Raw genomic sequence first — 57,671 nt, forward strand, 5'->3', positions numbered from 1 at the left:
TTTTATACTATATGAGCAAGATCATGATGACGACGTTTATCTTAAGAATATAGTGCTTCAACAAGCAGGTCAGGCAGTTCCATTTAGTAGTTACAGATTCCAACGCAACGATTCCTTAGCACTACAAGCATTAGAAAATGCAAATTTTAAATGTGAATATAATCCACATCACACTACTTTCATTTCACCGATTACACAGAAAAGCTTTATGGAAGCACACCATTTAATTCCTCTTGCATTCCAAAGGAATTATATACATTCTTTGGATAATATTGGCAACATTTACTCACTATGCCCTATCTGCCATAAAGCTATTCACTATGGAGATAGTCAGACGAAAAGAATAATTTTGGAAAAACTTTATTACTCACGAAATGTGTTTTTTGAAAATCAGTTAGGGACTGATTTCGGTAAGTTATGTTTCTATTATGGAATATAATTTTAGATAATTTTTATCATACCATCTGAAAGCTTATGTTCGAGCTTTCAGATGGTAAAGAAGAAAGTACAGCTATTAAGCAACTTTATTTTTTTCTTCCATCAAATCTGTCGCTCTATTCAGAGCGGTAATCATGTTTCCTGCTACAGCTTCTATGACTTTTACGCAAACAGAATTACCGAATTGCTTATAAATTTGCCCATGAGAAACTGCATCTATAATAAATTCTTCTGGGAACCCTTGAAGCCTTGCACACTCTCTTGGAGTCAATTTCCTAGGGTTTTTCCCGAGAGATGCTTGATCAATTAGAATCTCAGAACCATCTTTATAATAACGGGCACTAATGGTATTTACGTAAGAACTATTCTCATTGAAGAGTGAATACCCGAAACCATTCCCTTTATTTTTGTGCTCTTCTTTTCTTTTTTTATGACCAATCCATAACTTATCGGAAATAGTGTAGAAATCTTTTCCATGAACTTTTTCAAGCTCATTTAATTCCTTTCTTGTAAGAAGGATATCACCTAAGCGAGTTTTTTCTTTAGGAGCTTCAGGCCAAGAAAATAGTTTATCAAAATCAACATCTTTAAAATAATCTCTATCAAATCCTACGATGAAGATTCGCTCTCTATTTTGAGGTACACCAAAATCAGCAGCGCGCAAAACTTTATAATCAACCCAGTAATTTAAACGTTGTGATAAGGCGCTTCGTGCATCATTACTCATTGGTATATCAGTGGGTATATCTTGCGCATTTTTACCTTGTAATATATTGATAATTGTCTTTAAAGTATCACCTTTATTGTGTCCCTGTAATTGTTTTACATTTTCTAAAAGGAATGCTTTTGGTCTCTTACCTGCAAGTATTCTTTGTATTTCAAAAAACATTGTTCCACGGGTATCGCTAAATCCTTGTTTCAGTCCTGCCTGAGAAAAGGCTTGGCAAGGGAAACCACCTAGGAGAACATCGTGATCTGGGATATCTGAATTTTTAATTTGTGTGATATCACCATCAGGCATTTCCCCATAATTAGCAAAATAGGTTTTTTGTGCGAATTTATCCCATTCAGATGTAAAAACACAATGACCTCCCAATTGCTGGAAAGGTAAACGTATACCGCCAATACCAGCAAATAAATCTATGAAAGTAAATGTACTATTTTCAATAGATTCTTGTTTAAATGGAGAGTTTTCAGTGTTTGTGTTCATGACATCTTCCAGTTTAATAATCTGATTCCAGTAATTGAGTGTAGGCTCATGTTCGCCAGACTCCCACCCTCTAACGGTACGTTCTCCAGAAGACCCCATACCTAAGATTTGAGCAAAGGCTGAGCATCCAATCCCCATCCTTTTTCTCAACTCCTTGATGTAGTATGCTCTATCTATTGTCATTAGCCTATGGTTGTCCATACTTATCCGGTTTCTTTCCGGGCAATGATAGCGCTGTACAAAAACACATGCAATGGAAAATTTTATGTACAAAAAAAACATTAATGATTTTATTATTGATTGCTCAAACCTATCAAGTTCAATGTCTGTCAGCTATAGTCAGGTAGCACCGAGTTTTGTATTTTCAAATACTGGCAGAAGAAATAGTGTTAAATTTTTTTCAATAACTCTACCTCAACTAATTTCAGTTTTAAAAGATATTGAATCAAACATAGATAAATTTATTAATTTTAATACATATAACGAATCTACATGGCGTAATTTATTTGAATTAAATATAAAAGACGCAGTTGTCAATACGCTATCTACAACACAAACACTACCGCTTTTTTCCTTGATCAATAAAGTTATCACTATTGCTAATAATGATAGTAAAGATTACTCAGAAAAAACAATGCAAATAAGTAAAGAGGCTCTTACGAATACAATAAACTATCTTGAAACACAGATACCTGATAATAATCAGTATATATTAGAATTATCTAAATATAGTGAACACTCAACATTCATCGAATCAGTCAACAAAATTTTTTATGGAGCCCCAGGGACTGGTAAAAGTCATCGAATTAATGAGATATTAGGCTCATCAAAATATATAAGAACCGTTTTTTATCCAGACATGCTCTATTCAGACTTTGTCGGGAGTTTGAGACCAAGAACAATCGAAGATAGCGAAAAAAATAAAAAAGTAATATATGAGTATCGAGCAGGGCCATTTTTAAGAGCTTTGATACTTGCCTTAAACTCAAAAGACGAACAGGTTTATTTAGTAATTGAAGAAATAAACAGAGCTTCTGCTTCTGCTGTATTTGGTGAATTATTTCAGTTATTAGATCGCAACGAATTTGGCGAAAGTAAATATGAAATCGATATAAATGATCCTGATATGTTGGATTATATAAATGAAAGAGTGAATGACAAACTATTAAGTTTAAGAATCCCCCAGAACCTCTCAATCTTAGCAACCATGAATAGTAGTGATCAAGCTGTAATGCCTATGGATACAGCATTTAAACGCCGTTGGCAATTCGAGTATATGCTCATCGATTATAGTAATGCTACTAAAGGTGAAATACCAATAAACATATATAATGAAGATGCTAATATAGAAACAATAAATATTACTTGGGGTAATTTTTCGAAGATACTTAACGATGAATTGAAAGAGCTAAATGTGCCTGAAGATAGATTACTTGGACATCGTTTCCTTGATGATAATGAGCTAAAGACAAAAGAAAAAGCCACTGAAACAGTCGCTGGTAAGTTATTAGTCTATCTTTGGGACGATGTGTTACGACATGGAAAAAAAAGCCTTATATTTCGTACAGAAGAATTTAAAACATTTGGTGAATTGCATAATGCATTTTTATCTGGAAAACCAATTTTTAATGATACAATTGAAGAGAAGATTAAAAATTTCAATTTGTAGATTCGAATAAATATTTGGTGAAACCATGCTAATTTTTTATAGTGATAGATATAATACAAATAAGTTACCGACAGATTTAAGAGCTTTTTTGACCTCTAAAGGTGTGATTGTTGAAGATGACATTTTTATTCACTTTGTTGGATTGGTTTACTTCAAAGGTAAACCTTATATTTTCCTTCCAAGGAATAGCGATTTAAATAAGTTTCAACAATACTCGATTGCTGAAAAGGAAAAGATTGCAAGAGAATTAATGTCTTCTATTCATATGTATCAACAGTCGAAAAAAAATAGTATTGACAATAGAGACAATGGAGAAGGTTTTATAGGTGAAGAAAATCTCACTTTAATCATCTCTCTTTTGGATGATTTTAATCTCAACGGTTTATACAAACGAAGAAGTAAAAGAAAAATCTACAATGCAGGCAAGATTAATTGGAAGAAAACCATTCATAGTTTTCAACCCTATCCTTCTGATAACTCGCCGCTTTATCTTGAGTATGAGGGTGTTTCAAAGCGAACTGAATTCGACAGTGAGATCTCAAAAATTCATGCTGGAATTATTTATGACATAAGCAAAGATTTAGGATGGCTCACTTACTCGGAACCAGCGTATTATGAAAGTGTTTTAAACTCGATTGGTCGCTCTGAATTAAGCGAAGAAATTCAGATAGCTACCATCAAAAAAGAACTGGATACAATATATAGCGAAAGAGATATTTATCTGCTGAAATCAATCAGCAATTATCTTGAAAAAAACTCTGGATATAACAAGTCAAATATTATCATTGGTATCAAAGAGTTTCATGGAATGTGGGAAAGCATTCTCGGTTCAGTTTTAAATAACAGAATAAACATCAATAAAAAATTTGCAGCTCCTGTATACAAAATATCTAATAAATATATTCTAGCATCTTCAAGAGGTCAAAAGACGGATATAGTTCTTAAAATCAATGACTCATATTTTATTATTGACGCCAAATATTATAGAGCAAGCAATGCTAATAACGCCCCTAGCTTGCCTGATATCATCAAGCAATTTTATTATGTTAAGTCTATGAGTTTGATTGAAAAAGAAGCTGTTGAAATTTTTAGTGTTTTTGTTTTCCCTGGCGGGAATGGAAATATAGAGTCAATTCATATGGCTTTAAAAGACACATCAACCAAACTTGACCAAATAAATTTACTTGATGAACACTATCCACCTATATTTTGTTTATATAAAGATCCTATTAGTTTAATACATTTATATGCGAACGGAAAAAAAACGAATCTCGATTTTCTTAAAGGATTACGTAAGTAGAAAATGTGAATTAGATCCTACAAAAAAAAATAGATTGCTTTTGTATTACAATCTATAATAGTTATGAGCGTTATATTAAGGGTAGTATTGTATGAAAATGCAACCAAAGCTAATTAAGAAAGTCAAATAATTTTCCCCTAGCCCAAATTCAGTACAGTGCTAAATCAGAGATCTTCGTCTTTCCGGAGACTTCGGATAAATTCAGTCGGAGTCATGTCATTTAATGATGAATGCGTTCTCTCATGATTGTATTCCCTGCGCCAGTTGCCGAGTTTTTCCTGCGCATCTTCCAGTGACAGGAACCAGTGAATGTTCAGGCATTCATCCCGCAGACTGCCGTTAAATGATTCAATAAACGGGTTATCTGTCGCCTTTCCGGGGCGTGAGAAGTCCATTGTGACGCCGTGTTTATACGCCCATTTATCCAGACGGATAAACTCGCTGCCTTTATCCGTCTGGATACGTACCGGCAACCGCTTATCCGGCACCCGCAGTGCCTCCATTATTCTGACCACATCCTCGCCTTTTAACGATTTTCCGGCATGGATCGCCAGGCATTCCCGACTAAAATTATCCACTACAGTCAGCGCCCGAAAACGCCGCCTGTTAAACAGATTATCTGACACAAAATCCATACTCCGGCACTGATCGACATGCGTCAGGACCGGGCGCTGCTGACGGCGTGCTGCACTGACATGTCTGCGGGGCGTTTTCTGCGCAGGTTCAGGCCTTACGGACAATAAATCCGGTGGGTTTTCTTGTGGTTAACAGGCCATCCCTCCCGGCGCAACTGAATATGAATACGCAGGGTTATCGCCCGATCGTCACGCTGGCTCTGCCAGTGGTAAACGGTTCTGCTCTGCATCAGCAACCCGCATCCCCGCCGGACGCTGATACGGTAAGCCTCCAGCAAAAATGTCACCGCCTGGCGCTTCTGAGCCGGCCTCAGAACTTTTGCTTCAGTACCTCCTGCAGCATCTCCTTGTCGAGACTCAGCTCAGCGACCAGCTTCTTCAGTCGCTGATTCTCATCCTCCAGTTGCCGCAGACGCCGCAGTTCCGTCACGCCCGGCCCGGCAAATTTTTTCTTTCAGTTAATGGGATGGACTACCTCCTCCCGCTGCGGTTAACTGTACGAAATGTGCTCACCAGGAGAATCACCATGAATATCGTATTTCTGGGTATTGATCTGGCTAAAAATTTTTTTCAGCTCTGCGGGTTAAACCAGGCCGGCAAACCGGTTTATACGAAACGCACTGGCCGAAAAGAATTGCTCCAGACGCTGGCAAATATTCCTGCATGTCTGATTGGGATCGAAGCGTCCACCGGGGCATTTTACTGGCAGCGTGAGTTTGAGAAACTGGGGCACAAAGTAAAGGTCATCAGTCCTCAGTATGTAAAACCCTTTGTCCGCGGGCAAAAAAATGATGGTAATGATGCACAGGCCATCGCAGTGGCTCTGATGCAACCGACAATGCAGTTCGTGCCGCCAAAAAGCCCTGAACAGCAGGATATCCAGGCTTTACACTGGGCAAGGCAGCGTATTGTCAATCACCGCACTGCTACAGTCTGTCAAATAAGAGGGCTGTTACTTGACCGGGGGATCCCCACTGGCAGTGCTGTCTCCAGAGCTCGCCGTGCTATTCCTCTTATCCTTGAAGATGCAGAAAACGGTCTAAGTTCCCGTATGCGCAGAACAATTGCCGAACTCTAAGATCTCTTTAACGATCTCGAGCGTCGGATCCATTTTTTTGATAAGGAAATTGAAACAGTATTCAGGCAATCAGAAGCCTGTCAGCGTATCGCCAAAGTTAAAGGCATTGGTCCTAAAACGGACACGGCCGTTGCTGCTGCTATTGGCAAAGGAACTGAATTTAAGAATGGTCGCCACTTTGCTGCATGGCTGGGTCTGGTTCCACGCCAGCATTCGAGTGGCGACAGGCAGGTGCTGATGAATATGACGAAAAAAAGGCGACAAGCATCTGCGGACACTTTTTATTCATGGTGCCCGCGCTGTCGTCAGGGTTGCCACGAATAACAATGATGGTCATATGAATCAGTGGGTTAACCAGTTAAAGGAACGGCGCGGATTTAATAAAACGACCGTGGCGGTCGCTAACAAAAACGCGAGAATAATCTGGTCGATGCTGAGAAATGAGACCGGGTATCAGGTAGTGTGAAATTAATCCCCTGCCAGCAAAAGTTGCAGCGTACTGAGAAATGATGACAGGTTGCACCTGCACAATCGGAACCTGATTTTTATACTGGCCTCAGAGGCCGTCCAGTTGTTGAGGCGATTGTGTGCGGATTACCCATTTGGGCACAGATTTTCCTGATGCCGGATAGATGTAAGCAACAACCCAAAACCAGATTCAGTACTTGCAAAACGGAGGTAGTCCATAGATGTAAAATGTGGCCTCAGAAATTCCCATCTTTCTGCAGACTTCCCCGACGCGGGTGCCGGTTTCAGCCTGTTTCAGGGCAAACGCGATTTGTTCTTCGGTATAATGGGTCTTTTTCATGACAATGCGCCTCTCTGTAAGATGGAAGAAAGACCAGAGACTTCAGTTTAGACTGGCACTGTTTACAGGGGGAAGGTCACTACCTCGGACAACTCAGGACGTAACAATCGCTGCAAGCATTGATTTTAAAGGAATATTTGGACTTTCTCGGATGGTCTTGGAAGTACTAATGGTGCCGAAGGCCGGACTCGAACCGGCACGTATTTCTACGGTTGATTTTGAATCAACTGCGTCTACCGATTTCGCCACTTCGGCACTGAAGAGGTATGCGGAAAACGTTGTGGATTATACCTGTCATACGCCGCCATGCAAGCACGAGCATACACCTGTATCGCTAAGTGCTGAAAATTTCAGCAGCGTTGAGTATTAAATAGAATAATCAGGCTACTTCCCGCCTTCTCCAGCAGATTAACGCCGGGCGTCCCTTGCCTCCATGCTCTACACTTTTCAGTCCAACACCACATTAAGGGAAGCACAATGACGATAATAAAAAGCTACGCCGCCAAAGAGGCGGGCGGCGAGCTCGAACTCTATGAATATGACGCGGGAGAACTCCAACCGGAAGATGTCGAGGTACGGGTCGACTACTGCGGGATCTGCCATTCCGATCTGTCGATGATCGACAATGAATGGGGGTTCTCTCAATACCCTCTGGTTGCCGGACATGAGGTCATCGGTCGGGTAGCCGCGCTCGGCAGCGCGGCACAGGATAAGGGGCTAAAAGTCGGCCAGCGCGTTGGAATCGGCTGGACGGCGCGCAGCTGCGGACACTGCGATGCCTGTATCAGCGGCAATCAAATTAATTGCCTGGAAGGCGCAGTGCCCACTATCCTCAATCGTGGCGGTTTTGCCGAGAAGCTTCGCGCAGGCTGGCAGTGGGTAATTCCTCTTCCGGAGAATATGGATATGGCGTCCGCAGGCCCGCTGTTATGTGGCGGCATTACGGTCTTTAAACCGCTATTGATGCACCATATTACTGCTACCAGCCGCGTTGGCGTCATCGGTATTGGCGGGCTGGGGCATATCGCCATAAAGCTGTTACATGCAATGGGCTGCGAAGTCACCGCGTTCAGCTCCAATCCATCGAAAGAGCAGGAAGTGCTGGCGATGGGGGCCAATAACGTGGTGAACAGCCGCGATCCGGAAGCGTTAAAAGCACTGGCGGGCCAGTTCGATCTCATTATTAACACGGTCAACGTCGATCTCGACTGGCAGCCCTACTTCGAAGCGCTGACCTATGGCGGCAACTTCCATACCGTTGGGGCGGTATTGAAGCCGCTGCCCGTACCGGCGTTTACATTAATTGCCGGCGATCGCAGTATCTCAGGCTCGGCAACCGGAACGCCATATGAACTTCGCAAACTGATGAAATTCGCCGGACGCAGCAAAGTCGCACCCACCACGGAACTGTTCGCAATGTCACAAATCAACGAAGCTATTCAGCACGTTCGCGACGGCAAAGCCCGCTATCGTGTAGTGCTAAAAGCTGACTTCTGACCGCCTGACTCAGCGCTTTGACAATGATCAGGAAGCGCTGAGTGCCTGACGAAAAGCCTGTACAGCCAGTCGGCACTGCTCCGTCACGTGCTCGATGTCATGATTAACATCGATACGCGCAATATCATGTTCATCGGCACAGGGTCGCTCCAGCGCATCAAACTGACTTTGCAGCAGGTCTGGCGGCATAAAATGCCCGGCACGACGCTGCATTCGCTGCAGAATGGTAGCGTAATCGCCATCCAGCCACAGGAAATGTACGTTAGGGCTACTCTTACGTAAAATATCGCGGTACTGTTTTTTTAATGACGAGCAGACAATAAATCCCGTCTCATTTTTTTTATAAAGACTGTATGAAGCGTCATTTAATCGTTCCAGCCAGGGTAAACGGTCTTCATCAGTTAACGGTATTCCCTGAGACATTTTATCAATGTTTTTCGCCGGATGGAGATCATCGCCGTCAATAAACTTCGCAGAAAATAATGTTGCAATCTTGCTGCCTATTAAAGACTTACCACTACCTGAAACACCCATTAAAATATAGCTTTCCCCAGCCATTTAAATACCTCTGAGTCATATTCCACTCCACAATATTACGCCTCTACGTTCGACAATTTCACGTTTTTTAATTTCCATAGAGAAGAACTCTAAGGCACATCACGTTATGCGTAACATTGTAGTGTAACAATTTTCCAGCGTGACATAAGTCACAAATAGTGACAAATAAAACCGCTTAAATGCGTTCAAGGTAACTACCTGACCAGTGAGGAATTTATGGAAGTAAAAACTCAATCCTGCGTTGTTGCGGGTAAGCGTGCTGTTGCCGTTACGGAACAAAATATTGAATGGAATAATAAAGGAACACTCGTACAAATTACCCGTGGCGGCATTTGTGGGTCTGACTTACATTATTATCAGGAAGGCAAAGTCGGCAATTTTACAGTAAAAGCGCCAATGATTTTAGGTCATGAAGTGATTGGCAAAATCGTTCATAGCGACTCAGATTTATTACGTGAAGGACAACCGGTAGCGATTAATCCATCGAAGCCTTGCGGTCATTGCAAATACTGCCTGCAGCATGAAGAAAACCACTGTACTGAAATGCGTTTCTTTGGCAGCGCCATGTATTTTCCGCATGTCGATGGCGGTTTTACCCGATTTAAAGCTGTCGATACCGCTCAGTGCATTCCCTGGCCGGAACAGGCGGACGAAAAAGCCATGGCCTTTGCCGAGCCGCTGGCGGTTGCCATTCATGCGGCTCATGAGGCGGGCGATCTGCAGGGCAAACGCGTCTTTATCTCCGGCGTTGGCCCTATTGGCTGCCTGATTGTTAGCGCGGTAAAAACGCTGGGCGCGGCGGAAGTGGTATGTGCCGATATCAGTACCCGTTCTCTCTCGCTGGCCCGGCAGATGGGCGCGGATACGCTGGTGAACCCACAGCATGATTCTCTCGATGGCTGGAAAGCAGAAAAAGGGTATTTCGATATCAGTTTTGAAGTTTCTGGGCATCCTTCCTCTATCTCAACGTGTCTGGAAGTCACACGGGCCAAAGGCGTGATGGTGCAGGTTGGCATGGGCGGCGCAGTTCCCAACTTCCCGATGATGATGGTAATAAGCAAAGAGATCTCGCTGAAAGGCTCTTTCCGTTTTACTACCGAATTTAATACTGCGGTTTCCTGGCTTGCCAACCGCGTTATCAATCCGCTGCCGTTACTGAGCGCGGAATATCCATTTACCGACCTGGAAGCGGCGCTGATCTTTGCCGGAGACAAAACACAGGCGGCAAAAGTTCAGCTCGTTTTCTGAGAAAGTAAAATAAGGGACACTATCATGAACGATCTTTTTTCACTGGCAGGTAAAAATATCCTTATCACCGGAGCCGCTCAGGGAATTGGTTATTTGCTGGCGACCGGTCTTGGTCGCTATGGCGCGCGCATTATTGTTAACGATATTACCCCGGAGCGCGCCGAAACAGCCGTGACGAAACTTCAGCAGGAAGGGATAAAGGCTATTGCCGCTCCCTTTAATGTCACTCATAAACAGGATATTGAAGCTGCGGTTGAACATATCGAAAAAGATATCGGCGTCATTGACGTCCTGATAAATAACGCCGGTATCCAGCGCCGTCATCCGTTTACTGAGTTTCCCGAACAGGAGTGGAATGACGTCATCGCCGTAAATCAGACCGCGGTTTTTCTCGTCTCTCAGGCCGTTACGCGCCGTATGGTGGCGCGTCAGGCAGGAAAAGTGATCAACATCTGTTCGATGCAAAGCGAGCTGGGCCGCGACACGATTACGCCATACGCCGCGTCGAAGGGTGCCGTGAAGATGCTGACTCGCGGCATGTGCGTGGAGCTGGCGCGTCATAATATCCAGGTCAACGGTATTGCGCCGGGGTACTTCAAAACGGAGATGACCAAAGCGCTGGTTGAAGATGAAGCCTTCACCTCCTGGCTATGCAAACGTACGCCTGCCGCACGCTGGGGCGATCCCCAGGAGCTTATTGGCGCAGCGGTGTTTCTCTCGTCAAAAGCCTCCGACTTTGTTAACGGACATCTGCTGTTTGTCGATGGCGGTATGCTGGTTGCCGTCTGACCAGGGAAATACGACGCAGCGCGTAAGCGCTGCTATTTTGGCGCTAATAAGAGAGACGAATATGCCATTAATAATTATTGCGGCAGGCGTTGCGCTGCTGTTGGTCTTAATGATTGGCTTTAAAGTTAACGGCTTTATCGCCCTTGTTCTGGTTGCCGCCGTGGTGGGATTTGCCGAAGGAATGGGCGCGCAAGACGTCCTGCACTCCATACAAAACGGAATTGGCGGTACTCTGGGCGGACTCGCCATGATCCTCGGTTTTGGCGCGATGCTGGGAAGATTAATTTCCGATACCGGCGCCGCGCAGCGCATTGCGACGACGCTCATTAATACGTTCGGCAAAAAACGCGTGCAATGGGCGCTGGTGATCACCGGGCTTATCGTCGGCCTGGCAATGTTTTTTGAAGTCGGATTCGTACTGCTGTTGCCGCTCGTTTTTACGATTGTGGCCTCATCGGGACTGCCATTGCTGTATGTCGGGGTTCCAATGGTCGCCGCCTTATCCGTTACGCACTGCTTCCTGCCGCCGCATCCCGGCCCTACCGCTATTGCGACAATTTTTGAGGCAAATCTCGGTACGACCCTGCTGTATGGGTTAATCATTACCATACCGACAGTGATTGTTGCCGGCCCTCTGTTTTCAAAATTGCTGGCGCGCTTTGAGAAAGCGCCGCCTGAAGGATTATTTAATCCTCACCTATTCAGTGAAGAGGAGATGCCGTCATTCTGGAACAGTATTTTTGCCGCCGTGATCCCGGTCATTCTGATGGCCATCGCAGCGGTATGTGAAATCACGCTGCCAAAAACGAATGCCGTGCGGGTTTTCTTCGAATTTATCGGTAATCCAGCAGTGGCGTTGTTTATTGCCATTATCATCGCCATTTTTACGCTGGGCCGACGCAATGGACGTACGGTTGAGCAGGTGATGGATATCGTCGGCGAGTCCATTGGCGCTATTGCGATGATTGTTTTTATCATCGCGGGCGGCGGCGCGTTTAAGCAAGTGCTGGTGGATAGCGGCGTGGGCCAATATATCTCGCAATTAATGACCGGCACATCGCTATCTCCGTTATTAATGTGCTGGACGGTAGCCGCCGTGCTGCGTATTGCGTTAGGTTCCGCGACCGTGGCCGCGATAACCACAGCGGGCGTCGTATTGCCGATTATTAACGTAACCCACGCCGATCCGGCGTTAATGGTACTGGCGACAGGCGCGGGAAGCGTTATTGCATCACATGTTAACGATCCCGGTTTTTGGCTATTTAAAGGGTATTTTAATCTTAGCGTCGGGGAAACCCTACGCACCTGGACCGTTATGGAAACATTGATTTCTGTCATGGGATTGCTGGGCGTACTGGCGCTGAATGCGGTTCTGCATTAATTCATCATCCGCAGCCCAATTAACCATGGGGGCGACGTTCCCGCCCCCGGTACTGGAGAAAACATGAGGAATCACAGAATTTCTTTGCAGGATATCGCTACGCTTGCAGGCGTGACAAAAATGACGGTGAGCCGTTACATCCGCTCGCCGAAAAAAGTCGCCAGGGAAACCGGCGAGCGTATTGCGCAGATCATGGAGGAAATTAACTACATACCAAATCGCGCGCCAGCTATGCTGTTAAACGCGCAAAGTTACACTCTGGGCGTGCTGATCCCCTCTTTTCAGAACCAGTTGTTTGCCGACATTCTTGCCGGGATTGAATCCGTAACGTCGGGTCATAACTACCAAACTCTCATTGCGAATTACAATTACAATCGCGATTCGGAAGAAGAGTCCGTTATCAATTTACTGTCTTACAATATCGACGGCATTATTCTTTCAGAAAAATATCATACCCTCAGAACCGTCAAATTCCTGCGCTCAGCAACCCTTCCGATTGTAGAACTCATGGACATCCAGGGCGATCGCTTAGATATGGAGGTGGGGTTTGATAACCGTCAGGCCGCCTTTGATATGGTCAGCACCATGCTGGATAAACGCCAGCGGCGAAAAATCCTCTATCTGGGTTCAAAAGACGATATCCGAGATGAGCAGCGTTATCACGGCTACTGCGATGCGATGACGCGCCGGGGGCTGGCGCCGTTGCGCATCAATCCCCGCGCTATCTCCTCTATCCATCTGGGGATACAGCTAATGCGTGATGCGCTTACTGCGCACCCGGACGTGGATGGCGTCTTTTGTACAAATGACGATATCGCAATGGGCGCTCTACTGTGGTGCCGCGAGCGTCAACTGGCCGTACCGGAGCAGATCTCCATCGCCGGCTTCCACGGCCTGGAGATGGGCAGGCAAATGATACCGAGCCTCGCCAGCGTAATTACCCCTCGTTTTGAGATCGGGCGCAGAGCCGCGCAGATGTTGCTCAACAAAATTAAAAATAACGATCTCAACCATAATACGATTGATTTGGGTTATCAGATTTATCACGGCAGCACGTTATAAATTTTTTGATCTACTTTTTCCCGCAGCTTGCCTGAGCTTAACGCGTAGCCAAAAGCGCCACGCGTCAGGTTACGCACTACATCATTCGAGGAATACCAGACTCGGCGCTAACGCCTTATCCGGCCTACGGGTCCGGAGTAGGCCTGAAAAGCACAGCGCCATCAGGCCTACGATTACTGTGATTACGACTTACGCAGCATTAGCCACAGGCTAATCAGGAAGAAAGACGCGCTCGGCAGCAGCGCGCCGACAATCGGCGGAATGCCGTATACCAGCGTCAGCGGGCCAAAAATCTGGTCGAGGACGTAGAAGACGAAGCCGAAGCTAATCCCCGTCACCACGCGCACGCCCATCGGCACACTACGCAGCGGTCCAAAGATAAACGACAGCGCCATCAGCATCATCACCGCCACGGAGAGCGGCTGGAAGATTTTACTCCACATATTGAGCTGATAACGTCCGGCGTCCTGTCCGCTCGACTTCAGATATTTAACGTAGTTATGCAGACCGCTGATGGAAAGCGCATCCGGGTCCAGCGCCACCACGCCTAACTTATCCGGCGTCAGATTCGTTTTCCAGGTGCCGCTCACCGTCTGCGAACCGGTGATCTGTTTCGGGTTTTGCAGATCGGACTCATCCACCTGCGACAAACGCCAGACCTTATGCTCCGGGTCGAATTTTGCCGAAGCGGCGTAACGCACCGACTGCAAACGACGCTGATCGTTGAAAGCGTAAATACTAATGCCGGCCAGCTCCTCGTCGCCCTTCACCCGTTCAATATAGACAAAGTTATTCCCGTCTTTCGCCCACAGACCTTGCTGGGTGGAAAGCAGCGAACCGCCATACATCGCCTGCGCACGATAGTTACGCGCCATCTGCTCGCCCTGCGGGGCGACCCATTCGCCGATCGCCATGGTTAACAGCACCAGGGGGATAGCCGTTTTCATCACCGACAGCGCCACCTGCATACGGGTGAAACCCGATGCCTGCATCACCACCAGTTCGCTACGCTGCGCCAGCATCCCCAGTCCCAGCAGCGCGCCAAGCAGCGCCGCCATAGGAAAGAAGATCTGGATATCCTTAGGTACGCTGAGCAGGGTGTACATACCCGCGCCCAGCGCGTCGTAGTTACCCTGCCCCGCTTTTTTCAGCTGATCGACAAACTTGATGATCCCGGAGAGCGACACCAGCATGAACAACGTCATCATGATGGTGGTAAAAATGGTTTTACCGATATAGCGGTCAAGTACACCAAATGGCTGCATTATACCGCTCCTTTACGCAGAAAACGGGCACGCAGGCGGCGGACCGGCACCGTATCCCACAGGTTTAAACCAATCGCCAACGCCAGATAGATCAGGTTGACCGCCCACATCCAGATAACCGGGTCCAGTTTGCCTTTACCGCCATTCGATTTAATGGAGGTCTGGATCAGGAAGAACAGCAGATAAAGCAGCATGGCGGGCAACATAGACAAGACGCGCCCCTGACGTGGATTCACCACGCTGAGCGGCACGACCATCAGCGCCATCATAAATACGGTAAAGACTAACGTGATACGCCAGTGCAGCTCGGCGCGAGCGCGATCGTTGTCGGTATTCCACAGCGTGCGCATGTCCATCTGGTCGGTATCGTTCGGGTCCAGCGCCACGGCCTGATGGCCAATAATCGCCTGATAGTTCTGGAAGTCGGTGATGCGAAAATCGCGTAGCAACGCCGTTCCTTCAAAACGCGTCCCTTTGTTTAAGGTGACAACCTGGGAACCATCGCGCAACTGAGTAAGGTGTCCGGAATCGGCCACGACCACAGAAGGACGAGCATTGCCCTTAGGGCGAATCTGCGCCAGGAAAACATCGTGGAAGTCGCTGCCATCAACGCTTTCGATAAACAGCACCGAGCTGCCGTTAGTCGCCTGCTGGAATTGCCCCTGCGCCAACGCCGCCATACCGGGGTTCGCTTTCGCCTCCGCCAGCACTTCATCCTGGTGTTTTGACGACCAGGGGCCGGCCCACATCACGTTAACCGCCGCAAGGATACCGGTAAATAACGCCAGTACCATAGCAGCCTTTACCAGTACGGCTTTGCTCAACCCACAGGCGTGCATGACCGTAATTTCACTTTCGGTATACAGTTTGCCCAGCGTCATCAGCAGCCCCAGGAACAGGCTTAAAGGCAGGATGAGCTGCGCCATTTCCGGTACGCCCAGCCCCAGAAGCGAGAGCACCAGATTTGCGGGAATATCGCCGTCAACCGCCGCGCCGAGAATCCTCACTAACTTTTGACAAAAGAAGATCAAAAGTAAGATGAAGAGTATCGCCAGCTGGCTTTTGAGCGTCTCCCGCACCAGATATCTTATGATTATCACTTTAAATACGCCCGTAAAAACCCATTTTTTTGCTGGAATTTAGCTTGTTTCATGGCTTAAACGTCATTTATTCTCTTGAGTCGTCGAAATCATCGCTAAGATCATTATACTCAGCGGATTCACCTCTCAGAACTTGTTCTGACGTGCCAATGCCGTAATAACGTTAAGATTAACACGAAGTCACCGCAACAGCGGACATGAGTTACGAAAGCTTTCAATTTCTATACTCTAATGGATTTCGAGTTGCAGGCAGGCGGCAAGACTGTGAAGCCCCGGAGCTTACATCAGGTAAGTGACAGGGGTGAGCAGGCGCAGCCAACGCATCTGCAACTTGAAAGACGACGAGTATAGCTGTAGCCACCACTGTTGTCTTTAAGATTCAGGAGCATAGTGCATGGAGTTCAGTGTAAAAAGCGGTAGCCCGGAGAAACAGCGGAGTGCCTGCATTGTCGTGGGCGTCTTTGAACCGCGTCGCCTTTCTCCGATTGCAGAACAGCTCGACAAAATTAGCGACGGATACATCAGCGCATTACTGCGTCGCGGCGAACTGGAAGGAAAACCGGGGCAGACTCTGTTGCTGCACCATGTTCCTAACGTTCTTTCCGAGCGAATCCTCCTCATTGGTTGCGGCAAAGAGCGCGAGCTTGATGAACGTCAGTATAAGCAGGTTATTCAGAAAACGATAAATACTCTGAATGATACCGGCTCAATGGAAGCCGTCTGCTTCCTGACCGAACTGCACGTCAAAGGCCGCAACAACTACTGGAAAGTGCGTCAGGCCGTCGAAACGGCCAAAGAGACGCTTTATAGCTTTGATCAACTCAAGACCAACAAGAGCGAGCCGCGCCGCCCGCTACGTAAGATGGTCTTTAATGTGCCGACCCGCCGTGAGCTCACCAGCGGCGAACGCGCCATTCAGCACGGTCTGGCCATCGCCGCCGGGATTAAGGCTGCGAAAGATCTCGGCAACATGCCGCCCAATATCTGTAACGCCGCCTACCTGGCGTCACAGGCGCGCCAGTTGGCTGACAGCTACAGCAAAAATGTCATCACCCGCGTCATCGGCGAACAGCAAATGCGCGAACTGGGTATGAACGCTTATCTGGCGGTCGGCCACGGTTCGCAGAATGAATCGCTGATGTCGGTGATTGAGTACAAGGGCAATCCGTCCGAAGACGCGCGCCCGATCGTGCTGGTAGGTAAAGGCCTGACCTTCGACTCCGGCGGCATCTCCATCAAGCCATCTGAAGGGATGGACGAGATGAAGTACGACATGTGCGGCGCGGCGGCGGTTTACGGCGTGATGCGTATGGTTGCCGAGCTTCAGCTACCGATTAACGTTATCGGCGTGCTGGCGGGCTGTGAAAACATGCCGGGCGGACGCGCGTATCGTCCGGGCGACGTGCTGACCACCATGTCTGGTCAAACGGTTGAAGTGCTGAATACCGATGCTGAAGGCCGTCTGGTTTTGTGCGACGTGCTGACCTACGTTGAACGCTTCGAGCCGGAAGCGGTTATCGACGTCGCGACGCTAACCGGCGCCTGCGTGATTGCGCTGGGCCATCACATCACCGGTCTGATGTCGAACCATAACCCGCTGGCGCATGAACTGATCGGCGCGTCCGAGCAAGCGGGCGACCGCGCGTGGCGTCTGCCGCTGGGCGATGAGTTCCAGGAACAACTGGAGTCCAACTTTGCGGATATGGCGAATATTGGTGGTCGTCCTGGCGGCGCCATCACCGCGGGCTGCTTCCTGTCGCGCTTTACCCGTAAGTACAACTGGGCGCACCTGGATATCGCCGGCACCGCCTGGCGATCCGGCAAAGCGAAAGGCGCGACGGGTCGTCCGGTAGCGCTGCTGTCGCAGTTCCTGCTCAATCGTGCGGGCTTTAACGGCGAAGAGTAAGTTTGAGATTACCCCGTAGGCCTGATAAGGCGTATTAGCGCCGCCATCAGGCGTTTTGCCGGATGGCGCTGCGCTTATCCGGCCTACGGGAGGCATCATGGCAACGCATTTAAATCCACCACAAGAAGCCCCATATATGAAGAATGCGACGTTCTATCTTCTGGATAATGACACTACCGTCAACGGTTTAAGCGCCGTTGAACAACTGGTGTGTGAAATTACCGCAGAACGTTGGCGCGCCGGCAAGCGCGTGCTGATCGCCTGCGAAGATGAGAAGCAGGCCATTCGGCTGGATGAAGCGCTGTGGGCGAGACCGGCGGAAAGTTTTGTCCCGCACAATCTGGCAGGCGAAGGCCCACGCGGCGGCGCGCCGGTTGAAATCGCCTGGCCGCAAAAACGCAACAGCAGCCCACGCGATATTTTAATCAGCCTGCGTACAAGCTTTGCAGATTTTGCCACCGCTTTCACAGAAGTGGTAGACTTCGTCCCTTACGAAGAAACTTTGAAACAACTGGCGCGCGAACGCTACAAAGCCTACCGCGTGGCTGGTTTTAACCTGAATACGGCAACCTGGAAATAATGGAAAAGACATATAACCCCCAAGATATCGAACAGCCGCTTTACGAGCACTGGGAAAAGCAGGGCTATTTCAAGCCTAACGGCGACGAAAGCAAAGAGTCCTTCTGCATCATGATCCCGCCGCCGAACGTCACCGGCAGTTTGCATATGGGACATGCTTTCCAGCAAACCATCATGGATACCATGATCCGTTACCAGCGTATGCAGGGTAAAAACACCCTGTGGCAGGTCGGCACCGACCACGCCGGGATCGCAACCCAGATGGTGGTTGAGCGCAAGATTGCCGCTGAAGAAGGTAAAACCCGTCACGACTACGGCCGCGATGCGTTTATCGACAAAATCTGGCAATGGAAAGCGGAATCCGGCGGCACCATTACCCGTCAGATGCGCCGTCTCGGCAACTCCGTTGATTGGGAACGTGAGCGCTTCACCATGGACGAAGGCCTTTCCAATGCCGTGAAAGAAGTCTTTGTTCGCCTGTACAAAGAAGACCTGATTTACCGTGGCAAGCGCCTGGTGAACTGGGACCCGAAACTGCGCACCGCCATCTCTGACCTGGAAGTGGAAAACCGCGAGTCCAAAGGCTCCATGTGGCACATCCGCTATCCGCTTGCCGACGGCGCGAAAACCGCAGACGGTAAAGATTACCTGGTCGTCGCCACCACCCGTCCGGAAACCGTACTGGGCGATACCGGCGTGGCCGTGAACCCGGAAGATCCGCGTTATAAAGATCTGATTGGCAAATTCGTTATTCTGCCGCTGGTTAACCGCCGCATTCCGATTGTGGGCGACGAACACGCCGATATGGAAAAAGGCACCGGCTGCGTAAAAATCACCCCGGCGCACGACTTTAATGACTACGAAGTCGGGAAACGTCACGCCCTGCCGATGATCAACATCCTGACCTTTGACGGCGACATTCGCGAAAGCGCGGAAGTGTTCGATACCAAAGGTGAAGAGTCTGACGTTTATTCCAGCGAGATTCCGGCTGAGTTCCAGAAGCTGGAACGCTTTGCTGCCCGTAAGGCCATCGTTGCTGCCGTTGACGCGCTGGGCCTGCTGGAAGAAATTAAACCGCACGATCTGACCGTTCCTTACGGCGACCGTGGCGGCGTAGTTATCGAACCGATGCTGACCGACCAGTGGTACGTCCGTGCAGACGTGCTGGCGAAACCGGCGGTGGAAGCGGTTGAGAACGGCGACATCCAGTTCGTGCCGAAGCAGTACGAAAACATGTACTTCTCCTGGATGCGTGATATCCAGGACTGGTGTATCTCTCGTCAGCTGTGGTGGGGTCACCGTATCCCGGCATGGTATGACAACGACGGCAACGTCTACGTTGGCCGTACCGAAGACGAAGTGCGTCAGGAAAATAACCTCGGCACCGACGTTCAGCTTCGTCAGGACGAAGACGTTCTTGATACCTGGTTCTCCTCCGCGCTGTGGACTTTCTCCACCCTCGGCTGGCCGGAAAACACCGACGCGCTGCGTCAGTTCCACCCCACCAGCGTGATGGTGTCCGGCTTCGATATCATCTTCTTCTGGATTGCCCGCATGATCATGATGACCATGCACTTCATCAAAGATGAAAATGGCAAGCCGCAGGTGCCGTTCCATACCGTCTATATGACCGGTCTGATTCGCGACGACGAAGGCCAGAAGATGTCCAAATCCAAGGGCAACGTCATCGACCCACTGGATATGGTCGACGGTATCTCCCTGCCGGAACTGCTGGAGAAACGCACCGGCAATATGATGCAGCCGCAGATGGCGGAGAAAATCCGCAAGCGTACCGAGAAGCAGTTCCCGAACGGCATCGAGCCGCACGGCACCGACGCCCTGCGCTTTACCCTGGCGGCGCTGGCCTCGACCGGTCGCGACATCAACTGGGATATGAAGCGTCTGGAAGGCTACCGTAACTTCTGTAACAAGCTGTGGAACGCCAGCCGCTTTGTGCTGATGAACACCGAAGAGCAGGATTGCGGCTTCAACGGCGGCGAAATGACCCTGTCGCTGGCGGACCGCTGGATCCTGGCTGAATTCAACCAGACCGTTAAAGCCTACCGCGACGCGCTGGACAGCTTCCGCTTCGATATCGCCGCGGGCATTCTGTATGAATTCACCTGGAACCAGTTCTGCGACTGGTATCTGGAGCTGACCAAGCCGGTAATGACCGGGGGTTCCGAGTCTGAACTGCGTGGCACCCGCCATACGCTGGTCACCGTACTGGAAGGTTTGCTGCGTCTGGCGCACCCGATCATTCCGTTCATCACCGAAACCATCTGGCAGCGCGTGAAGGTCATTTGCGGTATTACCGCCGACACCATCATGCTGCAGCCGTTCCCGGAATATAACGCCGCACAGGTGGATGAAGCCGCGTTGGCCGATACCGAGTGGCTGAAGCAGGCGATCGTTGCGGTACGTAACATTCGTGCGGAAATGAACATCGCCCCGGGCAAACCGCTGGAACTGCTGCTGCGCGGCTGTAGTGAAGAAGCCGTTCGTCGTGTTAACGACAACCGTAGCTTCCTGCAAACCCTGGCGCGTCTGGAAAGCATCACCGTGCTGCCAGCCGATGACAAAGGTCCGGTTTCCGTGACCAAAATCATCGACGGCGCTGAACTGCTGATCCCGATGGCAGGCCTCATCAACAAAGACGATGAGCTGGCGCGTCTGGCGAAAGAAGTGGCGAAAATCGAAGGTGAGATTGCCCGTATCGAAGGCAAGCTGTCCAACGAAGGTTTCGTCGCCCGTGCGCCGGAAGCGGTGATTGCCAAAGAGCGTGAGAAGCTGGACGGTTACGCAGAAGCCAAAGCGAAGCTGATTGAGCAGCAGGCGGTTATTAGCGCGCTGTAATCTGAAAGCCTGATGGCGCTTCGCTTACCAGGCCTACACGTTCGCTTATTGACATGGCGCGATCGGTAGGCCGGATAAGGCATTCACGCCGCCATCCGACAACATGAATTATGGGCCGACGTAAACGTCGGCCTTTTTACATCAGATAAACGGGAAGTAAGGCATGATGCCACGAGAAATCCACATTAGCGGGCTGTTTTCCAGCGGCTTCTCATCATTGGTTAACTCAAGCGAATCCAGATCGCCCTGGACCTGTGTATTCTGCGCCAGCCAGCTCACCAGCCAAATTTTCAACCACGGATAAGCCAGCCCTAAGGTCACGCCGGAAATCACAAACACCACCAGTAACCGCCACAGCATACCGTGTGCAGTGACAGAGGAATGAAAACGAATCGAATCGTTCGCCAGTGACAAATTGTTTAAAAACAGGTTGCGTAACGCCACATATAAGTAACTGGTTACCACAATAATCGCGAGAAAATAGAGGAAATAACATGCCATTATCTGGCCATAATATTGCAGAATAAGCGCCCCTCCTGCCTGCGCATTCCCCATCATACTCAAAAGAATCATGTCGGTGAACACCGGCGCGATTAGATAACCAATCACGACAGCAAAAGGGAAAAGGGTCAACATTGCCAACACGCACCCTCTGATGCACGTTTTAACATTAACCTGAATCGAGAAACGATGAATGCCAAAGTTTGCGCCATTGCCAAACAAGGTCATCCATTTGCTGTAGGTAATACCGTTAATGACCCCTATCCCAATAATAGCCAGCAAACCGAGAAAAACGATATTGAACACTAAACCGCCGACGGCGATGGTTACCAGTGAGATAATATAAAGAACAATATAAAGCGCCACCATCAGGAGTACCGGGAGAGCGAACATGTACCACCAGGCGCGCCGCATGGAACACTGGAATCCAAAATGTACGCCATTAAGCGAAGTCATCATCGCCTGATACTGTAATCCTTTCACCGCCATAAAAGGAATAATCGCAATTAATAAGCCGAATAGCGTAAAACCGAGACCGGGATGACCGTGTTCAATAAGAGAGAGGCTAACAATATAAATAATAAAAACTAACAACACACTAATAAATAATGCGCCGCCCGTGGCTTTGTAAGCAAAAGGCTGATTGTTTAGCGTCATATTAGTATAAATATAACGTCGACATTTCACCATCGCCCACGGCGCATAGATTCCCAACGTGATACACGTCAACAAGAAATTCACAAGGCAAATAACAAAATACTTTCCGCCCTTGCCTGTAAACACCAACGTGTGATTATGGTTATCTTTACTACTGATAACGTTATTCATGAATCATATCCCTGAATTACAATCTATTAGAATTAATAATAAAAACCAGTAAATTGTTACTGATTTGACTACGATACTATTTTTGTTTAATTTTTCCGCCTTTTATTTTGTCTGATTCAGGATCTCCTTGCGCGTAACTCAAGACGGTGGTATTAAAGTAATCTATAAATAAATTTTAAAAATTGAGCCATATTATGAATAATGTCGCCTCGCCAACGCTCACGGTGCGCCGAATCACTACCGCCGACAATGCCGCTATTGCCCGTGTCATCCGTCAGGTTTCAGCGGAATACGGACTTACCGCCGATAAAGGTTATACCGTTGCCGACCCCAATCTGGATGAACTGTATCAGGTTTATAGCCAACCGAGCGCGGCCTACTGGGTGGTAGAGCAAAACGGTTGTGTGGTGGGCGGCGGCGGCGTGGCGCCGTTATCCTGTAGCGAACCAGACATTTGTGAACTGCAAAAAATGTATTTTTTACCGGTGATTCGTGGCCAGGGGCTGGCGAAAAAGCTGGCGCTGATGGCGCTGGATCATGCCCGTGAACAGGGTTTTAAACGCTGCTATCTGGAAACAACGGCTTTTTTACGCGAGGCGATTGCGCTATACGAACGTTTAGGATTTGAACATATTAGCGAACCGCTCGGCTGCACCGGACATGTCGATTGCGAAGTGAGGATGTTAAAGGAACTCTGAAAACCAGGCGTTTATTTATCCTCGCCAGGTATTATTTTTGCTGATATAAGTAATCCCGGAAACATCCTGTTATCCGGGAATCACTTATTATTCAAGGAAGTTATAAATGAAACGCCTATTATCAGCAATTGTTTTCCCCGCTATGTTTATTAGTATCTCTAATGTATATGCATTAGATATACAGCCCGGCGAATGGAAAATGGAAAATATAGAAATGCGCACCATCAATCCAGATACAAAAGAAGTATTAATGGATGAAAAAAATTCGGGCATAGCGACGCTTATGTGTTATACCCCTAAAATGTCTGAAGATTCTAAAAAAATGGTGAAGGGTTTTTCTACCAGTGCAGGCGGTTGCACGACAACATTTGTAGAAAGTACGGATACCAAACTGATCAATGAGACTGTCTGTAATAATCCTGATGTCAAATCGCACTCTATTGTAGAAACGACGAAAATAAGCGATACAGAATTTGCGATGACCATGAAATCGGATGTCGATGCAGGAGGTAATAAAACAACCTCCATCAACAAAATTAAACAAACCTTTGTTGGCAAGACCTGCTCTGAAGCGTCAAAAGGCGTGAAACAGTAACTATTTCAACACAAAAACCCGTAGTGATGATGCAAAAATGGCATTGTTCACGGTCACCTTTCGGGAATATAACACTGAGTGAGTTCTTTTTGCCTGCCGCAGGGCAGGCTTTACTCAGGACAGAATATCATGAAAATGACTTTTCCTGCTCGCCAGCAGTTTGATGCCGGGCGGATGACCACGCAGGTGGCGACAGCGTAAAAGATAAAAACGCTAATCTTTAATTTTACCCGTTATCCGGCGGCTGGCACGCCGCTATGAAAACGAAACTCGCGGTCTGGCGACAAGATAAGGTCAGCTTCCACCTCGCCAAAATAGCGCACGCGCGCAGAAATGTCCTCGGCGGAAATCTGCTGCGCCAGCGCCAGGTAATCCTGATAATGCCGCGCTTCGGAGCGCAGAAGCGAGAGATAAAACGTCTGTAAATCCTCATCCAGCCAGGGCGCCAGAGCGGCAAAACGTTCGCAGGAGCGGGCTTCGATATACGCCCCGCAAATCAGCTTATCAATTAAGGTGAGCGGTTCGTGCGTGCGTACCGCTTTCAACATTCCTTTCGCGTAGCGGCTGGCGGTGATTTTCACATAAGGAATGTTTCTGGCCTGCATGACCTCGCGTACCTGCCAAAAATGGTGCAACTCCTCTTTAATCAATAACACCATACGGTCGATAAGCTGACGTCCCCAGGGGTCATCAGTTTGCGGCATGGCGCTTTTGCTAATCTGTTTATGCAGGGCAACAAAATCCGGCTCCGGCCCCTGACGAAACGCGAACGCCTCGTAAGGTTGCAGCCAGGAGAGCAGCGCGTCGGCGCCCGATTTATCGGCGGCATATTTACGCACCAACAGCAACGCGGTTTGCGCAGCCTTCAGTTCGCAGATCAGGTGATCGGTAAGCAGAAGAGAAAGATTTTGCGGATCGCGGGCCTGGACAATCCACGCCTGCGGCGTCGGGCAATGCAGGAAATTAAGCACCGGAGAGAGTATTTGCGGGTAATTCATACGTAACCTGTTAAAAAAATACGACAGCAGACGCTGCCGTACCGTCATACTATGCAGCTTTAGTGACGCACGCCGTCGTCATCTTCATCGACATAATCGTCGTCATCACCCTCTTCGCCATTAGGGTCTTCAAAATAGGTTCCCCAGCCGTCGTATTCGACATCATATTTTTCCGCCAGGTTCATCAGTTGCTCAACCTGAGCGTCGATGAGTTCGGCGTTCAACGCGCACTCGCTGAGGATGTCGCAACAAATAACCGTATCGCCCTCTTCCACTTCCAGCTCTTCCGGCTCCGTCACTTCATAGCCGAGTTTAAAGGCTTCTACCGCGGCTTTTTCCAACGTTTCGAAATCGTCAGCGGAAAGGTGATGCTCGATAGTGTACAGCGCATCCGGATCGCTGCCATCCTCAAGTAACTCTTCAATAATTAACCGCGTTTCTTCACGCTGCTCTTCCAGTAATTCCGGGTTTGCCATAGCTCGTTCCTCATAGATGTCCTGCCGATACTCTTATTGTCACATACCGCCGACGTTGCCTCCACCTTATCGAGAAAAGTTTTATCAAACAGGGTTGCAAATGAATAATCATCCATATAAAGTGAATTTTAATTCAATGAGAGGCCTAAGCCATGTGAGGGAAGTATGTCTACGTTTTACCAAAAACCTTTTTTAAAGTTACTTGATTTCACCGCCAGCGAACTCACTGCTCTGTTGCAGCTTGCCGCCAAACTGAAAGCCGATAAGAAAAACGGTAAAGAAGAACAAAAGCTGGTGGGTAAGAATATTGCGCTCATCTTCGAAAAAGACTCGACCCGGACACGATGCTCTTTCGAAGTTGCCGCATACGATCAGGGGGCGCGCGTGACGTACCTGGGTTCCAGCGGGAGCCAGATCGGCCATAAAGAGTCCATCAAAGATACTGCCCGCGTCCTGGGCCGAATGTTTGACGGTATTCAGTATCGAGGATATGGCCAGGAGATCGTCGAAACGCTGGCTGAATATTCCGGTGTGCCGGTATGGAACGGTTTAACCGATGAGTATCACCCAACGCAATTACTGGCGGATTTGCTCACCATGCAGGAACATCTGCCGGGTAAAGCCTTTAACGAGATGACGTTGGTCTATGCCGGAGACGCGCGTAATAACATGGGTAACTCCATGCTGGAAGCCGCCGCGTTAACAGGATTGGATCTCCGTCTGGTCGCGCCAAAAGCCTGCTGGCCGCAAGCCGCGTTAGTGGCGGAGTGCAGCGCCATGGCGAAAAAGAACGGTGGCGCCATCACCCTGACCGAAGATATCGCCTCGGGCGTAAAAGGCGCGGATTTTATCTATACCGATGTTTGGGTCTCTATGGGCGAACCCAAAGAGAAATGGGCGGAGCGTATTGCCCTGCTGCGTGATTATCAGGTCAACAGCCAGATGATGGCCTTAACCGGCAATCCGCAGGTTAAGTTCCTGCATTGTCTGCCTGCGTTCCATGATGACGAAACCACGCTCGGCAAAAAAATGGCCGAAGAGTACGGTTTACATGGCGGGATGGAGGTGACCGACGAGGTTTTTGAGTCTGCGGCCAGCATTGTCTTTGATGAAGCGGAAAACCGCATGCATACCATCAAAGCAGTAATGGTAGCGACGCTGTCTAAATAATGTCGTGATGATGCCGGATGGCGGTTGGCCTACAAGATCGCAACGTGCAGGCGCCGCCATCCGGCACAAAATATTACGCCATCAGCATTTTCACAACCGCTTTACGTACCCGCGCCGGTTCTCCCACCGCGCACAGGGGCTTATGCACTTCGCCGGGATAAAACACCACAAAGTCGCCTTCGTTCAGGACGACGGTTTTCTCGTCGACGCTCGTCGGTAAAAATGCAATGTCTTTATCCGCCAGCCAGTCCGTGTGCGGCGTTCCCGCAGGCCGGGTACTGAATGCCATCCCTTCCTGACCTTGTAGCACAATCTGAATATCAAGATAACGGGCGTGATACTCTGCGCTGCGCGATTCGCCCGGCTCCGTCATATTTTCAGAAATCATATAAAACAACCTGTCGCCGTCAATGTCATACTTACCTGGCGCGGTCGTTGCCGTGACATGCGCATTGACGTGCTCAATCGCCTGCCGTAACGCCGTCGGCAGCCAGGCCTCCAGATGTTCAATATTGCCAACAATCATCGCATCCCCTTAGTTAAAACAGCGTTTTATATTTCTCTTTATACGAGAAAAATGGCTGCCATACTACCCTTACTCTCATCGATTTTGCGCCAGCGCATGTTTATCGCCAGCGGTGTTTATATATTGTTAATAGTTCGCCCAACTTTATGCAGTACCTATGCATAAACCCCAGCGGCGCCAAATTGCCATCACTAACAACGCTTTGATATTAAAGGCGTTAACATAAAAACGTTTTAGCGATCACAATTCGCTCTCCCTGCATAAATGACTTCTCTATCCATAGTTATTTTTAAATTATTTAAATATCCCCGATAATAAAATCCCCCTCACGCATAGTTATGCAACCCTTAAAAATAATCACTTTATTTTCAATAAGTTAATTTTTAAATATCATTCAATACAACAAACAAATAATTAACAATAAAAAAATAACAAACCATATAGCTGCGTAGTAATTCATTTAATGCCTTATTGTTTTTTGAATTTCTCTGACCCGGCTCATATATTAAGTAAGAAAAATAGCACTCCTTGATTGATGTGAATCTCATCACATTAACAACCCAAATAAAATTCAATCATTGCTCCCGAATTTAACTGAAACGCCGCGACTGCAAGCACGCTAAATATTTGCAGCCACTCCTTCTTTATTCTTGAAATTATGTAAAAGGTATAATGATGGAAAAGCATTTTGTCGGTTCTGAAATCGGTCAATTACGCAGCGTAATGTTGCATCGGCCCAATCTCAGCCTAAAAAGACTTACCCCTTCAAATTGTCAGGAATTACTTTTTGACGATGTATTATCCGTAGAGCGCGCTGGCGAAGAGCATGACATTTTTGCCAACACGCTGCGCCAGCAAGGGATAGAAGTGTTGCTGTTAACCGACCTGCTCACCCAAACGCTGGATGTGGCTGACGCTAAAGCCTGGCTACTGGACACGCAAATTTCCGATTATCGCCTTGGGCCCACCTTTGCCGCAGATATTCGCGCCTGGCTGGCGGATATGCCGCACCGTGAACTGGCTCGCCATTTAAGCGGCGGTTTAACTTACGGCGAAATCCCCGCCTCCATAAAAAATATGGTGGTCGATACTCACGATATTAATGACTTTATTATGAAGCCATTACCGAATCACCTATTTACCCGTGACACGTCCTGCTGGATATATAACGGCGTCTCAATTAACCCCATGGCGAAACCTGCACGCCAACGTGAAACGAATAATTTACGTGCTATTTATCGCTGGCATCCTCAATTCGCAGGCGGTGATTTCATTAAATATTTCGGCGACGAGGACATTAATTACGACCACGCCACTTTAGAGGGCGGCGATGTGCTGGTGATTGGCCGCGGCGCGGTGTTGATCGGTATGTCTGAACGTACTACGCCGCAGGGCGTCGAGTTCCTGGCGCAGGCATTGTTTAAACATCGTCAGGCGGAACGCGTCATTGCCGTTGAACTGCCAAAACATCGCTCCTGTATGCACCTTGACACCGTCATGACCCACATTGATATCGACACCTTCTCCGTCTATCCGGAAGTCGTTCGCCCGGACGTTCAGTGCTGGACGCTGACGCCAGACGGACGCGGCGGTCTGAAACGAACCCAGGAGAGCACGCTGGTTCATGCTCTTGAAACAGCGCTTGGCATCGATCAGGTGCGCTTAATCACCACTGGCGGCGACGCATTTGAAGCTGAGCGCGAACAGTGGAATGACGCCAATAACGTGCTCACCCTGCGTCCAGGCGTGGTGGTGGGCTATGAGCGCAACATCTGGACCAACGAAAAATACGACAAAGCCGGCATTACCGTCCTTCCCATTCCCGGCGATGAACTGGGTCGCGGGCGCGGGGGCGCACGCTGCATGAGCTGTCCACTGGAACGCGATGGTATTTAAAGGAGACGTTATGGAAAACAAACGCACACTGGTCGTCGCGCTGGGCGGCAATGCGCTGCTCAAACGCGGCGAACCGCTGGAGGCTGATATTCAGCGTAAAAATATCGAACTGGCGGCCAGAACCATCGCCCAGCTTACCCGGCAATGGCGCGTGGTGTTAGTGCATGGCAACGGCCCACAGGTAGGGCTGCTGGCGCTACAAAATAGCGCCTACGCTAACGTTACGCCCTACCCGCTCGATATTCTCGGTGCGGAAAGCCAGGGCATGATTGGCTACATGCTGCAACAGGCGCTGAAGAATCATCTGCCGGAGCGTGAAATCAGCGTCCTGCTCACCCAGGTCGAAGTCGATGCCAACGACCCGGCATTCCTCAATCCAACCAAATATATCGGACCGATTTACGACGAAGCGCAGGCCCGTGCGTTACAGGCAGAAAAGGGCTGGGTATTCAAAGCCGACGGTAACGCCTTCCGCCGCGTTGTGCCCTCCCCGCAGCCGAAACGCATTGTGGAAAACGATGCCATCCGCGCGCTGATTAGCCGCGATCACCTGGTTATCTGTAACGGCGGCGGCGGCGTGCCGGTCGTGGAAAAAGCCGATGGCTACCACGGTATCGAGGCGGTGATCGACAAAGATCTGTCCGCCGCCCTGCTTGCCAGCCAAATTCACGCCGACGCGCTGCTCATTCTGACCGATGCCGACGCGGTGTATCTCGACTGGGGCAAACCCACCCAACGCCCGCTGGCGCAGGTTACGCCGGAGCTGCTTCGTGAAATGCAGTTCGACGCCGGTTCGATGGGCCCGAAAGTGACCGCCTGCGCTGAGTTTGTCAGCCATTGCCGCGGCATTGCCGGAATCGGCTCGCTGGCGGATGGGCAAGCCATTCTCGCGGGCGAGAAAGGCACTTTGATTCGGTGTGAAACCGCCGACGTTGACGCATAAGGCTTTTTACCGGATGGCGGCTTCCGCCTTATTCGGCCTACAGAGCGCGCATAACCGTGGGCCGGATAAGCGCAGCGCCATCAGGCAATTCATTTTAACAAGGATATTGTAATGGTTATTTCACTGAAAAATCGTAACTTTTTGAAGCTGCTTGACTACACCCCGGCGGAAATCCAACACCTCATCGATCTGGCTATTGAGCTGAAAGCCGCAAAAAAAGCCGGATGCGAAAAGCAAACACTGATCGGCAAAAACATCGCGCTGATTTTTGAAAAAACCTCTACCCGCACACGATGCGCGTTTGAAGTCGCCGCTTTCGACCAGGGCGCGCAGGTGACTTATCTCGGCCCAAGCGGCTCGCAGATCGGCCATAAAGAGTCCATGAAAGATACCGCTCGCGTCCTGGGGCGGATGTATGACGGCATCGAATATCGCGGTTTTGGTCAACACATTGTGGAAGAGCTGGGGGAATACGCGGGCGTTCCCGTCTGGAACGGCCTGACCGATGAATTTCACCCCACACAGATCCTGGCCGATCTGATGACCATGCTGGAACACGCGCCGGGTAAAACGCTGCCGGAACTGAGCTTCGCCTACCTGGGCGACGCGCGCAACAACATGGGCAACTCGCTGATGGTGGGCGCGGCGAAGATGGGCATGGATATCCGCCTGATAGCGCCAAAGTCCTTCTGGCCTGATGCCGCGCTGGTCGCGCAGTGCCGGGAAATCGCCAGCGTTACCGGCGCTCGTATCACCTTAACGGAGAGCGTTGAAGACGGCGTTCACGGCGTGGATTTCCTCTATACCGACGTCTGGGTCTCGATGGGAGAACCCAAAGAAGCCTGGGCGGAGCGCGTCAGTCTGATGACGCCATATCAGGTCAACCAGCAGGTGGTAAACGCTACCGGTAATCCTGATGTGAAGTTTATGCACTGCCTGCCCGCCTTCCATAACGAGCACACCAAAGTGGGACGCGAAATCGAAATGGCTTACGGCCTGAAAGGACTGGAGGTCACGGAAGAGGTGTTCGAGTCCGCAGGCTCGATAGTCTTCGATGAAGCGGAAAACCGGATGCACACCATCAAAGCGGTCATGGTGGCGACGCTCGGCGACTAATCCCACAGGATATGCGCCCTTGCGGCGCATATCCGTGATATCAGGAGAGAACATCATGGGTAAATTTAAATTTCCCACCGCTTATACCATCCTGTTTATTCTTATTGCCCTGGTCGCGGTGATGACCTGGATTGTGCCGGCGGGAAAATACCAAATGGCGATGAACGCCACGCTGGGAAAAGAGGTGCCGGTGGCGGGAACGTATGCCCCCGTGGACGCGCATCCGCAAGGGATTACCGCTGTTTTACTGGCGCCGATTGACGGCCTCTATAACCACGAAACCTACACCGCCGGCGCCATTGACGTCGCGCTGTTTGTCTTGATTATCGGCGGCTTTCTGGGGGTGGTGAATAAAACGGGGGCGATTGATGCCGGTATTGAACGGGTAACTATCAAACTCAACGGCAAAGATGAGTGGATGATCCCCATTCTGATGGCGCTGTTCGCCGCAGGCGGCACTATCTATGGCATGGCGGAGGAGTCGTTGCCCTTCTACACGCTGCTGGTGCCGGTCATGATGGCGGCCCGCTTCGATCCGTTAGTGGCGGCGGCAACCGTACTGCTCGGCGCGGGGATAGGCACGCTCGGTTCGACCATTAATCCTTTCGCCACGGTCATTGCCGCCAACGCCGCCGGCATCCCTTTTACGCAGGGCATGCTGATGCGCGTACTGCTGTTAATTGTCGGCTACGTACTGTGCGTGTTTTGGGTAATGCGCTATGCGCGCAAAGTCCGCGCCCATCCTGAGCTTTCTATCGTGGCGGATAAAATGGAGGAAAATCGCGCCCATTTCCTCGGCAATCGCGCCAATACACTGCTGGAGTTTACGGCTACCCGGAAATGGGTGCTGCTGATCTTCGCCGCCTCTTTCGCGGTGATGATTTACGGCGTGGCGGTTCTCGGCTGGTGGATGGCGGAAATCTCCGGCGTCTTTCTGGCGGCGGCGATTATCGTTGGCGTGATAACGCGGATGGGTGAGGAAGCGTTCACCAGTACCTTTATCGACGGCGCGCGGGATTTGCTCGGCGTGGCGCTAATTATTGGTATCGCGCGCGGCATTGTGGTGGTCATGGATAACGGTATGATTACCCACACCATTTTGCACAGCGCGGAAAGTCTGGTTTCCGGTCTATCTACCACCATTTTCATAAACGTAACCTACTGGCTGGAAGTATTGCTCTCCTTCCTGGTGCCCTCCTCTTCCGGTCTTGCCGTATTGACGATGCCCATTATGGCGCCGTTAGCGGATTTTGCCCACGTACAGCGGGATTTGGTCGTAACCGCCTACCAGTCGGCCTCCGGGATTGTGAACCTGGTTACTCCCACCTCCGCCGTGGTCATGGGCGGTCTGGCAATCGCGCGGGTTCCCTATGTCCGCTATCTGAAATGGGTCGCGCCGCTGTTGCTGATCCTGACATTGCTGAACATGGCGGTACTGAGCATCGGAGCGATGATGTAACGAGCCAGATGGCGACGCGTCTTATCCGACAGGACTGATAAGCACAGCGCCATCAGGCACGCCGTCACCTTTTTTGATCGGCTTCTCATTTTCCTGCAAAACCGCCCGATTGATCCGCAATCGATGTGACAAATGTGATGAATTTCGCCAGTCCGTTGATATTAATAATAAAGATAAGGTGCATTTATGAAGGAATACGATGATTACTCCGCCAAAGAACAACAGCAACTGGCGGTTTGTCAGCGCCTGATTAGTGAAAAAAGTTACCTGTCCCAGGAGGAGATTCGCCGCGATTTACAAAATGAGGGATTTGAAGGTATCAGCCAGTCTACGGTTTCGCGCCTGCTCAAGCTGCTGGGCGCAATAAAAATCAGAAATACGAAGGGACAAAAGATTTATTCCGTAAATCCCCAGCGGCGTCCTTCGCCGGATGCCGGACGTTCAATAGCCGAAATGGTCGTCAGCGTTGAACATAATAGCGAATTTATCCTTATCCATACGGCAGCAGGTTATGGTCGCGCCGTCGCAAGAATTCTGGATTACCACGCATTGCCGGAAATTCTCGGCGTCGTTGCCGGTAGCAGTATTGTCTGGGTCGCACCACGGGTCGTTCAGCGTACGGCGCTGGTACACAAACAAATTAATTATTTGCTTAAAATGAATTTAAATTCATAAGAACCGTTTGCGATGAGTAAATCATGCATTAATTCGCTTGATCCCCAAACAGAGCTGAGTATAATCGCGGACAATTTGCCGGGAGGAAGCATGGTTCAGTGTGTACGACATTCTGTCTTACCGCGTCTGAAAAAGGACGCAGGCCTGCCGTTTTTCTTTCCGTTGAAAACCAATACCAAGCCCCTCAATTGAGGGGCTTTTTTTTGCCCAGGCGTCAGGAGATAAACATGGCTAACCCGCTATATCAAAAACATATCATTTCCATAAACGACCTCAGCCGCGACGATCTTAATCTGGTACTGGCCACGGCGGCGAAATTAAAAGCCAACCCGCAGCCGGAGCTATTGAAACATAAAGTGATCGCCAGCTGCTTTTTCGAAGCCTCCACGCGTACCCGCCTGTCGTTTGAAACCTCAATGCATCGCCTGGGCGCCAGCGTAGTGGGCTTCTCCGACAGCGCCAACACGTCGCTGGGGAAAAAAGGAGAAACGTTAGCCGACACGATCTCAGTGATTAGCACTTACGTGGACGCGATTGTGATGCGCCATCCGCAAGAAGGCGCGGCACGTCTGGCGACGGAGTTTTCCGGTCAGGTGCCGGTGCTCAATGCGGGCGACGGTTCGAACCAGCATCCGACGCAGACCCTGTTGGATCTGTTCACCATCCAGGAAACGCAGGGCCGTCTGGATAACCTGCATATCGCGATGGTCGGCGATCTGAAATATGGCCGCACCGTGCATTCGCTAACCCAGGCGCTGGCGAAATTTAGCGGCAACCGTTTTTATTTTATCGCGCCGGACGCGCTGGCGATGCCGCAGTACATTCTGGATATGCTGGATGAAAAAGGGATGGCCTGGAGCCTGCATGGTTCTATTGAAGAGGTCATGGCCGACGTCGACATCCTCTATATGACTCGCGTACAGAAAGAGCGTCTCGACCCGTCGGAGTACGCCAATGTGAAGGCGCAGTTTGTTCTGCGCGCCAGCGACCTGAACGGCGCGCGTGAAAATATGAAAGTACTGCACCCGCTGCCGCGCATTGATGAAATCACCACGGATGTGGATAAAACGCCACACGCCTGGTACTTCCAACAGGCGGGCAACGGTATTTTCGCTCGCCAGGCGTTACTGGCATTGGTACTGAATAGCGAACTGAGTCTGTAAGGGAGAAAAGCGATGACACACGATAACAAACTGCAGGTTGAAGCCATTAAATGCGGCACCGTGATTGACCATATCCCTGCGCAGGTAGGCTTTAAACTGCTGAGTCTGTTTAAATTGACCGAGACCGATCAGCGAATCACTATCGGTCTGAATCTCCCGTCTGGCGAGATGGGGCGTAAAGACTTAATCAAAATAGAAAACACCTTCCTCACCGATGAGCAGGTTAACCAACTTGCTCTGTACGCGCCGCAGGCCACCGTTAACCGCATCGACAACTACGACGTAGTCGGGAAATCACGCCCCAGCCTGCCAGAGCGTATTAATAATGTGCTGGTTTGCCCGAACAGCAACTGCATCAGCCACGCGGAACCGGTATCCTCCAGCTTTGCAGTGAAAAAACGCGCCAATGATATCGCCCTCAAATGCAAATACTGTGAAAAAGAGTTTTCGCATTATGTGGTGCTGGCCAACTAATTTGGGTTGGTTATGAGATCCCGGCTCCCTATAATGAGCGGGGACATTCTATTACCGCTGTAATTCAGGAGAAATCATGAGCAAAACTATTGCGACGGAAAATGCACCAGCAGCAATCGGCCCATACGTACAGGGCGTTGACCTGGGTAGCATGGTAATCACTTCCGGTCAGATCCCGGTCGATCCGAAAACCGGTGCCGTAGCGGAAGACGTATCCGCTCAGGCACGTCAGTCGCTGGAAAACGTTAAAGCTATCGTGGAAGCCGCTGGCCTGAAAGTAGGCGACATTGTGAAAACGACCGTATTCGTGAAAGACCTGAACGATTTCGCGACCGTCAACGCCACCTACGAAGCCTTCTTCACCGAGCACAACGCCACCTTCCCGGCGCGTTCCTGCGTGGAAGTTGCCCGTCTGCCGAAAGACGTGAAAATTGAGATTGAAGCGATCGCTGTTCGTCGCTAAGCGCCGGACGTCATCCCCGCCGGGCGGCGCAAGTTTGCCCGGTTCGGGGCACCAACAGCCATGGAGAGGCGGCAATGGTAAGATCGCGTTTTACCGAGGAACAAATAGCCGATTTTCTGCAACAGTCGAAAAACGGCGTACCGAATAAGGCGTTGTGCGAAGAATATGGATTTAGCAACAGCACGCTCCGTCGCTGGCAGGAGAAACATGCTGAAAGCATACGCCAGGAATTAAAACAGATAGAATCTACCGCGAAGATAGTCTTTTTATGCTTCATTGTCGCAGCCATATTGCTTACCCTTATGTTTCCTAAACCCACTGCCGCCTTAGCGATTCCTCCTTACTTAGTTTATTGCATTAGCTATATTCGCCGCTTTCGTCGCATATCCGCAAAACATATCCGGCGGTGGGACATCTCCTCCTCTCGTTCTGGCTCGGGGGCAGAGAATGTATTTTACAAACTTAGCTGGACATTCCTCTTTTTTATGCCTGCATATAGCATTCTACAGTTGCTTGAATAAGCCCAGAAATTTAAAGATAAAGCCGATCGCGTAAAACTTGTCGAGCTTTACGGGCATCTGACCTGGTTAGCGATATCGGGGATTAAGCACGCTGGCGAATCCCCGACGAAAGTGTTTACTGCCAGCCATAACGTCGGCTGTAAAACCCTTTCACCAACTGGGTTAACGTCATATAGCCCGCCAGAATGGCAATCAGCCACGGGAAATAGCTTAACGGCAGCGCCTGCAACTGCAGGTAAGACGCCAGCGGCGAAAACGGCAACGAAACTCCCACCACCATCACCAACAATGTCATCGCCATCAGCGGCCAGGCGGCGCGACTTTGAATAAACGGCAGACGACGGGTACGGATCATATGCACAATCAGCGTTTGCGACAGTAATCCCACCACAAACCAGCCGGACTGGAACAAAGTTTGCGTTTCTGGCGTATTCGCATGAAATACCCACCACATCAGACAAAAGGTCAAAATGTCGAAAATCGAGCTGATCGGACCGAAAAAGACCATAAAGCGCCCCAAATCCGCCGGATTCCAGCGCTGCGGCTTTTGAATTTGTTCTTCATCGACATTATCAAACGGAATCGCCACCTGGGATACATCGTACAGCAGGTTTTGAATCAGCAAGTGCAGCGGCAGCATTGGCAAGAACGGCAAAAAGGCGCTCGCCACCAGTACGCTAAACACGTTACCGAAATTTGAGCTGGCCGTCATCTTGATATATTTCAACATATTAGAAAAAGTACGACGACCTTCAATGACGCCTTCTTCCAGCACCATCAGGCTCTTTTCCAGCAGGATAATATCGGCCGCTTCACGGGCGATGTCCACCGCGCCATCTACCGAGATACCAATATCCGCCGCCCGCAACGCCGGAGCATCGTTAATCCCGTCGCCCATAAAACCGACCACATGCCCCTCGCGTTTGAGCAAAGTGACGATGCGCTCTTTATGCATCGGCGTCAGACGCGCAAACAACGTCGTACGGGCGGCCAGCGCCGCCAGCGCGTCGTCGTTTAACCCTTCAATATCACTGCCAATAACGACATCGCCCGCATCCAGCCCAACCTCATGGCAAACTTTCGCCGCTACCAGCTCGCTGTCGCCGGTGAGAATTTTCACCGTAATTCCGCTCGCCTTCAGCGCTTTCAGCGCCGGCGCGGTGGTCTCTTTCGGCGGATCGAGAAAAGCGATATACCCTTCCAGGATCAGGTCAGATTCATCGATACGCTGGTAATCGCCCTCACGCGCAGGCAGGTATTTGGTCGCGACGGCGACCACGCGTAGCCCCTGACGGTTCAGCGTGTCGGTAACGCGTTTCACCCGGCGCAGCATATTGTCGTCCAGCGGCACAATATCGCCGTTGTGGCGCACCTGAGTACACACGTTCAGGATCTCCTGTAACGCGCCTTTGCAGACCAGTTGATGCACGCTCGAATCTTCGGCCACCACCACCGACATCCGGCGACGCTCAAAATCAAACGGAATCTCATCGATTTTCTGCCAGCGTCCGGAGAGCTGACGCGCGGCGGTTTCGTCTACTCCCTCCAGGACTGCCGTATCCAGTAAATTTTTTAGACCGGTCTGATAATGGCTGTTCAGCCAGGCGCAATGCAGTACATGCTCGCTGGGCTTACCAGAAATATCCGTGTGATTCTCCAGCACAATTTTATCCTGCGTCAGAGTGCCGGTTTTATCGGTGCACAGAATATCCATCGCGCCGAAGTTCTGAATCGCATCAAGGTGCTTCACGATAACTTTCTGTTTCGAGAGCTTCACCGCCCCGCGCGCGAGGGTGGAGGTGACGATCATCGGCAACATTTCCGGGGTGAGCCCTACCGCGACCGAGAGCGCAAATAGCGCCGCTTCCCACCAGTCACCTTTCGTGTAACCATTAATAATCAGTACTACCGGCGCCATGACCAGCATAAAGCGGATCAGCAACATACTGACGCGGCTAATTCCTTTCTGGAAAGCGTTCTGCTCGTTATCTTGTTCCGACACGCGCCCCGCCAATTGACCAAACCAGGTGTCGGCGCCGGTCGCCATCACCACGGCCTGCGCCGTTCCGCTCACGACGTTCGTCCCCATAAAGCACAGCGTGTCGCACTCAAGCGGGTTATTTTGCCGGGGCTCACGCGTCGCGGCGACTTTCTCGACTGGCAGAGATTCGCCGGTCAGCGACGCCTGGGCGACAAACAGATCGCGCGCCTGGATAATCCGTAAATCCGCCGGGATCATATCCCCCGCCGCCAGCTTAATAATATCGCCGGGCACCAGTTGATCGATGGGTAATTCCAGCCAGGCGTTTTCGCCATTTTCATTAATAACCCGCAGTACGGTAGCGGTATTGCTCACCATCGCTTTTAGCGCGTCCGCCGCTTTTGTCGAGCGCGCTTCCTGCACAAAATTCAGCAGCGTTGAGATACCGACCATCAGGGCGATAACGCCTGCGGCAAACAGATCCTCCGTGGCATAAGAAATGCCGCCAAGAATCGTGAGTAAGATGTTGAAAGGATTGCGATAACATACCCACAGATGCACCCACCACGGCGAGGGTTTCTGTGCCGGAAGGCGGTTTTCGCCATGCTTTTCACGCGCGCGCGTCACCTCGGCAGCGTTTAATCCCTCCGGGTGCGTATCAAAAACGCGCCAGAGCGTCTCCTGCTCCATTGCCGCGACTTTCAGACAGCGCTCGCTCAGCGAAGGCGGGATAGTCGCATTTACCGCGGTCTGCGCGCCGGGCAGCGGATCGCGGTGAACCAGACGATAAGGCAAATGACGATTAAGCCGGGCAAAAAGCTGGCGGGTAATGGTTTTTAGCATAGGTAATCCCTCCGCGCCGAAGTCAGGCGCAGAAAATTCTTCAGGCGCGGTAAAGCCTTGCCCGATGAGCAATGTTTAAATAAAAACAGGGACGTTATTGTGTCACTGTCTTACACACCGGTAAGACAGCAGAGGCAGGCTTACCGGAAAAGGAAAATTCTCCATCGCGGGAGAGGGGTGGGTTCAGGGTCCATGTCGCCTCCGGTAAGTAAATAATTTGCGCCGCGGATTATACGCATAAATCCATAAGTTTTGTGGCAATTATGGCGGTATCATACCGTTACGTAATTAAACCAACGATAAACCAGACTTTGCCCATTGCCCTTCGCTTGAGTAAAGTTACTCTTTTTATCACCATCAGCGTCACGCCACGGGAAAACAGGATGCAAAACCGGCTCACTATCAAAGACATCGCCCGCCTGAGCGGCGTAGGGAAATCAACCGTTTCCCGCGTGCTTAACAATGAAAGCGGCGTAAGCGAACGTACCCGCGAGCGTGTCGAAGCGGTGATGAATCAACACGGTTTCTCCCCGTCCCGCTCCGCCCGTGCGATGCGGGGACAAAGTGATAAAGTGGTCGCTATTATCGTCACTCGCCTTGATTCGTTGTCTGAAAACCTCGCGGTTCAGACCATGCTGCCTGCGTTTTACGAACAGGGCTACGACCCTATTATGATGGAAAGCCAGTTCTCGCCGACGCTGGTAATGGAACATCTGGGCATGCTCAGACGACGTAACATTGATGGCGTGGTGCTGTTTGGCTTTACCGGCATCACAGAAGAGCTGATCGCCCCCTGGAAAGCCTCGCTGGTGCTGCTGGCAAGAGATGCGCAAGGTTTTGCCTCCGTCTGTTACGACGACGAGGGCGCGATTCATATCCTTATGCAGCGGCTGTATGAGCAGGGACACCGCAACATTAGCTTTCTGGGCGTTCCCCATAGCGATATTACCACCGGCAAACGTCGGCATGACGCATACCTGGCGTTTTGCAAAAAACATAAACTTCACCCCGTCGCCGCCCTGCCCGGTCTTGCCATGAAGCAGGGTTATGAGCATACGGCAAGCGTCATCATGCCGGATACCACCGCGTTAGTCTGCGCCACCGATACGCTGGCGTTGGGCGCCAGCAAGTATTTACAGGAGCAACGTATTGAGACGCTGCAACTGGCAAGCGTCGGGAACACGCCGCTGATAAAATTCCTGCACCCGGAGATCGTCACTGTCGATCCTGGCTATGCTGAAGCCGGACGGCAGGCGGCTTCGCAGCTGATCGAACAGATCAATGGCCGCTGCGATCCGCGCCGGATCGTCATTCCTTCTACCCTCGCCTGAGTGACTGATTAAACGGAATACCACGAGTAATTTGTGATCGTCGCTGCGTTTCGGGAACGTTCCCATTTTTAAATCAACGTTGAAGAGATACTCTTGCGCCAACCCATAACATATCTCCTCTGCCATGAGGCTTTACGATGAGCAAAGTAAAACAAGCCGATATCGACCGGCTGATTAACCTGGTCGGCGGGCGCGACAACATAGCCACGGTGAGCCACTGCATTACTCGCCTGCGCTTTGTGCTCCACCAGCCCGCGAACGCCAGGCCAAAAGAGATCGAACAATTACCGATGGTTAAAGGTTGTTTCACCAACGCTGGTCAGTTTCAGGTGGTGATTGGCACCGACGTTGGCGATTACTATAACGCGCTGCTGGAGACCACCGGCAAAGCGTATGCTGATAAAGAGCAGGCCAAAAAAGCCGCTCGCCAGAACATGAAGTGGCATGAGCAGTTAATTTCCCACTTTGCGGAGATCTTCTTTCCGCTACTACCGGCGTTGATCAGCGGCGGTTTGATCTTAGGCTTTCGTAACGTGATCGGCGATGTGCCGATGAGCAACGGCCAAACGCTGGCGCAGATGCATCCGGCGCTAAAAACGCTTTATGATTTTTTATGGTTGATCGGCGAAGCGATCTTTTTCTATCTGCCGGTGGGGATCTGCTGGTCGGCGGTGAAAAAAGTGGGCGGCACGCCGATTCTTGGTATCGTGCTCGGCGTGACGCTGGTGTCGCCGCAGTTGATGAATGCGTATCTGCTGGGCCAGCAAACGCCGGACGTCTGGAACTTCGGCTTATTTAGCATTGAGAAAGTGGGCTACCAGGCGCAGGTTATCCCGGCGTTACTGGCAGGGCTGGCGCTTGGGTTTATTGAAACGCGGTTGAAACGCATCGTGCCGGATTATCTCTACCTGGTCGTCGTCCCGGTGTGTTCGTTGATACTGGCCGTCTTTCTCGCCCACACCTTTATCGGCCCCTTTGGTCGTATGATCGGCGACGGCGTGGCCTTTGCGGTACGTTATCTGATGACCGGCAGTTTCGCCCCGATAGGCGCGGCGCTGTTCGGCTTCCTGTATGCCCCGCTGGTCATTACCGGCGTCCACCAGACAACGCTCGCTATCGATATGCAGATGATCCAGAGCATGGGCGGTACGCCAGTCTGGCCGCTGATTGCGCTGTCGAATATCGCGCAGGCCTCCGCCGTGGTGGGCATCATCATCTCCAGCCGTAAACACAATGAACGCGAGATCTCCGTTCCTGCCGCCATTTCCGCTTACCTTGGGGTAACCGAACCGGCGATGTACGGTATCAACCTGAAGTATCGTTTTCCGATGCTGTGCGCGATGATCGGATCTGGTCTGGCGGGACTGCTCTGCGGTCTGAACGGCGTCATCGCCAACGGTATCGGCGTGGGCGGCCTGCCGGGTATCCTGTCTATACCGCCGCGCTACTGGCAGGTGTACGGCATGGCGATGGTTATCGCGATCGTTATCCCGGTGATTCTGACCACCTTTATCTATCAGCGTAAGCATCGTCAGGGCACATTACAAATTGTCTAATACTTCTTCGGGGCGCAGTTGCGTCCCAACGCACTTGCAGGAAACAACAATGACTATTCCCCTCTGGTGGCAAAACGGCGTTATTTATCAGATCTACCCGAAAAGTTTTCAGGACACGACCGGCAGCGGCACCGGCGATTTACGCGGCGTCACGCAGCACCTTGACTATCTACAGCGACTCGGCGTAGATGCCATCTGGCTCACGCCGTTTTATATCTCGCCGCAGGTGGATAACGGTTATGACGTCGCAAATTATACGGCTATCGACCCGACCTACGGCACGCTGGATGATTTTGACGAGCTGGTCGCGCAGGCGAAAGCACGCGGTATTCGCATCATCCTGGATATGGTGTTTAACCATACTTCTACCCAGCACGCCTGGTTTCGCGAAGCGCTGAACAAAGAGAGTCCATACCGTCAGTTTTATATCTGGCGCGATGGCACGCCGGATGTCTGCCCGAATAACTGGCAATCCAAATTTGGCGGCAGCGCCTGGCGCTGGCATAGCCAGAGCGAACAATATTATTTACACCTTTTCGCGCCTGAACAGGCCGACCTGAACTGGGAAAACCCCGCCGTGCGCGCCGAGCTGAAAAAGGTCTGCGAATTCTGGGCCGATCGCGGCGTGGATGGCCTGCGTCTGGACGTGGTGAACCTGATCGCCAAAGATCAGGATTTTCCTGACGATCCGACGGGCGACGGACGCCGCTTTTATACCGACGGACCGCGCGCGCATACGTTTTTACGCGAAATGAACCGTGACGTTTTTACGCCGCGTAATCTGATGACGGTAGGCGAAATGTCCTCTACCACGCTGGAAAACTGCCAGCAATATGCCGCGCTTAGCGGCGACGAACTCTCGATGACCTTCAATTTTCATCATCTGAAGGTGGATTACCCCAATGGCGAAAAGTGGACGCTGGCAAAACCTGATTATGTGGCGCTGAAAGCGTTGTTCCGCCACTGGCAACAGGGGATGCATAACGTCGCCTGGAACGCGTTATTCTGGTGTAATCACGATCAGCCGCGCATCGTTTCCCGCTTTGGCGACGAGGGTGAATACCGGGTTCCAGCCGCGAAAATGTTGGCGATGGCGCTGCACGGTATGCAAGGGACGCCTTATATCTATCAGGGCGAAGAAATCGGCATGACCAACCCACACTTTACCCGCATCACCGATTATCGCGACGTGGAAAGCCATAACATGTTTGCCGCGCTACGCGCCGCCGGACGCGACCCCGACGAACTACTGGCTATCCTGGCCAGTAAATCCCGCGACAACAGCCGCACGCCGATGCAGTGGGACCACGGTAAAAACGCCGGTTTCACCCAGGGCGAGCCGTGGATAAGCCTGTGCGATAACTATACGGAGGTTAACGTCGCGGCGGCATTACGCGATAAAAACTCGGTGTTTTACACCTATCAAAAGCTGATTGCGCTACGTAAAACCCAGCCTGTACTGATCTGGGGCGATTATCAGGATCTCCTCTTGGATAGCCCATCAGTATGGTGTTATCGCCGCCAGTGGCAGGGGCAAACCCTGCTGGTCGTCGCCAATCTGAGCGACCAGTGTCAGGAGTGGCATCCGCCGCATATCAAAGGACAGTGGCAGGCGCTACTGCACAATTATGGCGAGGTCGCCAGCCAGCCAGCGGCGATGACGCTCCGCCCATTTGAAGCCATCTGGTGGTTACAACGCTAACGCGACGTCCTTATACGGATAAACGCCACAAACCTATTGACACGGGCTGTGGCGTTGCTCCAGGTTACTAACTGTTTTTGTTGAATAATTAATCAGATTTTTCTTGCTATCTTTTACAAACGCTACAGCGCCCGCCATCTGTACGCTCTGATTTTTACCTTGTTCTACATCAATAAAATTGCAAACATCCTTGATGCAAATCACTACATATAGACTTTAAAATGCACGCCGACCCAATATGTTGTATTAATTGACTACAATTGCTACAACACCTGTTCACTCGACACAAGGTGAATTGTGGATAACCTGGGTCAGGATTGCGGGAAGTCGTTGGAAAAGAGATGAATAAACCTGTTATGGCTTCCCCAGCCTCTGTGGATAACCTGTTCTTACAAATATGGAGTGATCATGACACCGCATGTGATGAAACGAGATGGCTGTAAAGTGCCATTCAAATCAGAGCGCATTAAGGAAGCCATTCTACGTGCAGCTAAAGCAGCGGGAGTCGATGACGCAGATTACTGTGCCACCGTCGCAGAAGTCGTTAGCAGCCAAATGAACGCACGCAGTCAGGTGGATATTAACGAGATCCAAACTGCGGTTGAAAACCAACTGATGTCCGGCCCGTACAAACAGCTTGCCCGCGCCTACATCGAATACCGTCACGATCGCGACATTCAGCGTGAAAAGCGTGGTCGTCTGAACCAGGAAATTCGCGGCCTGGTAGAGCAAACTAACTCCGCGTTGCTCAATGAAAACGCCAACAAAGACAGTAAAGTCATTCCCACCCAGCGCGATTTGCTGGCCGGGATTGTCGCCAAACACTATGCCCGCCAGCACCTGTTGCCGCGTGACGTAGTACAAGCGCATGAGCGCGGCGATATCCACTATCACGATCTCGACTATTCGCCGTTCTTCCCGATGTTCAACTGTATGCTGATCGACCTGAAAGGCATGTTGACCCAGGGCTTTAAGATGGGTAACGCCGAGATCGAACCGCCAAAATCTATCTCTACCGCCACTGCCGTTACCGCGCAGATTATCGCTCAGGTCGCCAGCCATATTTATGGCGGCACCACCATTAACCGTATCGACGAAGTGCTGGCGCCGTTTGTCACCGAAAGCTACAACAAGCACCGCAAAACCGCCGATGAGTGGCAGATCCCGGATGCCGAAGGGTATGCGCGTTCTCGCACCGAAAAAGAGTGCTACGACGCCTTCCAGTCGCTGGAATACGAAGTTAACACGCTGCACACCGCTAACGGCCAGACGCCTTTCGTGACCTTTGGTTTTGGCCTCGGCACCAGTTGGGAGTCGCGTCTGATCCAGGCGTCTATTTTGCGTAACCGTATCGCCGGTCTGGGTAAAAATCGCAAAACCGCCGTGTTCCCGAAACTGGTCTTCGCTATCCGCGATGGTTTGAACCACAAGTTTGGCGATCCGAACTACGACATTAAACAACTGGCGCTGGAGTGCGCGAGTAAGCGCATGTATCCGGACATCCTCAACTACGATCAGGTGGTCAAAGTCACCGGTTCGTTCAAAACGCCAATGGGCTGCCGCAGCTTCCTCGGCGTGTGGGAGAACGAAAACGGCGAGCAGATCCACGACGGGCGTAACAACCTGGGCGTGATTAGCCTTAACCTGCCGCGCATCGCGCTGGAAGCAAAAGGCGACGAAACCGCATTCTGGAAACTGCTGGATGAACGTCTGGCGCTGGCGCGGAAGGCGCTGATGACCCGTATCGCCCGCCTTGAAGGCGTGAAAGCCCGCGTCGCGCCTATCCTGTATATGGAAGGCGCCTGCGGCGTGCGGCTGAAAGCGGACGACGACGTGTCTGAAATCTTTAAAAATGGTCGTGCGTCCATCTCTCTGGGCTACATTGGTATCCATGAAACCATTAACGCGCTGTTCGGCGGCGAACACCTGTACGACAGCGAGCAACTTCGCGCTAAAGGCATCGCGATTGTGGAGCGTCTGCGCCAGGCCGTGGATCAGTGGAAAGACGAGACCGGCTACGGCTTTAGTCTGTACAGCACGCCAAGTGAAAACCTCTGTGACCGCTTCTGCCGTCTGGATACCGCCGAGTTCGGCGTAGTGCCGGGCGTAACCGATAAAGGTTACTACACCAACAGCTTCCACCTCGACGTGGAGAAGAAGGTTAACCCGTACGACAAAATCGATTTCGAAGCGCCGTATCCGCCGCTGGCGAACGGGGGTTTCATTTGCTACGGCGAATACCCGAACATTCAGCACAACCTGAAAGCGCTGGAAGATGTCTGGGATTACAGCTATCAGCATGTACCGTATTACGGCACCAACACGCCGATCGATGAATGCTACGAGTGCGGCTTTACCGGCGAGTTCGAATGTACCAGTAAAGGTTTTACCTGCCCGAAATGCGGCAACCACGACGCCGCACGCGTCTCGGTCACCCGCCGCGTGTGCGGTTATTTAGGCAGCCCGGACGCACGCCCGTTTAACGCCGGTAAGCAGGAAGAAGTGAAGCGCCGCGTGAAGCATTTAGGCAACGGGCAGATAGGTTAATCCTCCGTTTGCAATGCGTAAATGCCGGATGGCGGTGTAAACACCTTATCCGGCCTACAACCGCTGGCTATAGTTCCAATTTCATGAGTTTCCTCTAAGCAGTTGGTGTTGTAGCAAGGCGGCAAACGAACGAATCCCAGGGAGCTTACATAAGTAAGTGACCTGGGTAAGTGAGAGCGGCCAACGCCGCTACAGCGCCAAATGCAACGAGGAAACATGAACTTTCATCAATACTACCCCGTCGATATCGTTAACGGCCCCGGCACCCGCTGCACCCTGTTTGTGTCAGGGTGCGTGCACGAATGCCCTGGCTGCTATAACAAAAGCACCTGGCGGCTCAATTCCGGCCAGCCGTTTACCAAAGAGGTGGAAGATAAGATCATTGCCGATCTGAACGACACGCGCATTCACCGTCAGGGGATCTCGCTGTCGGGCGGCGATCCGCTGCATCCGCAAAACGTACCGGATATCCTGGCACTGGTACAACGCATCCGCGCAGAGTGCCCGGGGAAAGATATCTGGGTGTGGACTGGCTACAAGCTTGATGAACTCAACGCCGCGCAAATGCAGGTGGTCAATCTCATCAACGTGCTGGTCGATGGCAAATTTGTGCAGGATCTGAAAGACCCGGCGCTTATCTGGCGCGGTAGCAGCAACCAAGTAGTGCATCATTTGCGTTGATGCGGGGATATTGGGTCAAAACCGTTACTCGTCCGCTACTTTTACGCCCTTCTTTCGCCTCCTGCTTACAGGTATATGCATATGCCTATACATATGTCACGCACAGGCATATAATTAACTCCGACACTGGCCTATAACATCACGCCCACAAGGGCAGGAGACGACCATGCGAACCGTATCTGTATTTAAAAATGGCAATAACCGCGCGATCCGCCTTCCACGCGATCTGGATTTTGACGGCGTCAACGAACTTGAAATCTTCCGCGAAGGCGACACGATTATACTGCGCCCCGCCCGCCCTTCCTGGGGATCATTCCGTCATGAGGAAAAAGCCAGCCCAGACTTTCTGACGGAACGCGAAGACATCATCAGCGATGAGGGACGCTTTGAACTATGAGTAAAACCTACATGCTGGATACCTGCATCTGTTCTTTCATTATGCGCGAACAGCCGGAAGCTGTGCTGAAACGCCTTGAGCAGGCAGTGCTGCGCCGCCATCGTATTGTGGTGTCGGCGATTACCTACGCCGAAATGCGTTTTGGCTGTACGGGCAAAAAGGCCTCGCCGCGCCATGCCCAACTGGTTGATGCATTCTGTAGTCGCCTGGATGCCGTGCTGGCCTGGGACCGGGCGGCAGTGGATGCCACCACAGAGATCCGTGCCGTACTGGCCGCCGCCGGTACGCCGATTGGATCAAACGATGCGGCTATCGCCGGCCATGCCATTGCGTCCGGGGCGATACTGGTCACTAATAACGTGAGGGAGTTTGAGCGGGTACCGGGTTTGCAGTACGAAGATTGGGTAAAATAACCCGTGCTGGCATACCGACAAGTACATAAATCTTCTTAACAATGACGTGACGGGAAAGTGTCAAAAACGACTCACACACTCCATCGCGACCGTTTTAAATTGCGTAAAATTCTGACATGCGCAGAGGCGCGTCATGGCGCGTTCGCGCAGGAAAGTGACGAAAATATCGTAGATGGCCATCGCCTCTTCATATTCACTTTTGCTGATGGCGAGTAAAAAAATAGCGTGCGCCGTTTCGTCACCCCAGACAATCCCCTGCGGCGCGAGCACCGTATAAACCACCGTTTTCTTCGCCAGCAGCCCCAGCGCGTGTGGCAAGGCAATCCCGTCGCCTAATAACGTACTGACAATAGCTTCACGTTCAATAACCGAATCGAGAAACGCCGCATCAACAAAGCCTTCCTCATGCAACTGATCGCACAGCGTTTTAAACAGCGTCTGTTGATCTATTTCCCCTTCCACAATGCGAAAATGCGAGGCATCGAAATATTTATCCAGCATCCACGGACGGGTTCTGTCCACCAGCACCAGCTTACCGATCTGCTCCAATTGATAGTCGGTAGGAAAGGGCGCGATCATGATGACCGGCTTATCTTTTTCGCCGATCCGCGCCGTGGAAATCACAAAATCCTCCACAATACTGTCCCGCGCCTCATAGTCGCGTAGCGTCAGAGTGCGGGCAATCTCAATCTGCGGGTATTTCCGCGCCAGTACCGCTTCAATCATCCGCACCATCGCATTACCAGCATCGCACACCAGCAGTACCTGTGGCTGCCGCTGGTAGCCAATGTTGTAACTACGTTCCAGCCCAACGCCAATATGCAGCACCAGAAAACCGATTTCGTTTTCGCTAATGGTATACGGCGTGTATTTTCCCCAACTCGATATCGCCGCCAACGTCATATCCCACGCCATCGGATAGTGCTGCTTAATATTTTCCAGTAGTGGGTTGGGGATCATGATCTGGTAGCGCACGCGGGTGATCATCGTTTTGATGTGGGTCAGCAAGTCCGCGTGAAGCTGTTTATCATTCAACAGGTTATAGTTGTACTGGGTATTAATAAAATTGAGGATATAGCGCACCAGCGCCTCTTCATCATCGGCATTAATGGCGCTGGGGGCAATTTCCTGTACCTGGCGGGCGGCAATATGCACCTTCAGCCAGCTTACTTCCGGCTCCGACAGCGGCTTGTCGGCCAGCTGTTGTAGTAGCTCCGCAATCTCATGCGCCGCATGGCGCACTTTTTCATCGACCTCCTCTGCCACGCATTCCGATAACGGATACCCCTCGCGAATACGCCGTACCGCCACCGCGCAGTACAAACGCAGAAACAGCTCGCTCTCATCGGTCAGGCGGATTTGACAATGAGAGAAAATATCCGGCAAAAGAGACTGCAGCCGTTGAGACACCTCGGTGTTCAGCGTGGTACTAACAATTAACGGATGGGAGGGCTCCTGCTGCGCCAGCGTCCATAAAAGATCGGTCAGACAGGCGCGAATCGCCATCTCTCCGCCAAACAATTTCATGCCATGACGCGGACGCGTTTCCAGCGTCAGATGATAACGCTGCAAATGCTCGCGCACGTCCGCCATGTCGTTCTGCAGCGTCGCACGGCTGACAAACCATTCATCTGCCAAATCCTCCAGCTTCAGCGAGAAGGCGGAGGTTAAAAAACGCGCCAGCAAGTAGTGTATCCGCTCCTGGCTGGTGCGCGGACCGCGCGCCAGCGTGGGAGATTGCTGCGTTTGCAGGGATTGATAACGTGCCGGATCATCAATTTTGAGCTGATACCCGTTGCCGCGGCTGAGAGTAAATTGCGCGCCATGCGGCGTCAGCAACATGTTCAGCGCGGCGATATCCGCCCGAACGGTACGTGTGGAGACCGACAACCGCTGCGCCAGCTCGTCCTGCGGCAGCGTCTCGTTTTGCAGCATCGCAAATAGCTGCGCTAAACGTTGGTTGGGGAATCGCACGTCTCTCTCCTCATGATTAGCCGACACGCGACCGGACGATAGCGAGTAACTGACGCACATCGTCCGCACGGGTGTTGCCGCTCACCTTATCAATAATCGAACTATAAATGTGAGGAATGATTTTGCTTACACCTGCATCAAGGGCGATGTGCAGAATCTCGGCGAAGTTTTCCAGATCGATACCGCCCGTCGGTTCCAGCCAGAAATCATGGCGGGCGCAGGCGTCAGCCACCGCTTTATACTCGTCGCGACAGGTGAGTCCTCCCATCGGAAAGTATTTAACAGAGCTGCCACCCATATCTTTGAGCAGCGCAATCGCCGTTTCTATGGGTACGATGCCGTCCGGCGCGCGGCTGCTTAGCGGGCCGGTGGAAATTTTCACCAGCCCCGGCGTGCCGGTCGGCGAGACAAGACCGTTCACCACCGTCTCGTTTTGCCCCAGCAGCGCCCGGCTGGCCCCTACGCCGGTAAACACCTGGTTGACATGCTGCGGCTGTACCTGACGCGAGATTTCGCTCACCATCGCCGACTGGTTAGGATCGCCTGCCCCCAGTCCGACGGAGAGCGCATTGTCGATAAGCGCCGCATATTCACGCATATCCGCGACTGCGCTTGCCACATCCGGATAGTTTTTGGAGAGCACGCCAACCAGCACATGACCTTCCGCCGCCGCGTAGATTTCCCGGGCGTTATCTTTCGAACCGGCCAGTACGTTCAGGCAAACGCGATCGCGGTAAAAGTTAGGTGTCAGTTTCATGCTTTTTTCTCCTGATTAATCACCTCGCCAATACGACGCGCCACAATCGCTAACTGCGCGCGATCGACGCTGCGGACATCCGCTTCAATAATCCCTTCGTTGGCTTTGTATCCGCGAAAGTAAATCGCGTATTCCCCTTGCTTCAGCGCGTCGACCAGGTCGCCAGTGGCGATGCCGGTAACGGCTTCATCAAACTTAATTTCCGTGCGCGCGATGTCGCGTCCGGCGCTGTCCCACACCACGCGGGCGCTGACGCCGTTAAACGTGTTCAACGTGTCGATAAAGGGCGCCATTTTTTCTACCATCTCCGCGCCGCTCTCTTTTTGCGCCCGCAGGTACAATTCAATGGCGCAGGTCAGGCCAACAATTCCCTCTTTGCCGACCTTCATCGCCCGGCCAATGCCCGCTGACTGACGTTTTACCCACTCAACATACTGCGTTTTGCCAATCACCAGCCCGCTGGTCGGCCCTTCAATCGCTTTCGCGCCGCTATAGATAACGAGATCTGCGCCCACGCGGTAGTAGCACTGCAAATCTTCTTCCGCCGCCGCGTCCACAATCAGCGGGAGATTATGCGTGCGCGCCACCACCGCAGCCTGCTCCACGCTGAGCATACTTTTCTGTACGCAGTGGTGAGATTTGATATAGAGAATAGCCGCCGTGCGCGGCGTAATGGCCGCCGCCAACTGCGCGGCGGAACATTCGTTGGCGTAACCGGCTTCCACCAGTTTGCCGCCGCCCAGCGCCACCATCGTTCCCACCGGCGCGCCAAAGTTGACGTTGTGGCCCTTTGGCAGGACGATTTCGTTATTTTCAATCGGTGTAACGTGCAGATTTTCCAGCAGCCAGTCGCTGTCCTGAACCAGTACCGCGGCAACCGACTGGGCAAGGCCCGCACTGGCGCAGGAGACTACCGTCGCCCCTTCCACCTCCAGCAATTTCGCAATGTACTCGCCGGTTTTATTCACCAGATCTTTCATCTCGAAATACTGATTCATTCCGGCCATCGCCGCGTCTATCACTTCCGGGCGCGGCGTAGAGACACCGAGCGCCGTCATACGTCCGGAGGCGTTAATCACCTGTTTTAATTGATACTTCTCAAAAATCGAAGGCATGTTCCGCGCTCCCTTGTTCGGTCATATAGCCCTTGCCTGCGCGTATCGCGGCAAGCGGCGTCAGCAATTCTTCAGCCTGTAAGCTGTCGTTTTCCGCGTCTACCAACACGGTGGGCTGGCGTTTAAGCGTAAAGAGGGTCAGGTCGGCATCCAGACCAGGCTGAAGACGACCTTTGGTTTTCAGATTCAGGCTATCGGCGGCATTGGCCGTCACGCACGCAATGACCTGCGGCAGCGACATGCCGATGGCGAGGAATTTCGACATCACATTAGCCAGCGAATGCACCGGGCCATTGATGCGGTTATGGCAGTAGATATCGGAACTGATGGTATGCGGTAAAATCCCCAGGCTAATGGCGCGTTTCGCCACCGCAAAGCTCAGGCTGGCGGTGCCATGCCCGACGTCCAGACGCACGCCGCGCGCCAGCGCTCGTGTCACCGAGGCGCGCAGCTCGCCTTCCGGCGTCAGAATACGGTTCGGCTTACCGTTGTAACAGTGGGTAATGATATCGCCCGCCGTCAGACGCTCCGCTATTTCGTCCAGATCCGGCGGGTTATTGCCAATATGCACCATCAGCGGCAGGTTGCCGTTTTCTTGCTGCATGGCTTTAGCGCGTTCCAGCGGCGTGATGCCGTTAACGCCTACCACGCTGCTGCTCATCCGCGCCTTGAGGCCGACGATAAAATCCGGATGGCGTTTTACCGCCTGCCGGACCGCATCGGCGTCAATATTGGCCATGTTAGCCAGCTCGTTTTGGGCAATAAGCCCAACGCGTGAAACATTCAGCAGCGCATAAACGTCGGTGGTCGCCTGACGCGTCAGAGCATAGAAATCATCAATGTCGTCTGCGCCAGTGCTACCGGCATCCACCACTGTGGTAACGCCAGTGGCAATACCCACGCTGTCCGGTTCGTCGTGATAAATCGGTGATGTCGGGTAGCAGTGAACATGAGAATCAATCCAACCCGCACTAACGTAACACTCGCCGCGCAGGTCAATGGTTTTCAGCGCCGGACCATCAACGTCACCCAACGCCGCGATTTTGCCATCTTGCAGGGCAATATTAGTCAGCGTGTCATCGACCAGACGCGCATGGCGCAGGAGTAAATCAAACATCGCTCTCTCCTTTGCCGGATGGCGGCGCAACCGCCTTATCCGGCCTACAAATCAACAGTTAGCTAATCGCAACCGGGAAGATGGAACCGAGGATCATCGCGCCTAAAATCGCGCCGCCGGTAATCGGCTTCTGCCAGATATAAAACAGCAGCGCGCCCACCAGAGAGCCCAGACCAATGGGAATCGATGCCGTCATGGCGCTGAGGATAATCAACGGCCCCAGAAAACGGCCTGAAGTGTTACCGGCCCCCATCATGACGTCCGCCCCGTACGTGGAGTCGCTCTGATTGATGGTGAACTTACGCGCCAGAATAATGATGTAGCCAATCGCCAGGCCAATCACCAGACCGGTTATCAGCGAAGCGATAAAGTTCGCCACCGGGAAGACAAAGCCGGCTCCCAGCAGTAACGCCGGAACCCCTAAGCCCACGCCGGTCTGAATTGCCCCGCCGATATCCAGAATTCCGACCAGCGAACCTTCGATAATGCGGGCAAATAAAAAGCTGGCGCCGAAAGCGGCGACCGCGCCGTAGACGCCGGTATCCATCCCCGCTTTCAACATCGCCACAAAAGCGACTTCGTTAAATGCGCCGATACCGTACAGATAGTACATATGCGTCCCGGCGAAAACGCCGGAGGAGAGCAGGCCAACAAAGATCGGGAACGACCAGTCGGCATACCAAAAACCTTTATTCTCTTCCATTGTGGCCTCCGTTATTTGCCGCTGAGCGAGTTGTGGATCAGTTCAAGCCAGTTCGGTACCGTCATGTTGAAAGACTCGATCATTTTCATGTCGAAGCCGCGGAAGAAGCCGCTCAACACAAACAGCAAAACGATGGCGACCATCATCACTTTGGTGACATGGTTCCAGCCGCTCTCTTCTACGCCTTTGCCGATCAAAATACCCAGTACCAGCCCCGGTACGGCGTTCCCCATGATGAGCTGCGCCGCGCCGCCGAAAACGGTGGCCCAGAAGCCCGATTTTTTACCAGCGTCGATCGCTGCTAACCAGAAGATCACAGGCATGACGATGTTGACCAGCAGGTTTGCCGCCGGTACCAGCACCTTAACCGCCGTCACCTGTAGCGCCTCTGGCACGGATGAGGCGGTCAGGTTAAGGAACGTCACAACGATCATGCCGATGACGGCGCAGGCGATCGCCATTTTTTTCGGGTCGTGCAGCGTCTCGCCAACGTTACGGTTTTTGATCATTAGCGCCGCCGCGCCCCAGTTAGGGATGATGCGGTGATCGACATCCTGGGTGAACGATCCGGCCGCCACAGACGAGGCCCAGGCGTTAAAGAAGAAACCCAGCCCAAAGGAGAAGTGAGATGCCGGGTCGCCTTCACAAGAGTTGAGTTCGCCCAACGTACGGAACGCGCCCATCCCCTGCGTGGTTGGCGCGTGAAACATGCGTGCAGCCCCAGCGCCCACCCCTACGCCGACCAGCGCGCCGATAATGAGCGATTTAATTAGTATTATCAGGAACATAACTATGCCTTTTTAATAAAAATCAGCGTTTCGCGACGAAATCCACCCTGTCGAGATTGATGGCGGTCACGTTGACGGTCACATCCAGCTCCACGCTGTAAGTGCGTCGTTCCCGGCGCAAAAAGAAAAACAGAAAGGCCTCTTTACGCACCGACTCATGCGCCTGAACAATCCGCACATCCTGTGGCTCAATACGCAGTAAGATATACGGCGACTCTCTCATCACCGCCGACTGAACATGGTTCAGCGCATCGGCAAAGGCGCGTGCTTTGGCGTCGCCCTTGCCTTTTACTCTCACCGTGGTGGTGAATTGCTCTTTCATCATCAGGCGCCGTATTTCTTTTGCCACGCCTGCACCAGGCGCTCGCCGAGCTCTTCTTTATCCATAAAGCCGAAACCCAACACGTTGCAGCCTTCATTGATAGCGGTGACGCCTTCATCCACTGACCGCATTCCATATTTGGCTTTGTAGCCATGCTTGTTTTGCGCGGTGATAGCGCCCGCGCCGCCGCTGCCGCAAAATGAAATGCCGAAGGTGGCGTTTTCCGCTTTCATCACATCGCCCAGCTTCATGTCTGCCGCGACGCCCGGTACGACGACCGCGCGACCGCCCGCTTTTTCCACGCCTGCCGCCACTTTCTGGCCTTTACCCAGGCGATCGCCAATCACGACGGTAATCTGTTCCATTTTTTGCTCCTTAGAGGTTGTCTTTCGCGACTTCAAAATGTACCGATAATAGCCAGGCTTCTTCGTCAGGAAGGTTGCCAAACGCCGCCACGATTTCGCGGGCGAGCGCCATTGATTCGGCTGAGATTTCATCAAACAAGCTGGCATCGACTTCCGGTAAAGGCTCGCCGGTAATTGACCGGTGCGCCATCGCGCGAACGTGCGAGGTCAGCATTTGCGTCTGTACCGCATTGGGGACAATGTGATGCCGCCCCAGCAGGCCATCCACCTGCGTTAACACCTGTTCAGCCAGTTCGTTAATTCGCTCACCAGCATCGTGTTTTACTGCTCCGTTATCCACGCGTCTCACCCCGTTAATGGCAATGAGATAAAACTAGCGGTAAGGGTTAAAAGTTTGTAGCGAGTTATTTTCCACCTCGAAGTGGAAACGCGAGTGGAATAGGTGATCTGCGCCACAGAAAAGGCGGCATTAATGAATTATCGCCGGGAAAGTGTGAGATCTATCGCGGCATAAAGAGGAAATGGCGAAACAATAACGTTGTCGTCTAAAGTGAGAAAGTGTGATGGGTATTACAGTTTGCCGGATGGCGACCTACGGATAAAGCGAAGCCGCCATCCCACAAAAATTAACGATACTTCTTATGATACGTATTGCGGGTGGTTTTTAGCGCTTCCGCCGCCGCTTTCGCTTCTTTAACGTTACCTTCATTCGCCAGCTTCAGCGCGCCATCAATTTGGCCGACCAGAATGTCAAAACCGTGACGAAAATCCTTCATTTCCGGGCTATCCGGCGCTTTATCTTCCAGCTTTGGCGGCGTAGCTTTTTGAGCATCCAGCGCGGCCGCGCGCATTTTGGTTAATGCCGCTTTCAGCTCAGGGGCACTATCCGTTTTCTCAACAACTTTCAGGTTATCATTGAGAATATCCATATTATCTTCAAGATCGGCAGCAAAAACAGCCGAACCGAATACCAGCGATGACACAGCAAGAATAGCTAACAGGCTTTTACGCATTGCTCACTTCCTTTTTTATTATTAACGATAAGTGTAATACCCTGAATAATTCGAGTTGCAGGCAGCCAACGCGCCTGCAGCCTGAAGTATGACGGGTATTATTGTCCGGCGATTTTCATCTCCGGTAACAATACCGAACCACACTGTATATTACTGCGCGTTTCAATATCATCACCCACGGTGACAATATTACGCCACATCTCTTTTAAATTACCGGCAATGGTAATTTCACTTACCGGGTACTGGATTTCACCATTTTCAACCCAGAATCCCGCAGCGCCGCGGGAGTAGTCGCCGGTAATACCGCTGACGCCCTGGCCCATCAGTTCCGTCACCACCAGGCCGGTGCCCATCTCTTTTAGCAACTGCTCAAAGTTCAGCCCCTGCCCGGCGATACGCCAGTTATGAATGCCGCCGGCATGACCGGTACTTTTCAGCCCCAGTTTGCGGGCGGAATAGTTGGTCAGCAACCATTGCGTCAGTACGCCATCCTTCACAATGTCCCGGCGCTCTGTACGCACGCCTTCGCTGTCGAACGGCGAAGACGCCAGCCCTTTTAGCAGATGCGGGTGTTCTTCGATGGTTAACCATTCCGGCAGAATTTGTTTGCCCAGCGAGTCGAGCAGAAAAGTGGATTTACGGTATACCGCGCCGCCGGCAATCGCCCCGACCAGATGACCAAATAGCCCTGTCGCCACTTCATTGGCGAAAATGACCGGCGCTTTCATGGTGGAGAGCTTGCGCGGCGACAGGCGGGATAAGGTACGGCGCGCGCACTCGGCCCCGACCCATTCCGGCGCTTGCAGATCCGCCATTGCCCGACCGATGGTGTAAGCGTAATCACGCTCCATATCGCCGTTTTCTTCGGCGATGACGCAGCTTGAGAGCGAATGGCGCGTGGAGCAATATCCCTGCAACATGCCGTGGCTGTTGCCGAACACTTTAATGCCGTAATGGCTGTTAAAGCTCCCGCCTTCGGTATTGGTGATGCGTTTATCCGCCTTTAGAGAAGCCTGTTCCGCACGCGCGGCCAGTTCAATGGCTTCGTCTGGCGTAACCTCTGCCGGGTGGAACAAGTCCAGATCCGGCGCGTCAAACGCCAGCAGTTCTTTGTCCGCCACGCCTGCGCACGGGTCCGGCGACGTGTAACGCGCAATATCCAGCGCGGCCTGCACGGTACGGGCAATCGCCTGCGGGCTTAAATCCGTCGAAGAGGCGCTGCCTTTGCGGTTCTGGTGATACACCGTAATGCCCAGCGCGCCGTCGCTATTAAATTCGACATTCTCTACTTCACCATAACGGGTGCTGACGCTAATGCCGGTGGTCTTGCTGACGGCGACTTCCGCCCCATCCGATTTGCCTGAGGCTAACTCCAGCGCTGTCGAAACTGCTTCTTCCAGAATCTTACGCTGCGCTTCAACTTGTGAGATTACTTTCATTGCAAATGCCATAATGTAGAGAGAGTTTCTCTGAAGTCTAACAGAGAACCGTTTTTCAGTGCGCATCTTAACTGGTAACATTAGCCTCTTTTTTTAAGGAGCCTGACATGACAAAGCAGCCCGAAGACTGGCTCGACGACGTTCCCGGTGATGACATCGAAGACGAAGACGATGAAATTATCTGGGTCAGTAAAAGTGAAATTAAACGCGATGCCGAGGAATTAAAACGCCTGGGCGCGGAACTGGTGGATCTGGGGAAAAACGCGCTGGATAAGATCCCGCTGGACGCCGATCTGCGCGACGCCATTGAACTGGCCCAGCGAATCAAAATGGAAGGACGCCGCCGCCAGTTGCAGCTTATCGGAAAAATGCTGCGCCAACGCGACGTTGAACCTATTCGCCAGGCGCTGGACAAGCTGAAGAACCGCCATAATCAGCAGGTGGTGCTGTTTCACAAGCTTGAGCATCTGCGCGATCGTCTGATCGTCGAAGGCGATGACGCGGTAGCCGAAGTACTGACCCTGTGGCCGCACGCCGATCGTCAACAGCTTCGTTCATTGATCCGCAATGCGAAGAAAGAGAAAGAAGGCAACAAACCGCCGAAATCAGCGCGTCAGATTTTCCAGTATCTGCGCGAGCTGGCGGAAAACGAAGGGTAATTGCCGTAAATGACCGCGCCAGCCTGTGGCGCGGTACAGGCAAATCCACCCTTTTTTAACGTCCGAGTAACTCCCGCTCGATCCGCT

56 protein-coding genes, 1 tRNA gene and 4 pseudogenes (2 of these 61 running past the window's edge) are annotated in these 57,671 nt (G+C 51.4%); 34 read left to right on the forward strand and 27 right to left on the reverse strand.

Going from position 1 to position 57,671, the window contains the following annotated elements; genetic code table 11:
• Positions 1-439, forward strand: the 3' portion of a protein-coding gene (locus tag NA330_RS09600) for an HNH endonuclease (protein WP_023241845.1). It extends 437 nt beyond the left edge of the window; the window shows 439 of its 876 coding nt (coding positions 438-876); its start codon lies beyond the left edge, outside the window; its stop codon occupies positions 437-439.
• A gap of 75 nt (positions 440-514) precedes the next feature.
• Here NA330_RS09600 and dcm read toward each other — a convergent pair whose 3' ends face one another.
• Complete coding sequence (gene dcm / locus NA330_RS09605; protein ID WP_023241846.1) at positions 515-1,849, reverse strand: DNA (cytosine-5-)-methyltransferase; 1,335 nt, start codon at positions 1,847-1,849, stop codon at positions 515-517.
• Positions 1,850-1,913: 64 nt separating this feature from the next.
• Between dcm and NA330_RS09610 the strand changes: the two genes are divergently transcribed.
• Complete coding sequence (locus tag NA330_RS09610) at positions 1,914-3,317, forward strand: AAA family ATPase (protein ID WP_001589281.1); 1,404 nt, start codon at positions 1,914-1,916, stop codon at positions 3,315-3,317.
• 25 nt (positions 3,318-3,342) lie between these two features.
• Positions 3,343-4,617 carry an LlaJI family restriction endonuclease gene (locus tag NA330_RS09615; protein WP_023241847.1) on the forward strand — a complete coding sequence of 425 codons (1,275 nt, stop codon included), beginning with the start codon at positions 3,343-3,345 and terminating at the stop codon, positions 4,615-4,617.
• A gap of 164 nt (positions 4,618-4,781) precedes the next feature.
• Here the strand turns inward: NA330_RS09615 and NA330_RS09620 are convergent.
• A pseudogene (locus NA330_RS09620) lies at positions 4,782-5,706 on the reverse strand (IS3 family transposase); the annotation flags it as partial.
• Between the two features lie 72 nt (positions 5,707-5,778).
• Here NA330_RS09620 and NA330_RS09625 point away from each other — a divergent pair.
• Positions 5,779-6,796 (forward strand): annotated as a pseudogene (locus NA330_RS09625) (IS110 family transposase).
• Positions 6,797-7,021: 225 nt separating this feature from the next.
• Here NA330_RS09625 and NA330_RS09630 read toward each other — a convergent pair.
• A pseudogene (locus NA330_RS09630) lies at positions 7,022-7,138 on the reverse strand (transposase); the annotation flags it as partial.
• Positions 7,139-7,308: 170 nt separating this feature from the next.
• Positions 7,309-7,393: transfer RNA gene (locus tag NA330_RS09635), tRNA-Leu, on the reverse strand.
• A 222-nt stretch (positions 7,394-7,615) separates the two neighbouring features.
• On the opposite strand from NA330_RS09635, the gene ahr reads away from it, so the two are divergent.
• On the forward strand, positions 7,616-8,635 hold the full coding sequence (gene ahr / locus NA330_RS09640) for an NADPH-dependent aldehyde reductase Ahr (RefSeq protein ID WP_000152558.1): 1,020 nt from the start codon (positions 7,616-7,618) through the stop codon (positions 8,633-8,635).
• Positions 8,636-8,662: 27 nt separating this feature from the next.
• Here the strand turns inward: ahr and idnK are convergent, their stop codons facing one another.
• Positions 8,663-9,193, reverse strand: coding sequence for a gluconokinase (gene idnK / locus NA330_RS09645; protein ID WP_000896756.1), 531 nt, complete (start codon positions 9,191-9,193; stop codon positions 8,663-8,665).
• 216 nt (positions 9,194-9,409) lie between these two features.
• Here idnK and idnD point away from each other — a divergent pair, with 216 nt between their 5' ends.
• From idnD to idnR, 4 genes are all read left to right on the forward strand, one after another.
• Entirely contained in the window at positions 9,410-10,441 is a 1,032-nt protein-coding gene (gene idnD, locus NA330_RS09650) for an L-idonate 5-dehydrogenase (protein WP_000453354.1), read from the forward strand.
• A gap of 24 nt (positions 10,442-10,465) precedes the next feature.
• Positions 10,466-11,230: a gluconate 5-dehydrogenase gene (gene idnO, locus NA330_RS09655; protein ID WP_000998688.1), complete on the forward strand. Its 765-nt coding sequence runs from the start codon at positions 10,466-10,468 to the stop codon at positions 11,228-11,230.
• 61 nt (positions 11,231-11,291) lie between these two features.
• A complete protein-coding gene (idnT, locus tag NA330_RS09660; RefSeq protein WP_001128356.1) occupies positions 11,292-12,611 on the forward strand; it encodes a gnt-II system L-idonate transporter in 1,320 nt (439 codons plus the stop codon).
• A gap of 63 nt (positions 12,612-12,674) precedes the next feature.
• On the forward strand, positions 12,675-13,673 hold the full coding sequence (gene idnR / locus NA330_RS09665; RefSeq protein ID WP_001244065.1) for a DNA-binding transcriptional regulator IdnR: 999 nt from the start codon (positions 12,675-12,677) through the stop codon (positions 13,671-13,673).
• A 182-nt stretch (positions 13,674-13,855) separates the two neighbouring features.
• On the opposite strand, the gene lptG is transcribed toward idnR, so the two are convergent.
• The 3 genes from lptG to NA330_RS09680 all read right to left on the reverse strand — a co-directional run bounded on the left by lptG (position 13,856) and on the right by NA330_RS09680 (position 16,152).
• On the reverse strand, positions 13,856-14,938 hold the full coding sequence (gene lptG / locus NA330_RS09670; protein WP_001182242.1) for an LPS export ABC transporter permease LptG: 1,083 nt from the start codon (positions 14,936-14,938) through the stop codon (positions 13,856-13,858).
• Positions 14,938-16,038 carry an LPS export ABC transporter permease LptF gene (gene lptF / locus NA330_RS09675; protein WP_000584132.1) on the reverse strand — a complete coding sequence of 367 codons (1,101 nt, stop codon included), beginning with the start codon at positions 16,036-16,038 and terminating at the stop codon, positions 14,938-14,940. Before lptF ends, lptG begins: the two co-directional genes overlap by 1 nt.
• Positions 16,039-16,101: 63 nt before the next feature.
• Positions 16,102-16,152 carry a hypothetical protein gene (locus NA330_RS09680; protein WP_212724070.1) on the reverse strand — a complete coding sequence of 17 codons (51 nt, stop codon included), beginning with the start codon at positions 16,150-16,152 and terminating at the stop codon, positions 16,102-16,104.
• Positions 16,153-16,432: 280 nt separating this feature from the next.
• Between NA330_RS09680 and pepA the strand changes: the two genes are divergently transcribed.
• From pepA to NA330_RS09695, 3 genes are all read left to right on the forward strand, one after another.
• Complete coding sequence (gene pepA, locus NA330_RS09685) at positions 16,433-17,944, forward strand: leucyl aminopeptidase (RefSeq protein WP_000397158.1); 1,512 nt, start codon at positions 16,433-16,435, stop codon at positions 17,942-17,944.
• A gap of 136 nt (positions 17,945-18,080) precedes the next feature.
• The gene (holC, locus tag NA330_RS09690; RefSeq protein ID WP_023241852.1) at positions 18,081-18,524 is read left to right on the forward strand and encodes a DNA polymerase III subunit chi; all 444 of its coding nucleotides are present in this window, start codon (positions 18,081-18,083) and stop codon (positions 18,522-18,524) included.
• Positions 18,524-21,379: a valine--tRNA ligase gene (locus tag NA330_RS09695; protein ID WP_023241853.1), complete on the forward strand. Its 2,856-nt coding sequence runs from the start codon at positions 18,524-18,526 to the stop codon at positions 21,377-21,379. The genes holC and NA330_RS09695 overlap by 1 nt, the downstream gene beginning before the upstream one ends.
• Before the next feature lie 141 nt (positions 21,380-21,520).
• Here the strand turns inward: NA330_RS09695 and NA330_RS09700 are convergent, their stop codons facing one another.
• Positions 21,521-22,708, reverse strand: a complete 1,188-nt coding sequence (locus NA330_RS09700; RefSeq protein ID WP_001066975.1) for a YjgN family protein — start codon at positions 22,706-22,708, stop codon at positions 21,521-21,523.
• 194 nt (positions 22,709-22,902) lie between these two features.
• Here NA330_RS09700 and NA330_RS09705 point away from each other — a divergent pair, with 194 nt between their 5' ends.
• Together NA330_RS09705 and NA330_RS09710 are read left to right on the forward strand one after the other, a co-directional pair.
• Positions 22,903-23,406 (forward strand): GNAT family N-acetyltransferase, encoded by a 504-nt coding sequence (locus NA330_RS09705; RefSeq protein ID WP_023241854.1) that lies wholly within the window; start codon positions 22,903-22,905, stop codon positions 23,404-23,406.
• 106 nt (positions 23,407-23,512) lie between these two features.
• Positions 23,513-24,001 carry a DUF3617 domain-containing protein gene (locus tag NA330_RS09710; protein ID WP_000826193.1) on the forward strand — a complete coding sequence of 163 codons (489 nt, stop codon included), beginning with the start codon at positions 23,513-23,515 and terminating at the stop codon, positions 23,999-24,001.
• A gap of 233 nt (positions 24,002-24,234) precedes the next feature.
• Here NA330_RS09710 and miaE read toward each other — a convergent pair whose 3' ends face one another.
• Together miaE and rraB are read right to left on the reverse strand one after the other, a co-directional pair.
• Positions 24,235-25,047 (reverse strand): tRNA isopentenyl-2-thiomethyl-A-37 hydroxylase MiaE, encoded by an 813-nt coding sequence (gene miaE, locus NA330_RS09715; RefSeq protein WP_049828067.1) that lies wholly within the window; start codon positions 25,045-25,047, stop codon positions 24,235-24,237.
• A gap of 11 nt (positions 25,048-25,058) precedes the next feature.
• Positions 25,059-25,475, reverse strand: a complete 417-nt coding sequence (gene rraB, locus NA330_RS09720) for a ribonuclease E inhibitor RraB (RefSeq protein ID WP_000002940.1) — start codon at positions 25,473-25,475, stop codon at positions 25,059-25,061.
• Positions 25,476-25,575: 100 nt separating this feature from the next.
• On the opposite strand from rraB, the gene argL reads away from it, so the two are divergent.
• The gene (argL, locus tag NA330_RS09725) at positions 25,576-25,671 is read left to right on the forward strand and encodes a putative translational regulatory protein ArgL (RefSeq protein WP_223148976.1); all 96 of its coding nucleotides are present in this window, start codon (positions 25,576-25,578) and stop codon (positions 25,669-25,671) included.
• Positions 25,641-26,645, forward strand: coding sequence for an ornithine carbamoyltransferase (gene argF / locus NA330_RS09730; protein WP_000103041.1), 1,005 nt, complete (start codon positions 25,641-25,643; stop codon positions 26,643-26,645). The genes argL and argF (NA330_RS09730) overlap by 31 nt, the downstream gene beginning before the upstream one ends.
• Positions 26,646-26,718: 73 nt before the next feature.
• Here the strand turns inward: argF (NA330_RS09730) and NA330_RS09735 are convergent, their stop codons facing one another.
• Complete coding sequence (locus tag NA330_RS09735; protein ID WP_000635207.1) at positions 26,719-27,171, reverse strand: YhcH/YjgK/YiaL family protein; 453 nt, start codon at positions 27,169-27,171, stop codon at positions 26,719-26,721.
• A 675-nt stretch (positions 27,172-27,846) separates the two neighbouring features.
• Between NA330_RS09735 and arcA the strand changes: the two genes are divergently transcribed.
• The 5 genes from arcA (at position 27,847) to NA330_RS09760 (ending at position 33,260) form a co-directional block, all read left to right on the forward strand.
• Complete coding sequence (gene arcA, locus NA330_RS09740) at positions 27,847-29,067, forward strand: arginine deiminase (protein ID WP_000410846.1); 1,221 nt, start codon at positions 27,847-27,849, stop codon at positions 29,065-29,067.
• Positions 29,068-29,077: 10 nt separating this feature from the next.
• Complete coding sequence (gene arcC, locus NA330_RS09745) at positions 29,078-30,010, forward strand: carbamate kinase (RefSeq protein ID WP_000428751.1); 933 nt, start codon at positions 29,078-29,080, stop codon at positions 30,008-30,010.
• A gap of 111 nt (positions 30,011-30,121) precedes the next feature.
• Positions 30,122-31,126 carry an ornithine carbamoyltransferase gene (gene argF / locus NA330_RS09750; protein ID WP_000237031.1) on the forward strand — a complete coding sequence of 335 codons (1,005 nt, stop codon included), beginning with the start codon at positions 30,122-30,124 and terminating at the stop codon, positions 31,124-31,126.
• Positions 31,127-31,181: 55 nt separating this feature from the next.
• Positions 31,182-32,585: a YfcC family protein gene (locus NA330_RS09755; RefSeq protein ID WP_000514424.1), complete on the forward strand. Its 1,404-nt coding sequence runs from the start codon at positions 31,182-31,184 to the stop codon at positions 32,583-32,585.
• Positions 32,586-32,771: 186 nt separating this feature from the next.
• The gene (locus NA330_RS09760; RefSeq protein WP_000666051.1) at positions 32,772-33,260 is read left to right on the forward strand and encodes an arginine repressor; all 489 of its coding nucleotides are present in this window, start codon (positions 32,772-32,774) and stop codon (positions 33,258-33,260) included.
• On the opposite strand, the pseudogene NA330_RS09765 reads toward NA330_RS09760, so the two are convergent.
• Positions 33,230-33,371: pseudogene (locus NA330_RS09765) on the reverse strand (hypothetical protein). The gene NA330_RS09760 and the pseudogene NA330_RS09765 overlap by 31 nt on opposite strands.
• Between NA330_RS09765 and pyrL the strand changes: the two are divergent.
• The 5 genes from pyrL to NA330_RS09790 all read left to right on the forward strand — a co-directional run bounded on the left by pyrL (position 33,351) and on the right by NA330_RS09790 (position 35,881).
• Positions 33,351-33,452: a pyr operon leader peptide gene (gene pyrL / locus NA330_RS09770; RefSeq protein ID WP_000249504.1), complete on the forward strand. Its 102-nt coding sequence runs from the start codon at positions 33,351-33,353 to the stop codon at positions 33,450-33,452. The pseudogene NA330_RS09765 and the gene pyrL overlap by 21 nt on opposite strands.
• A gap of 35 nt (positions 33,453-33,487) precedes the next feature.
• On the forward strand, positions 33,488-34,423 hold the full coding sequence (gene pyrB, locus NA330_RS09775; protein WP_000013055.1) for an aspartate carbamoyltransferase: 936 nt from the start codon (positions 33,488-33,490) through the stop codon (positions 34,421-34,423).
• A gap of 12 nt (positions 34,424-34,435) precedes the next feature.
• Positions 34,436-34,897 (forward strand): aspartate carbamoyltransferase regulatory subunit, encoded by a 462-nt coding sequence (gene pyrI, locus NA330_RS09780; RefSeq protein ID WP_000148567.1) that lies wholly within the window; start codon positions 34,436-34,438, stop codon positions 34,895-34,897.
• Between the two features lie 76 nt (positions 34,898-34,973).
• On the forward strand, positions 34,974-35,360 hold the full coding sequence (gene ridA / locus NA330_RS09785) for a 2-iminobutanoate/2-iminopropanoate deaminase (protein WP_000047544.1): 387 nt from the start codon (positions 34,974-34,976) through the stop codon (positions 35,358-35,360).
• Between the two features lie 74 nt (positions 35,361-35,434).
• Positions 35,435-35,881 carry a transposase gene (locus tag NA330_RS09790; RefSeq protein WP_000252550.1) on the forward strand — a complete coding sequence of 149 codons (447 nt, stop codon included), beginning with the start codon at positions 35,435-35,437 and terminating at the stop codon, positions 35,879-35,881.
• Between the two features lie 115 nt (positions 35,882-35,996).
• On the opposite strand, the gene mgtA is transcribed toward NA330_RS09790, so the two are convergent.
• Positions 35,997-38,705 (reverse strand): magnesium-translocating P-type ATPase, encoded by a 2,709-nt coding sequence (gene mgtA / locus NA330_RS09795; protein WP_023241856.1) that lies wholly within the window; start codon positions 38,703-38,705, stop codon positions 35,997-35,999.
• A 140-nt stretch (positions 38,706-38,845) separates the two neighbouring features.
• Positions 38,846-38,944: a mgtA regulatory leader peptide MgtL gene (mgtL, locus tag NA330_RS09800; protein WP_105789234.1), complete on the reverse strand. Its 99-nt coding sequence runs from the start codon at positions 38,942-38,944 to the stop codon at positions 38,846-38,848.
• A 144-nt stretch (positions 38,945-39,088) separates the two neighbouring features.
• Here mgtL and treR point away from each other — a divergent pair, with 144 nt between their 5' ends.
• From treR to NA330_RS09835, 7 genes are all read left to right on the forward strand, one after another.
• Positions 39,089-40,036 carry a trehalose operon repressor TreR gene (gene treR / locus NA330_RS09805; RefSeq protein WP_001181297.1) on the forward strand — a complete coding sequence of 316 codons (948 nt, stop codon included), beginning with the start codon at positions 39,089-39,091 and terminating at the stop codon, positions 40,034-40,036.
• A gap of 137 nt (positions 40,037-40,173) precedes the next feature.
• Positions 40,174-41,592 (forward strand): PTS trehalose transporter subunit IIBC, encoded by a 1,419-nt coding sequence (treB, locus tag NA330_RS09810; RefSeq protein ID WP_023232255.1) that lies wholly within the window; start codon positions 40,174-40,176, stop codon positions 41,590-41,592.
• A 49-nt stretch (positions 41,593-41,641) separates the two neighbouring features.
• Positions 41,642-43,294 (forward strand): alpha,alpha-phosphotrehalase, encoded by a 1,653-nt coding sequence (gene treC / locus NA330_RS09815; RefSeq protein ID WP_023233270.1) that lies wholly within the window; start codon positions 41,642-41,644, stop codon positions 43,292-43,294.
• A 408-nt stretch (positions 43,295-43,702) separates the two neighbouring features.
• A complete protein-coding gene (nrdD, locus tag NA330_RS09820) occupies positions 43,703-45,841 on the forward strand; it encodes an anaerobic ribonucleoside-triphosphate reductase (RefSeq protein WP_000187818.1) in 2,139 nt (712 codons plus the stop codon).
• A gap of 216 nt (positions 45,842-46,057) precedes the next feature.
• On the forward strand, positions 46,058-46,522 hold the full coding sequence (nrdG, locus tag NA330_RS09825; RefSeq protein WP_023207242.1) for an anaerobic ribonucleoside-triphosphate reductase-activating protein: 465 nt from the start codon (positions 46,058-46,060) through the stop codon (positions 46,520-46,522).
• Between the two features lie 166 nt (positions 46,523-46,688).
• Complete coding sequence (vapB, locus tag NA330_RS09830; protein ID WP_001261294.1) at positions 46,689-46,919, forward strand: type II toxin-antitoxin system VapB family antitoxin; 231 nt, start codon at positions 46,689-46,691, stop codon at positions 46,917-46,919.
• Complete coding sequence (locus NA330_RS09835) at positions 46,916-47,332, forward strand: type II toxin-antitoxin system VapC family toxin (protein ID WP_000048134.1); 417 nt, start codon at positions 46,916-46,918, stop codon at positions 47,330-47,332. Before vapB ends, NA330_RS09835 begins: the two co-directional genes overlap by 4 nt.
• 60 nt (positions 47,333-47,392) lie before the next feature.
• Here NA330_RS09835 and NA330_RS09840 read toward each other — a convergent pair whose 3' ends face one another.
• The 11 genes from NA330_RS09840 to pmbA form a co-directional block, all read right to left on the reverse strand.
• A complete protein-coding gene (locus NA330_RS09840) occupies positions 47,393-49,306 on the reverse strand; it encodes a BglG family transcription antiterminator (RefSeq protein ID WP_023241857.1) in 1,914 nt (637 codons plus the stop codon).
• A gap of 16 nt (positions 49,307-49,322) precedes the next feature.
• Entirely contained in the window at positions 49,323-50,063 is a 741-nt protein-coding gene (dagF, locus tag NA330_RS09845; RefSeq protein WP_000779254.1) for a 2-dehydro-3-deoxy-phosphogluconate aldolase, read from the reverse strand.
• Entirely contained in the window at positions 50,060-51,178 is a 1,119-nt protein-coding gene (locus NA330_RS09850) for a DgaE family pyridoxal phosphate-dependent ammonia lyase (protein ID WP_001139177.1), read from the reverse strand. The genes dagF and NA330_RS09850 overlap by 4 nt, the downstream gene beginning before the upstream one ends.
• A complete protein-coding gene (locus NA330_RS09855) occupies positions 51,162-52,295 on the reverse strand; it encodes an amidohydrolase/deacetylase family metallohydrolase (protein ID WP_023241858.1) in 1,134 nt (377 codons plus the stop codon). Before NA330_RS09855 ends, NA330_RS09850 begins: the two co-directional genes overlap by 17 nt.
• A 58-nt stretch (positions 52,296-52,353) precedes the next feature.
• A complete protein-coding gene (locus NA330_RS09860) occupies positions 52,354-52,998 on the reverse strand; it encodes a DUF4310 family protein (protein ID WP_000392128.1) in 645 nt (214 codons plus the stop codon).
• Positions 52,999-53,009: 11 nt separating this feature from the next.
• Positions 53,010-53,786, reverse strand: a complete 777-nt coding sequence (locus NA330_RS09865) for a DUF4311 domain-containing protein (protein ID WP_000478578.1) — start codon at positions 53,784-53,786, stop codon at positions 53,010-53,012.
• Positions 53,787-53,808: 22 nt separating this feature from the next.
• Complete coding sequence (locus NA330_RS09870) at positions 53,809-54,111, reverse strand: DUF4312 family protein (protein WP_000975187.1); 303 nt, start codon at positions 54,109-54,111, stop codon at positions 53,809-53,811.
• On the reverse strand, positions 54,111-54,473 hold the full coding sequence (locus tag NA330_RS09875) for an SFCGS family glycine-rich protein (RefSeq protein WP_000435389.1): 363 nt from the start codon (positions 54,471-54,473) through the stop codon (positions 54,111-54,113). Before NA330_RS09875 ends, NA330_RS09870 begins: the two co-directional genes overlap by 1 nt.
• A 10-nt stretch (positions 54,474-54,483) precedes the next feature.
• The gene (locus tag NA330_RS09880; RefSeq protein ID WP_001255103.1) at positions 54,484-54,822 is read right to left on the reverse strand and encodes a glycine dehydrogenase; all 339 of its coding nucleotides are present in this window, start codon (positions 54,820-54,822) and stop codon (positions 54,484-54,486) included.
• 277 nt (positions 54,823-55,099) lie between these two features.
• Positions 55,100-55,486, reverse strand: coding sequence for a cytochrome b562 (gene cybC, locus NA330_RS09885; RefSeq protein ID WP_001232231.1), 387 nt, complete (start codon positions 55,484-55,486; stop codon positions 55,100-55,102).
• Positions 55,487-55,584: 98 nt separating this feature from the next.
• Positions 55,585-56,937: a metalloprotease PmbA gene (gene pmbA, locus NA330_RS09890; RefSeq protein ID WP_000852994.1), complete on the reverse strand. Its 1,353-nt coding sequence runs from the start codon at positions 56,935-56,937 to the stop codon at positions 55,585-55,587.
• A 95-nt stretch (positions 56,938-57,032) separates the two neighbouring features.
• Between pmbA and yjgA the strand changes: the two genes are divergently transcribed.
• Positions 57,033-57,584 (forward strand): ribosome biogenesis factor YjgA, encoded by a 552-nt coding sequence (gene yjgA, locus NA330_RS09895; RefSeq protein WP_000166287.1) that lies wholly within the window; start codon positions 57,033-57,035, stop codon positions 57,582-57,584.
• Positions 57,585-57,639: 55 nt separating this feature from the next.
• On the opposite strand, the gene iolH is transcribed toward yjgA, so the two are convergent.
• Positions 57,640-57,671, reverse strand: partial view of a sugar phosphate isomerase/epimerase IolH gene (gene iolH, locus NA330_RS09900; RefSeq protein ID WP_000683955.1) — the 3' end only. Its footprint extends 853 nt past the window's final position; 32 of the gene's 885 nt are visible here — the last part of the coding sequence; the start codon falls outside the window, past its right edge — the gene reads right to left on this strand; it ends in the stop codon at positions 57,640-57,642.

The sequence above is a fragment of the Salmonella sp. NW722 genome (assembly GCF_051702785.1).
GTDB lineage: Bacteria > Pseudomonadota > Gammaproteobacteria > Enterobacterales > Enterobacteriaceae > Salmonella > Salmonella enterica.

Coding starts and splice junctions, on each gene's coding strand:
- NA330_RS09705 (WP_023241854.1), top strand. CDS start 22,903: ATGAATAATGTCGCCTCGCCAACGCTCACGGTGCGCCGAATCACTACC.
- NA330_RS09615 (WP_023241847.1), top strand. CDS start 3,343: ATGCTAATTTTTTATAGTGATAGATATAATACAAATAAGTTACCGACA.
- rraB (WP_000002940.1), bottom strand. CDS start 25,475: ATGGCAAACCCGGAATTACTGGAAGAGCAGCGTGAAGAAACGCGGTTA.
- NA330_RS09870 (WP_000975187.1), bottom strand. CDS start 54,111: ATGATGAAAGAGCAATTCACCACCACGGTGAGAGTAAAAGGCAAGGGC.
- treC (WP_023233270.1), top strand. CDS start 41,642: ATGACTATTCCCCTCTGGTGGCAAAACGGCGTTATTTATCAGATCTAC.
- ridA (WP_000047544.1), top strand. CDS start 34,974: ATGAGCAAAACTATTGCGACGGAAAATGCACCAGCAGCAATCGGCCCA.
- yjgA (WP_000166287.1), top strand. CDS start 57,033: ATGACAAAGCAGCCCGAAGACTGGCTCGACGACGTTCCCGGTGATGAC.
- NA330_RS09865 (WP_000478578.1), bottom strand. CDS start 53,786: ATGTTCCTGATAATACTAATTAAATCGCTCATTATCGGCGCGCTGGTC.
- NA330_RS09875 (WP_000435389.1), bottom strand. CDS start 54,473: ATGGAACAGATTACCGTCGTGATTGGCGATCGCCTGGGTAAAGGCCAG.
- pepA (WP_000397158.1), top strand. CDS start 16,433: ATGGAGTTCAGTGTAAAAAGCGGTAGCCCGGAGAAACAGCGGAGTGCC.
- NA330_RS09760 (WP_000666051.1), top strand. CDS start 32,772: ATGAAGGAATACGATGATTACTCCGCCAAAGAACAACAGCAACTGGCG.
- idnK (WP_000896756.1), bottom strand. CDS start 9,193: ATGGCTGGGGAAAGCTATATTTTAATGGGTGTTTCAGGTAGTGGTAAG.
- NA330_RS09860 (WP_000392128.1), bottom strand. CDS start 52,998: ATGGAAGAGAATAAAGGTTTTTGGTATGCCGACTGGTCGTTCCCGATC.
- miaE (WP_049828067.1), bottom strand. CDS start 25,047: ATGACGGTACGGCAGCGTCTGCTGTCGTATTTTTTTAACAGGTTACGT.
- NA330_RS09700 (WP_001066975.1), bottom strand. CDS start 22,708: ATGAATAACGTTATCAGTAGTAAAGATAACCATAATCACACGTTGGTG.
- mgtA (WP_023241856.1), bottom strand. CDS start 38,705: ATGCTAAAAACCATTACCCGCCAGCTTTTTGCCCGGCTTAATCGTCAT.
- arcA (WP_000410846.1), top strand. CDS start 27,847: ATGGAAAAGCATTTTGTCGGTTCTGAAATCGGTCAATTACGCAGCGTA.
- pyrI (WP_000148567.1), top strand. CDS start 34,436: ATGACACACGATAACAAACTGCAGGTTGAAGCCATTAAATGCGGCACC.
- argF (WP_000237031.1), top strand. CDS start 30,122: ATGGTTATTTCACTGAAAAATCGTAACTTTTTGAAGCTGCTTGACTAC.
- mgtL (WP_105789234.1), bottom strand. CDS start 38,944: ATGCGTATAATCCGCGGCGCAAATTATTTACTTACCGGAGGCGACATG.
- dagF (WP_000779254.1), bottom strand. CDS start 50,063: ATGAAACTGACACCTAACTTTTACCGCGATCGCGTTTGCCTGAACGTA.
- NA330_RS09735 (WP_000635207.1), bottom strand. CDS start 27,171: ATGATTGTTGGCAATATTGAACATCTGGAGGCCTGGCTGCCGACGGCG.
- arcC (WP_000428751.1), top strand. CDS start 29,078: ATGGAAAACAAACGCACACTGGTCGTCGCGCTGGGCGGCAATGCGCTG.
- pyrB (WP_000013055.1), top strand. CDS start 33,488: ATGGCTAACCCGCTATATCAAAAACATATCATTTCCATAAACGACCTC.
- NA330_RS09855 (WP_023241858.1), bottom strand. CDS start 52,295: ATGTTTGATTTACTCCTGCGCCATGCGCGTCTGGTCGATGACACGCTG.
- nrdD (WP_000187818.1), top strand. CDS start 43,703: ATGACACCGCATGTGATGAAACGAGATGGCTGTAAAGTGCCATTCAAA.
- argL (WP_223148976.1), top strand. CDS start 25,576: ATGAATAATCATCCATATAAAGTGAATTTTAATTCAATGAGAGGCCTA.
- idnO (WP_000998688.1), top strand. CDS start 10,466: ATGAACGATCTTTTTTCACTGGCAGGTAAAAATATCCTTATCACCGGA.
- cybC (WP_001232231.1), bottom strand. CDS start 55,486: ATGCGTAAAAGCCTGTTAGCTATTCTTGCTGTGTCATCGCTGGTATTC.
- NA330_RS09695 (WP_023241853.1), top strand. CDS start 18,524: ATGGAAAAGACATATAACCCCCAAGATATCGAACAGCCGCTTTACGAG.
- idnD (WP_000453354.1), top strand. CDS start 9,410: ATGGAAGTAAAAACTCAATCCTGCGTTGTTGCGGGTAAGCGTGCTGTT.
- vapB (WP_001261294.1), top strand. CDS start 46,689: ATGCGAACCGTATCTGTATTTAAAAATGGCAATAACCGCGCGATCCGC.
- treB (WP_023232255.1), top strand. CDS start 40,174: ATGAGCAAAGTAAAACAAGCCGATATCGACCGGCTGATTAACCTGGTC.
- pmbA (WP_000852994.1), bottom strand. CDS start 56,937: ATGGCATTTGCAATGAAAGTAATCTCACAAGTTGAAGCGCAGCGTAAG.
- dcm (WP_023241846.1), bottom strand. CDS start 1,849: ATGGACAACCATAGGCTAATGACAATAGATAGAGCATACTACATCAAG.
- treR (WP_001181297.1), top strand. CDS start 39,089: ATGCAAAACCGGCTCACTATCAAAGACATCGCCCGCCTGAGCGGCGTA.
- NA330_RS09835 (WP_000048134.1), top strand. CDS start 46,916: ATGAGTAAAACCTACATGCTGGATACCTGCATCTGTTCTTTCATTATG.
- idnR (WP_001244065.1), top strand. CDS start 12,675: ATGAGGAATCACAGAATTTCTTTGCAGGATATCGCTACGCTTGCAGGC.
- NA330_RS09610 (WP_001589281.1), top strand. CDS start 1,914: ATGTACAAAAAAAACATTAATGATTTTATTATTGATTGCTCAAACCTA.
- ahr (WP_000152558.1), top strand. CDS start 7,616: ATGACGATAATAAAAAGCTACGCCGCCAAAGAGGCGGGCGGCGAGCTC.
- NA330_RS09850 (WP_001139177.1), bottom strand. CDS start 51,178: ATGCCTTCGATTTTTGAGAAGTATCAATTAAAACAGGTGATTAACGCC.
- nrdG (WP_023207242.1), top strand. CDS start 46,058: ATGAACTTTCATCAATACTACCCCGTCGATATCGTTAACGGCCCCGGC.
- NA330_RS09710 (WP_000826193.1), top strand. CDS start 23,513: ATGAAACGCCTATTATCAGCAATTGTTTTCCCCGCTATGTTTATTAGT.
- pyrL (WP_000249504.1), top strand. CDS start 33,351: ATGGTTCAGTGTGTACGACATTCTGTCTTACCGCGTCTGAAAAAGGAC.
- lptG (WP_001182242.1), bottom strand. CDS start 14,938: ATGCAGCCATTTGGTGTACTTGACCGCTATATCGGTAAAACCATTTTT.
- NA330_RS09755 (WP_000514424.1), top strand. CDS start 31,182: ATGGGTAAATTTAAATTTCCCACCGCTTATACCATCCTGTTTATTCTT.
- idnT (WP_001128356.1), top strand. CDS start 11,292: ATGCCATTAATAATTATTGCGGCAGGCGTTGCGCTGCTGTTGGTCTTA.
- NA330_RS09790 (WP_000252550.1), top strand. CDS start 35,435: ATGGTAAGATCGCGTTTTACCGAGGAACAAATAGCCGATTTTCTGCAA.
- argF (WP_000103041.1), top strand. CDS start 25,641: ATGTCTACGTTTTACCAAAAACCTTTTTTAAAGTTACTTGATTTCACC.
- holC (WP_023241852.1), top strand. CDS start 18,081: ATGAAGAATGCGACGTTCTATCTTCTGGATAATGACACTACCGTCAAC.